Annotated in this window: 68 protein-coding genes and 1 pseudogene (1 of these 69 cut by a window edge); 44 read left to right on the top strand and 25 right to left on the bottom strand. The window is 66.8% G+C overall.

All coding sequences use genetic code 11. From position 1 onward, the window contains the following. Nucleotides 1–204: the 3' portion of a hypothetical protein gene (locus AX737_RS16005; RefSeq protein WP_066922915.1), read on the top strand. It extends 42 nt beyond the left edge of the window; the window shows 204 of its 246 coding nt (coding positions 43–246); the start codon falls outside the window, past its left edge; its stop codon occupies nucleotides 202–204. A gap of 92 nt (nucleotides 205–296) precedes the next feature. Continuing rightward, complete coding sequence (locus tag AX737_RS16000; RefSeq protein ID WP_066922912.1) at nucleotides 297–1,052, top strand: site-specific DNA-methyltransferase; 756 nt, start codon at nucleotides 297–299, stop codon at nucleotides 1,050–1,052. On the opposite strand, the gene AX737_RS15995 is transcribed toward AX737_RS16000, so the two are convergent. Further along, nucleotides 1,049–1,552 carry a hypothetical protein gene (locus tag AX737_RS15995; protein WP_066922909.1) on the bottom strand — a complete coding sequence of 168 codons (504 nt, stop codon included), beginning with the start codon at nucleotides 1,550–1,552 and terminating at the stop codon, nucleotides 1,049–1,051. The genes AX737_RS16000 and AX737_RS15995 overlap by 4 nt on opposite strands. Before the next feature lie 125 nt (nucleotides 1,553–1,677). Here AX737_RS15995 and AX737_RS15990 point away from each other — a divergent pair, with 125 nt between their 5' ends. The 18 genes from AX737_RS15990 (at nucleotide 1,678) to AX737_RS15910 (ending at nucleotide 17,826) form a co-directional block, all read left to right on the top strand. Continuing rightward, complete coding sequence (locus AX737_RS15990) at nucleotides 1,678–2,319, top strand: putative metallopeptidase (RefSeq protein WP_066922907.1); 642 nt, start codon at nucleotides 1,678–1,680, stop codon at nucleotides 2,317–2,319. A 25-nt stretch (nucleotides 2,320–2,344) separates the two neighbouring features. After that, nucleotides 2,345–2,875, top strand: coding sequence for a DUF2280 domain-containing protein (locus tag AX737_RS15985; RefSeq protein ID WP_066922905.1), 531 nt, complete (start codon nucleotides 2,345–2,347; stop codon nucleotides 2,873–2,875). Next, a complete protein-coding gene (terL, locus tag AX737_RS15980) occupies nucleotides 2,829–4,349 on the top strand; it encodes a phage terminase large subunit (RefSeq protein WP_245293461.1) in 1,521 nt (506 codons plus the stop codon). The genes AX737_RS15985 and terL overlap by 47 nt, the downstream gene beginning before the upstream one ends. Then, entirely contained in the window at nucleotides 4,349–5,809 is a 1,461-nt protein-coding gene (locus AX737_RS15975) for a DUF1073 domain-containing protein (protein WP_082773077.1), read from the top strand. Before terL ends, AX737_RS15975 begins: the two co-directional genes overlap by 1 nt. Continuing rightward, complete coding sequence (locus AX737_RS15970) at nucleotides 5,781–6,548, top strand: phage minor head protein (RefSeq protein WP_082773076.1); 768 nt, start codon at nucleotides 5,781–5,783, stop codon at nucleotides 6,546–6,548. The genes AX737_RS15975 and AX737_RS15970 overlap by 29 nt, the downstream gene beginning before the upstream one ends. 37 nt (nucleotides 6,549–6,585) lie before the next feature. Beyond that, the gene (locus AX737_RS15965) at nucleotides 6,586–8,004 is read left to right on the top strand and encodes a DUF2213 domain-containing protein (protein WP_066922903.1); all 1,419 of its coding nucleotides are present in this window, start codon (nucleotides 6,586–6,588) and stop codon (nucleotides 8,002–8,004) included. A gap of 12 nt (nucleotides 8,005–8,016) precedes the next feature. Beyond that, nucleotides 8,017–8,508: a hypothetical protein gene (locus AX737_RS15960; RefSeq protein ID WP_066922901.1), complete on the top strand. Its 492-nt coding sequence runs from the start codon at nucleotides 8,017–8,019 to the stop codon at nucleotides 8,506–8,508. Between the two features lie 20 nt (nucleotides 8,509–8,528). Continuing rightward, nucleotides 8,529–9,578 carry a DUF2184 domain-containing protein gene (locus AX737_RS15955; protein WP_066922899.1) on the top strand — a complete coding sequence of 350 codons (1,050 nt, stop codon included), beginning with the start codon at nucleotides 8,529–8,531 and terminating at the stop codon, nucleotides 9,576–9,578. A 151-nt stretch (nucleotides 9,579–9,729) separates the two neighbouring features. Further along, nucleotides 9,730–10,179, top strand: a complete 450-nt coding sequence (locus AX737_RS15950; RefSeq protein ID WP_066922897.1) for a hypothetical protein — start codon at nucleotides 9,730–9,732, stop codon at nucleotides 10,177–10,179. A gap of 2 nt (nucleotides 10,180–10,181) precedes the next feature. Beyond that, complete coding sequence (locus AX737_RS15945) at nucleotides 10,182–10,559, top strand: DUF4054 domain-containing protein (RefSeq protein ID WP_066922895.1); 378 nt, start codon at nucleotides 10,182–10,184, stop codon at nucleotides 10,557–10,559. Beyond that, nucleotides 10,556–11,110, top strand: a complete 555-nt coding sequence (locus tag AX737_RS15940; RefSeq protein WP_066922893.1) for a hypothetical protein — start codon at nucleotides 10,556–10,558, stop codon at nucleotides 11,108–11,110. The genes AX737_RS15945 and AX737_RS15940 overlap by 4 nt, the downstream gene beginning before the upstream one ends. A 3-nt stretch (nucleotides 11,111–11,113) precedes the next feature. Then, nucleotides 11,114–11,500 carry a hypothetical protein gene (locus tag AX737_RS15935; protein ID WP_066922891.1) on the top strand — a complete coding sequence of 129 codons (387 nt, stop codon included), beginning with the start codon at nucleotides 11,114–11,116 and terminating at the stop codon, nucleotides 11,498–11,500. Nucleotides 11,501–11,531: 31 nt separating this feature from the next. Next, nucleotides 11,532–12,122 carry a hypothetical protein gene (locus AX737_RS15930; RefSeq protein ID WP_066922890.1) on the top strand — a complete coding sequence of 197 codons (591 nt, stop codon included), beginning with the start codon at nucleotides 11,532–11,534 and terminating at the stop codon, nucleotides 12,120–12,122. Beyond that, on the top strand, nucleotides 12,122–13,618 hold the full coding sequence (locus AX737_RS15925) for a DUF3383 domain-containing protein (protein ID WP_066922887.1): 1,497 nt from the start codon (nucleotides 12,122–12,124) through the stop codon (nucleotides 13,616–13,618). Before AX737_RS15930 ends, AX737_RS15925 begins: the two co-directional genes overlap by 1 nt. 77 nt (nucleotides 13,619–13,695) lie before the next feature. After that, nucleotides 13,696–14,163: a phage protein gene (locus tag AX737_RS15920; RefSeq protein ID WP_066922885.1), complete on the top strand. Its 468-nt coding sequence runs from the start codon at nucleotides 13,696–13,698 to the stop codon at nucleotides 14,161–14,163. Nucleotides 14,164–14,174: 11 nt separating this feature from the next. After that, on the top strand, nucleotides 14,175–14,660 hold the full coding sequence (locus AX737_RS15915; RefSeq protein WP_066922884.1) for a phage tail assembly chaperone: 486 nt from the start codon (nucleotides 14,175–14,177) through the stop codon (nucleotides 14,658–14,660). A gap of 38 nt (nucleotides 14,661–14,698) precedes the next feature. Continuing rightward, nucleotides 14,699–14,857: a hypothetical protein gene (locus tag AX737_RS34520; protein ID WP_197430601.1), complete on the top strand. Its 159-nt coding sequence runs from the start codon at nucleotides 14,699–14,701 to the stop codon at nucleotides 14,855–14,857. Between the two features lie 17 nt (nucleotides 14,858–14,874). After that, complete coding sequence (locus AX737_RS15910) at nucleotides 14,875–17,826, top strand: phage tail tip lysozyme (RefSeq protein ID WP_066922882.1); 2,952 nt, start codon at nucleotides 14,875–14,877, stop codon at nucleotides 17,824–17,826. 527 nt (nucleotides 17,827–18,353) lie between these two features. Here the strand turns inward: AX737_RS15910 and AX737_RS32140 are convergent. The 13 genes from AX737_RS32140 to AX737_RS15845 form a co-directional block, all read right to left on the bottom strand. Beyond that, nucleotides 18,354–19,736 (bottom strand): GIY-YIG nuclease family protein, encoded by a 1,383-nt coding sequence (locus AX737_RS32140; RefSeq protein ID WP_082773074.1) that lies wholly within the window; start codon nucleotides 19,734–19,736, stop codon nucleotides 18,354–18,356. A gap of 71 nt (nucleotides 19,737–19,807) precedes the next feature. Further along, on the bottom strand, nucleotides 19,808–20,359 hold the full coding sequence (locus AX737_RS15900) for a phage antirepressor N-terminal domain-containing protein (protein ID WP_066922880.1): 552 nt from the start codon (nucleotides 20,357–20,359) through the stop codon (nucleotides 19,808–19,810). A 214-nt stretch (nucleotides 20,360–20,573) separates the two neighbouring features. Then, nucleotides 20,574–21,581 carry a hypothetical protein gene (locus tag AX737_RS15895; protein WP_066922879.1) on the bottom strand — a complete coding sequence of 336 codons (1,008 nt, stop codon included), beginning with the start codon at nucleotides 21,579–21,581 and terminating at the stop codon, nucleotides 20,574–20,576. Continuing rightward, on the bottom strand, nucleotides 21,574–22,116 hold the full coding sequence (locus tag AX737_RS15890) for a hypothetical protein (RefSeq protein ID WP_156453760.1): 543 nt from the start codon (nucleotides 22,114–22,116) through the stop codon (nucleotides 21,574–21,576). Before AX737_RS15890 ends, AX737_RS15895 begins: the two co-directional genes overlap by 8 nt. A 14-nt stretch (nucleotides 22,117–22,130) precedes the next feature. Then, nucleotides 22,131–22,775, bottom strand: a complete 645-nt coding sequence (locus tag AX737_RS15885; protein WP_066922877.1) for a hypothetical protein — start codon at nucleotides 22,773–22,775, stop codon at nucleotides 22,131–22,133. Between the two features lie 73 nt (nucleotides 22,776–22,848). After that, nucleotides 22,849–23,631 carry a hypothetical protein gene (locus tag AX737_RS15880; protein ID WP_066922875.1) on the bottom strand — a complete coding sequence of 261 codons (783 nt, stop codon included), beginning with the start codon at nucleotides 23,629–23,631 and terminating at the stop codon, nucleotides 22,849–22,851. After that, on the bottom strand, nucleotides 23,628–24,011 hold the full coding sequence (locus AX737_RS15875) for a hypothetical protein (protein WP_066922873.1): 384 nt from the start codon (nucleotides 24,009–24,011) through the stop codon (nucleotides 23,628–23,630). Before AX737_RS15875 ends, AX737_RS15880 begins: the two co-directional genes overlap by 4 nt. Continuing rightward, entirely contained in the window at nucleotides 24,008–24,376 is a 369-nt protein-coding gene (locus AX737_RS15870) for a hypothetical protein (protein ID WP_066922872.1), read from the bottom strand. The genes AX737_RS15875 and AX737_RS15870 overlap by 4 nt, the downstream gene beginning before the upstream one ends. A 64-nt stretch (nucleotides 24,377–24,440) precedes the next feature. Further along, entirely contained in the window at nucleotides 24,441–24,848 is a 408-nt protein-coding gene (locus AX737_RS15865; protein ID WP_156453759.1) for a hypothetical protein, read from the bottom strand. A gap of 48 nt (nucleotides 24,849–24,896) precedes the next feature. Further along, complete coding sequence (locus AX737_RS15860) at nucleotides 24,897–25,316, bottom strand: hypothetical protein (RefSeq protein ID WP_066922865.1); 420 nt, start codon at nucleotides 25,314–25,316, stop codon at nucleotides 24,897–24,899. A gap of 228 nt (nucleotides 25,317–25,544) precedes the next feature. Beyond that, the gene (locus AX737_RS15855) at nucleotides 25,545–25,745 is read right to left on the bottom strand and encodes a hypothetical protein (RefSeq protein ID WP_066922863.1); all 201 of its coding nucleotides are present in this window, start codon (nucleotides 25,743–25,745) and stop codon (nucleotides 25,545–25,547) included. 13 nt (nucleotides 25,746–25,758) lie between these two features. Beyond that, nucleotides 25,759–26,064 carry a hypothetical protein gene (locus AX737_RS15850; RefSeq protein WP_066922861.1) on the bottom strand — a complete coding sequence of 102 codons (306 nt, stop codon included), beginning with the start codon at nucleotides 26,062–26,064 and terminating at the stop codon, nucleotides 25,759–25,761. A gap of 12 nt (nucleotides 26,065–26,076) precedes the next feature. Then, a complete protein-coding gene (locus tag AX737_RS15845; protein WP_245293460.1) occupies nucleotides 26,077–26,277 on the bottom strand; it encodes a hypothetical protein in 201 nt (66 codons plus the stop codon). A gap of 79 nt (nucleotides 26,278–26,356) precedes the next feature. Between AX737_RS15845 and AX737_RS15840 the strand changes: the two genes are divergently transcribed. The 5 genes from AX737_RS15840 (at nucleotide 26,357) to AX737_RS15820 (ending at nucleotide 28,335) form a co-directional block, all read left to right on the top strand. After that, nucleotides 26,357–26,692 (top strand): helix-turn-helix transcriptional regulator, encoded by a 336-nt coding sequence (locus tag AX737_RS15840; protein WP_245293459.1) that lies wholly within the window; start codon nucleotides 26,357–26,359, stop codon nucleotides 26,690–26,692. Beyond that, nucleotides 26,689–27,009, top strand: a complete 321-nt coding sequence (locus AX737_RS15835) for a hypothetical protein (protein ID WP_066922855.1) — start codon at nucleotides 26,689–26,691, stop codon at nucleotides 27,007–27,009. The genes AX737_RS15840 and AX737_RS15835 overlap by 4 nt, the downstream gene beginning before the upstream one ends. 266 nt (nucleotides 27,010–27,275) lie before the next feature. Beyond that, a complete protein-coding gene (locus AX737_RS15825; protein WP_066922849.1) occupies nucleotides 27,276–27,530 on the top strand; it encodes a hypothetical protein in 255 nt (84 codons plus the stop codon). A gap of 227 nt (nucleotides 27,531–27,757) precedes the next feature. Continuing rightward, the gene (locus AX737_RS33300) at nucleotides 27,758–28,129 is read left to right on the top strand and encodes a hypothetical protein (protein WP_156453758.1); all 372 of its coding nucleotides are present in this window, start codon (nucleotides 27,758–27,760) and stop codon (nucleotides 28,127–28,129) included. 26 nt (nucleotides 28,130–28,155) lie between these two features. After that, nucleotides 28,156–28,335 carry a hypothetical protein gene (locus AX737_RS15820; RefSeq protein ID WP_066922845.1) on the top strand — a complete coding sequence of 60 codons (180 nt, stop codon included), beginning with the start codon at nucleotides 28,156–28,158 and terminating at the stop codon, nucleotides 28,333–28,335. Between the two features lie 45 nt (nucleotides 28,336–28,380). Here AX737_RS15820 and AX737_RS15815 read toward each other — a convergent pair whose 3' ends face one another. The 5 genes from AX737_RS15815 to AX737_RS32135 form a co-directional block, all read right to left on the bottom strand. Continuing rightward, nucleotides 28,381–28,863 carry a hypothetical protein gene (locus AX737_RS15815; protein WP_066922844.1) on the bottom strand — a complete coding sequence of 161 codons (483 nt, stop codon included), beginning with the start codon at nucleotides 28,861–28,863 and terminating at the stop codon, nucleotides 28,381–28,383. A gap of 23 nt (nucleotides 28,864–28,886) precedes the next feature. Further along, the gene (locus AX737_RS33295; protein WP_156453757.1) at nucleotides 28,887–29,357 is read right to left on the bottom strand and encodes a hypothetical protein; all 471 of its coding nucleotides are present in this window, start codon (nucleotides 29,355–29,357) and stop codon (nucleotides 28,887–28,889) included. A gap of 47 nt (nucleotides 29,358–29,404) precedes the next feature. Further along, complete coding sequence (locus AX737_RS15810; protein WP_066922843.1) at nucleotides 29,405–29,656, bottom strand: hypothetical protein; 252 nt, start codon at nucleotides 29,654–29,656, stop codon at nucleotides 29,405–29,407. Between the two features lie 227 nt (nucleotides 29,657–29,883). Next, on the bottom strand, nucleotides 29,884–30,252 hold the full coding sequence (locus AX737_RS33290; RefSeq protein ID WP_156453756.1) for a hypothetical protein: 369 nt from the start codon (nucleotides 30,250–30,252) through the stop codon (nucleotides 29,884–29,886). A 164-nt stretch (nucleotides 30,253–30,416) separates the two neighbouring features. Further along, complete coding sequence (locus AX737_RS32135) at nucleotides 30,417–31,079, bottom strand: DUF4238 domain-containing protein (RefSeq protein WP_197430600.1); 663 nt, start codon at nucleotides 31,077–31,079, stop codon at nucleotides 30,417–30,419. Nucleotides 31,080–31,483: 404 nt separating this feature from the next. Here AX737_RS32135 and AX737_RS33285 point away from each other — a divergent pair, with 404 nt between their 5' ends. From AX737_RS33285 to AX737_RS15800, 3 genes are all read left to right on the top strand, one after another. Next, complete coding sequence (locus tag AX737_RS33285) at nucleotides 31,484–31,921, top strand: hypothetical protein (RefSeq protein ID WP_156453755.1); 438 nt, start codon at nucleotides 31,484–31,486, stop codon at nucleotides 31,919–31,921. A 9-nt stretch (nucleotides 31,922–31,930) separates the two neighbouring features. Continuing rightward, nucleotides 31,931–32,857 carry a hypothetical protein gene (locus tag AX737_RS33280; protein ID WP_156453754.1) on the top strand — a complete coding sequence of 309 codons (927 nt, stop codon included), beginning with the start codon at nucleotides 31,931–31,933 and terminating at the stop codon, nucleotides 32,855–32,857. Between the two features lie 275 nt (nucleotides 32,858–33,132). After that, nucleotides 33,133–35,781 (top strand): M23 family metallopeptidase, encoded by a 2,649-nt coding sequence (locus tag AX737_RS15800; RefSeq protein ID WP_156453753.1) that lies wholly within the window; start codon nucleotides 33,133–33,135, stop codon nucleotides 35,779–35,781. A 462-nt stretch (nucleotides 35,782–36,243) separates the two neighbouring features. On the opposite strand, the gene AX737_RS15795 is transcribed toward AX737_RS15800, so the two are convergent. The 4 genes from AX737_RS15795 to AX737_RS15780 form a co-directional block, all read right to left on the bottom strand. Then, the gene (locus AX737_RS15795) at nucleotides 36,244–36,660 is read right to left on the bottom strand and encodes a hypothetical protein (protein WP_066922837.1); all 417 of its coding nucleotides are present in this window, start codon (nucleotides 36,658–36,660) and stop codon (nucleotides 36,244–36,246) included. A 296-nt stretch (nucleotides 36,661–36,956) separates the two neighbouring features. Beyond that, the gene (locus AX737_RS15790) at nucleotides 36,957–37,631 is read right to left on the bottom strand and encodes a hypothetical protein (RefSeq protein WP_245293458.1); all 675 of its coding nucleotides are present in this window, start codon (nucleotides 37,629–37,631) and stop codon (nucleotides 36,957–36,959) included. A 186-nt stretch (nucleotides 37,632–37,817) separates the two neighbouring features. After that, complete coding sequence (locus AX737_RS15785; protein WP_156453751.1) at nucleotides 37,818–38,243, bottom strand: hypothetical protein; 426 nt, start codon at nucleotides 38,241–38,243, stop codon at nucleotides 37,818–37,820. A gap of 74 nt (nucleotides 38,244–38,317) precedes the next feature. Continuing rightward, on the bottom strand, nucleotides 38,318–38,614 hold the full coding sequence (locus AX737_RS15780; RefSeq protein WP_066922831.1) for a hypothetical protein: 297 nt from the start codon (nucleotides 38,612–38,614) through the stop codon (nucleotides 38,318–38,320). A 105-nt stretch (nucleotides 38,615–38,719) separates the two neighbouring features. On the opposite strand from AX737_RS15780, the gene AX737_RS15775 reads away from it, so the two are divergent. Continuing rightward, the gene (locus tag AX737_RS15775; RefSeq protein WP_066922829.1) at nucleotides 38,720–38,962 is read left to right on the top strand and encodes a helix-turn-helix transcriptional regulator; all 243 of its coding nucleotides are present in this window, start codon (nucleotides 38,720–38,722) and stop codon (nucleotides 38,960–38,962) included. Beyond that, the gene (locus AX737_RS15770) at nucleotides 38,955–39,263 is read left to right on the top strand and encodes a hypothetical protein (protein ID WP_066922827.1); all 309 of its coding nucleotides are present in this window, start codon (nucleotides 38,955–38,957) and stop codon (nucleotides 39,261–39,263) included. Before AX737_RS15775 ends, AX737_RS15770 begins: the two co-directional genes overlap by 8 nt. Nucleotides 39,264–39,347: 84 nt before the next feature. Here AX737_RS15770 and AX737_RS15765 read toward each other — a convergent pair whose 3' ends face one another. Continuing rightward, entirely contained in the window at nucleotides 39,348–39,698 is a 351-nt protein-coding gene (locus AX737_RS15765; protein ID WP_156453750.1) for a hypothetical protein, read from the bottom strand. A gap of 86 nt (nucleotides 39,699–39,784) precedes the next feature. Beyond that, a complete protein-coding gene (locus tag AX737_RS15760) occupies nucleotides 39,785–40,204 on the bottom strand; it encodes a hypothetical protein (RefSeq protein WP_156453749.1) in 420 nt (139 codons plus the stop codon). A 135-nt stretch (nucleotides 40,205–40,339) separates the two neighbouring features. Between AX737_RS15760 and AX737_RS15755 the strand changes: the two genes are divergently transcribed. From AX737_RS15755 to AX737_RS15690, 14 genes and pseudogenes are all read left to right on the top strand, one after another. Continuing rightward, entirely contained in the window at nucleotides 40,340–40,762 is a 423-nt protein-coding gene (locus tag AX737_RS15755; RefSeq protein WP_066922822.1) for a toxin-antitoxin system HicB family antitoxin, read from the top strand. 856 nt (nucleotides 40,763–41,618) lie between these two features. Continuing rightward, the gene (locus tag AX737_RS15750) at nucleotides 41,619–42,293 is read left to right on the top strand and encodes a phage baseplate protein (RefSeq protein WP_066922820.1); all 675 of its coding nucleotides are present in this window, start codon (nucleotides 41,619–41,621) and stop codon (nucleotides 42,291–42,293) included. A 10-nt stretch (nucleotides 42,294–42,303) separates the two neighbouring features. After that, nucleotides 42,304–42,621, top strand: a complete 318-nt coding sequence (locus AX737_RS15745; RefSeq protein ID WP_066922818.1) for a hypothetical protein — start codon at nucleotides 42,304–42,306, stop codon at nucleotides 42,619–42,621. Continuing rightward, nucleotides 42,618–43,547, top strand: coding sequence for a hypothetical protein (locus tag AX737_RS15740; protein WP_066922816.1), 930 nt, complete (start codon nucleotides 42,618–42,620; stop codon nucleotides 43,545–43,547). Before AX737_RS15745 ends, AX737_RS15740 begins: the two co-directional genes overlap by 4 nt. Nucleotides 43,548–43,563: 16 nt before the next feature. Further along, a complete protein-coding gene (locus AX737_RS15735) occupies nucleotides 43,564–44,202 on the top strand; it encodes a Gp138 family membrane-puncturing spike protein (protein ID WP_066922814.1) in 639 nt (212 codons plus the stop codon). Between the two features lie 10 nt (nucleotides 44,203–44,212). Continuing rightward, a complete protein-coding gene (locus AX737_RS15730; protein ID WP_066922812.1) occupies nucleotides 44,213–45,103 on the top strand; it encodes a hypothetical protein in 891 nt (296 codons plus the stop codon). A 2-nt stretch (nucleotides 45,104–45,105) separates the two neighbouring features. Further along, the gene (locus tag AX737_RS15725; protein ID WP_066922810.1) at nucleotides 45,106–45,489 is read left to right on the top strand and encodes a hypothetical protein; all 384 of its coding nucleotides are present in this window, start codon (nucleotides 45,106–45,108) and stop codon (nucleotides 45,487–45,489) included. Continuing rightward, nucleotides 45,489–46,667 (top strand): baseplate J/gp47 family protein, encoded by a 1,179-nt coding sequence (locus tag AX737_RS15720; RefSeq protein ID WP_066922808.1) that lies wholly within the window; start codon nucleotides 45,489–45,491, stop codon nucleotides 46,665–46,667. Before AX737_RS15725 ends, AX737_RS15720 begins: the two co-directional genes overlap by 1 nt. Next, entirely contained in the window at nucleotides 46,664–47,353 is a 690-nt protein-coding gene (locus AX737_RS15715; protein WP_066922806.1) for a DUF2612 domain-containing protein, read from the top strand. Before AX737_RS15720 ends, AX737_RS15715 begins: the two co-directional genes overlap by 4 nt. A 32-nt stretch (nucleotides 47,354–47,385) precedes the next feature. After that, a complete protein-coding gene (locus AX737_RS34515) occupies nucleotides 47,386–48,663 on the top strand; it encodes a DUF2793 domain-containing protein (protein WP_066922804.1) in 1,278 nt (425 codons plus the stop codon). Nucleotides 48,664–48,672: 9 nt separating this feature from the next. Further along, complete coding sequence (locus tag AX737_RS15705) at nucleotides 48,673–49,014, top strand: hypothetical protein (protein WP_066922802.1); 342 nt, start codon at nucleotides 48,673–48,675, stop codon at nucleotides 49,012–49,014. Nucleotides 49,015–49,017: 3 nt separating this feature from the next. Beyond that, the gene (locus AX737_RS15700) at nucleotides 49,018–49,827 is read left to right on the top strand and encodes a hypothetical protein (RefSeq protein WP_066922800.1); all 810 of its coding nucleotides are present in this window, start codon (nucleotides 49,018–49,020) and stop codon (nucleotides 49,825–49,827) included. Nucleotides 49,828–49,837: 10 nt separating this feature from the next. Next, entirely contained in the window at nucleotides 49,838–50,500 is a 663-nt protein-coding gene (locus AX737_RS15695) for a hypothetical protein (RefSeq protein ID WP_066922798.1), read from the top strand. Nucleotides 50,501–50,562: 62 nt separating this feature from the next. After that, a pseudogene (locus AX737_RS15690) lies at nucleotides 50,563–51,139 on the top strand (hypothetical protein); the annotation flags it as partial.

The following is a 51,139-nucleotide window of genomic DNA, read 5'->3' as shown; positions in this document are numbered from 1 at the left end:
TTGGGCGCCGCAATCGGCCCTGGCCTCCGCGAGGCGGCGCGCGACGCGCTCCTCACACACCCGGACCTCTTCGCGGTCCTCGCTGCCGGGCTCGTCGCCGGACTGATCTGGGTGCTCGTCATGCCGTGCCGCGAACTGCCGCCGTCCGGCTGCGCCTACGCGCCGCCAGCGCGCAACGCTGCTGGCCGCTACCGGAAGCGTTGAGCCATGGCGAAGATCGCCATCCTCAACCCGATCACCGGCCAGACTGTCCTCATCGACACCGACCGGCCGCTGGGCCGCTGACGCGAGCCCGCATGCCGGACCCAACCCTGATCCTGGGCGACTGCCTCTCGGTGATCCCGACCCTGCCCGCCGGCTCGGTCGACGCGATCATCGCCGATCTGCCCTACGGGTCCACGCGGTGCGCCTGGGACCAGATCATCCCCTTCGACGCGCTCTGGGCGGCCTACCGCCACGTGCTGGCGCCGAACGGGGTGGTGGTGCTCACCGCCTCGGGCGTGTTCTCGGCCCTCCTCACGGTCTCGAACCTCGACTGGTTCCGCTACCGCTGGACCTGGGACAAGGTGAACCGGATGTCGGGGCACCTCAACGCGAAGCGCCAGCCGCTGCGCGTGACGGAGGACGTCCTCGTCTTCGCGCCGGGCCCGCACACCTACAACCCGCAGATGGTTCAGGGTGAGCCGTACCGGAAGGCGACGAAGGCGGACGGCAACGTCTACAAGTTCCAGCGTCCCGCCACGACCGACTGCTCGGACGGCCTGCGCTATCCCCGCGACCTGATCACCATCAAGGCGGATCGGCGCGGCGCGGAAGGGCGGCTACTATCCAGCCAAAAACCCGAGGAGCTGATGCGCTACCTCGTGGCGACCTATACCCGCCCCGGCGATCTCGTCTTGGATTCCTGCGCGGGGACCGGCACCACCGGTATTGCCTGCCGCGCCCTCGGTCGCCGCTCGATCCTGATCGAGAAGGCGCCGGCGCACCACGCCATCGCGGCGCGGCGTCTCGCCCAGGCCGAGCCCGAGCCTCTTCTGGCGCTCGCGGCCTAGGCCTGCAACCGCACCGCCTTCGGCCGGAACACGATCCGCATGTCCTTCGGCGGCCCGATCACCTCATAGTCCATGGTCTCGGCCATCTCCCGTGGGATGCCGAAGAACCGGAAGGTGTTCCCGGCGATCCGGACCTTGTGCAGCACGAGACCGGCGGCCTCCGCCCAGCGGGGGATCGAGAACGTCGTCCAGCCCGTCGCCTCCCGGATCTCCCAGGCCATGCAGCCCTGCTCACGCTGCAGGAGGTCGGCGATGATCTGGTACTTCGGCTGGTCGCCCCGGACCTTCTGACGAGAGGCCGCCCGCTCGGCCGCTGCCCGCACCCCTGCCGCGAACGCTGCCGACAGCGCCGCGCTGATCGCCTCTGGATCCAGCGAGGCGGGGAGAGCCGGCGCAGCGCGCGAGATCGCCGCCGAGTAATCGGAGCGGGTCTCGTCCTCGGACGAGGTGGGTGCGTACGGCTCGGAGAAGTCGAACCGGCTGGAGCTGCTGTCGAGCATCGGCGCATCACTGTGTTGCAGGTGCGGAACAGATCGTGTCCATAACGCATGACTTCTCCACATGATGCAACAGGCGGGGAGAAGACTTCTCCCGCCCGCGATGGTCTTCTCCCTAGGGTGGGGCGATGGAACTAGCCCGCCCGCGCCCGCCCGCCTCGCTCCTCATGGAGCAGGATGCCGCCACCGCCTTCCGCACGGTGGAGCCCGCACACGATCTGGAGGCCTGGGCCCGCGCCACCTTCATCGCGGAGGACGCGCGACTGCTGAACGAGGATCACGCGCACCTGCGTGACGCGACCCTCGGCCTGCTCTGGTGCTCCGAGCCCATGGAGAGCAAGGGCAACACCGTCGTCGGCCTCTGCGAGGAGGCCACCTTCATCGGTAACCGCTGGGCGAAGGCCCGATGGGAGCAGCAGATCACCGGGTGGTTCGGCACCATCCCCGACTTCCTGCTCACCTTCGACGCTGCCTACGCCGACCAGTGTTCCGACGCTGCCTTCTGCGCCCTGGTCGAGCACGAACTCTACCACGCTGGCCAGAAGCGGGACCGCTGGGGCGCGCCGCGCTTCAACGCCCAGACCGGCCGGCCCGTCTTCGGCATACGAGGCCATGACGTTGAGGAGTTCGTCGGCGTCGTCTCCCGCTACGGGGTGGGCAACGCCGCCGGTCAGACCGCCGCCCTCGTGGCTGCCGCTGGCCGTACACCGATCATCTGTGAGGCCGACATCGCCGGCGCCTGCGGGACGTGCGGGAGAGGAGTGGGCTGATCCTTGATAGCCCCTTGAGACAGCCATGGCCCAGAACACGCTCTCCGATGAGGTGAAAACCTTCATCGTCCAGCAGCTTGCGTGCTTCGATCCGCCCTCGGCCGTCGTGCGTGCCGTGAAGGAAGAGTTCGACGGCTTGGCCGTCACGCCTCAGCAGGTCGAGGCCTACGATCCGACGAAGCGGGCCGGCCGGTTCCTCTCCGAGGGCTACCGGGCGATCTTCGAATCGACCCGCACCGAGTTCCTCACCGACACCGCCCGGATCGGCGTCTCGCACCGCGCGGTTCGTCTGCGCACGCTGCAGCGCCTCGCCGAGAAGGCCGAGAAATCCGGCAACCTCGTCCTCGTGGCCTCGCTCATGGAGCAGGCAGCCAAGGAGTCGGGCGGCGCCTTCACCAACAAGCGGGAGATCGGCGGCCTTGGCGGTGGCCCGATCCAATCCGAGACCGTCGTGAAGCCCGACCTCTCGGGCCTGGACCAGGCAGGCCGGGATGGGCTTCGAGCAGCGCTTGAGCAACTGGCTGGCGGATCCGCGGGCGACACTGAAGGAGCTTGACCGGGTCGACTGCCTGGAGAGCCAGCTTCGGTTCACCGCGAAGTTCTTCCGCGAGAAAGAGCAGGCCGAGTTCTTGGTCGGCGCCCATCATCGCGTGATCGCCGATACCCTCGACCGGGTCATCCGGGGCGAGATCCCGCGCCTGATCATCAACATCCCGCCGGGCTACACCAAGACCGAGATGGCGGTGGTCCACTTCGTGGCCCGCGGTCTGGCCTGGAACCCTCGCGCACGCTTCATCCACGCCTCGTTCAACGGCCCGCTCGCCCTGTTCAATTCGAACTCGGTGCGAGACGTCGTGGCCCTGGAGGGCTACCAAGAGCACTGGCCGGTCAAAATTCGTGACGACGTAGCCGCCAAGGAACTCTGGCGCACGACCGAGGGCGGCGGGATGAAGGCCTCCCACGCGGCGGGCCCGATCACGGGCTTCCGCGCGGGCCGTATGGAGCCGGGCTTCACTGGCGCCCTCATCATCGACGACCCGGTCAAACCCGACGATGCCGAGAGCGAGATCGAGCGGACCAAGGTCAACAACCGCTGGCACTCGACCTTCAAGAGCCGCCTCGCGCACGAGGATGTGCCCGTCATCGTCATCATGCAGCGCCTGCATGTGGACGATTTCTCGGGCTTCCTCCTGAAGGGCGGCGCGGGCTGCCGCTGGCACCACTTGCTCCTGCCCGTCGAGATCGACAACGCGGCCCTCTACCCGGCCGAGTACACCCACGGCGACCCGATCCCGCATGGTCTGCCGGACGGCCCCCTCTGGGCGGCCAAGCACACCGGCGAGCAGATCGTCCTCCTGAAGACGAATCCCTACGTCTTCGCGGGCCAGTATGGGCAGGTGCCCACCGTCGCGGGCGGCAACCTGTTCAAGGCGGAGTGGCTCACGCCCTACACCGTGCTGCCGCCCCTCGCTTACCGGGTGATCTACGTCGACACGGCGCAGAAGACCTCCGAGCGGAACGACTACTCCGTGTTCCAGTGCTGGGGCATGGGCAAGGACGGCAAAGCATACCTGCTGGACCAGATCCGCGGGCGCTTTGAGGCGCCGGATCTGGAAAAGACCGCCCGGCTCTTCTGGGCTAAACACCGCGCGGCGGATCACACCATCTTCGGCGCCCTACGCGCCATGAAGATCGAGGACAAATCCTCCGGCACAGGCCTGATCCAGTCACTCGGGCGGCTGCCCGTTGATCCTGCCATGGCTCAGGTCGTGGTGCCGGTGGTCGGCATCCCGCGCGAGAAGGACAAGGTGATGCGCGCCAACGACGCGCTGCCGTCCTTCGCGGCCGGGCTCGTCCGGATCCCCGCCGAGGGGCCCGAGACGGCTTGGATCGCGGGTTGGCGGGGCGAGATGCTCGCCTTCCCGAACGGCGCGCACGACGACCAAGTTGATCCGACCATGGACGCAGTCAACGAGATGGTGGGCGGGGCCGGCTCGGCTGCCGAGCAGATGATGAGAGCGTTCGGCTGATGAGCACCTCCGAGAAGCCGCGCCTGCGCGTGCCGGCCGGGTCCGCGCCGACCGCCGACCGCCTCAGCACCTTGGACAGCTACCAGAACTTTGAGGCCCGGATCGGCATCGGGACGGACAACCTCGCCTCAGCCTCGCAGTACGGCTTCAACCCGGTCACCCGGAACCGCCTGCAGCTCGAGTGGATGTATCGCGGATCGGCCATCGTCGGCCGGATCGTTGACACGCCTGCCGAGGATATGGTGCGCGCCGGCATCGACCTCGGCTCGACCCTGCCGCCCGACGACGGCGAGGCGATCAAGGCCGGCCTGCAGCGCCGCGGGGTGTGGAAAGCGATCGAGAGCACGCTGAAGTGGTCGCGCCTCTACGGCGGCGCGATCGGGGTGCTCCTGATCGACGGCCAGCACCCGGCGACACCGCTACGCCCTGAGACCGTGGGCCCCGGCCAGTTCAAGGGCATCCTCGTCCTCGACCGGTGGATGGTGCAGCCGACACTCACCGAGACCGTGCAGGAGCTCGGCCCCGATCTCGGGCAGCCGAAATACTACATCCCCAACGCCAACGCGCCCGCGCTCTCGGGTCGCTACGTCCACTACTCCCGGGTGATCCGCTTCGACGGCGTCGAACTCCCCTTCTGGCAGGCCCAGGCCGAGAACGGCTGGGGGGCCTCGGTGGTCGAGCGTCTCTACGACCGGCTGGTGGCCTTCGACTCCACCACGCAGGGCACGGCGCAGCTTGTCTACCGCGCGCACCTGCGCGTCCTCCAGATCGAAGGTCTCGTTGACATCCTCGGGATGGGCGGGCCGGCGCTGGAGGTCCTCGCCAAGCGCGTCGAGGCCATCCGGCGGTTCCAGTCGATCGAGGGCATCACTCTCATTGATGCCAAGGACAAGTTCGAGGCGCTGACCTACCAGTTCTCGGGCCTGCCCGACGTGCTGGCACGCTTCGCCGAACAACTGTCCATGGCCTCGGGCATCCCGCTCGTGATCCTGTTCGGGCAATCGCCCGCGGGGTTCTCCAGCGGCGAGAGCGACATCCGGAACTACTACGACGGGATCAATGCGCAGCAGGAGAGCCGCCTGCGGCCGGGGCTCGCGCGTATCCTCGACGTGCTCGCACGCTCCGAGACGGGGCGCCCCCTCCCCGAGGGCTTTGAGTTCAGCTTTGAGCCGCTGTGGCAGATGTCGGACAAGGAGAAGGCGGACGTTGCCAAGACGGTGACCGACACCGTGCTCGGCGCCAAGGAGGCCGGCGTCGTCTCCGACCGCACGGCCCTGAAGGAACTGCGGCAGTCCAGCGATGTGACCGGCGTGTGGTCGAACATCACCGACGCCGACATCGAGGCCGCCGACGACACGATCCCGCTGCCGAGCGAACTCGACCCGGTCGCGGACCCCGCGGATGGGCCCACAACCCCCGAGGGCAGGCCCGATGTGCCAGCACTGTCGCTCGCGGCTTAGCGTCGGCGACCGCGCCCCGCCCTCTCCGCGCTCGGCGTTCATCCGGGCGCGCAAGGCCGAGAACCTCTACGCCAGGCAGTTGCGCGGGCTCGCCCGTCACATCGGCGTGCTGGTCCGCGGCTTCGACCTTGCGGGTCTTGAGCGCGTGCCGCTGCTCGGCGAGGCTCTGCGCCGATACGCCAACGCGATCGAGCCCTGGGCGCAGTCCGTTGGGGCCCGCATGGTCGCCGAGGTGGCCCAGCGCGACGCGCAGGCGTGGCGGCATGTCTCGGCCGAGATGGGCCGCGCGCTTCACAAGGAGATCACCACGGCGCCCACGGGCGCAGTGATGCGGCGACAACTCGCCGACCAAGTCGGGCTGATCACCTCCCTTCCGCGTGAGGCGGCCGAGCGGGTTCACCGCCTGACGCAGGAGGGGATCGTGCAGGGGCGGCGCGCCGACGCGATCGCCGCCGAGATCCTGCGCACCGGCGAGGTGACCGAAGCACGCGCGACGCTGATCGCCCGCACCGAGGTCTCGCGCACCGCCTCTGCGCTGACGCAGGCGCGGGCCGAGCACGTCGGCTCGGAGGGCTACATCTGGCGCACCTCGGGCGACGGCGACGTTCGGCCCTCTCACCGTACGATGGAGGGCAAGTTCGTCCGCTGGGACAGCCCGCCCACCCTCGACAAGCTCACCGGTCACGCGGGCTGCCTGCCCAACTGTCGGTGCTACTCCGAGGTGGTGATCCCCGACTGAGGATCGCCGCCCGGCCTCTCGCCTGAGGCTCCTGCCCGTGCCCCATCCGACCCGTGACCGCGCGGACGCTGATCCGCAGCGGGCGACGTTCTATGCCCCGTCGCGTCTCGGCCCAAGCCAGACGCTCACGCCCGAGGGCTTCCTGATCTGCGAGGCGGTCCCCATCGCCCGCACCGGCCAGATGCACTACGCCGCGGGCGAGTTGCCGCTGGAGCCGGGCGCGGACGGGATCATCACCGTCGAACGCGACGCCGCAGAGGTGTTCCGGCCCGAGACCATGGCGTCCTTTGAGGGCAAGCCGGTCACGGACGACCACCCGCCCGTCGATGTCACCCCTTCGAACTGGAGCCGCTTCGCTCGCGGCTTCGTCCGAAACGTCCGCCAGGGCGTCGGCGATCACGCTGACCTGCTCCTGGCCGACCTCGTCATCACCTGCGCCGATACGATCGCGGCGGTCCGCGCCGGCAAGCGCGAGGTGAGCTGCGGCTACGACGCCGAGTACGAGCAAGCGGGCTCCGGCCGGGGCCGCCAGACCAACATCATCGGGAACCACGTCGCGCTGGTCGAGGAAGGCCGGTGCGGACCCCGCTGCGCCATCGGAGACCACAAGATGCCCAAGTCGAAGCGGACCGTCTGGGACCGCCTGACCACCGCGTTCAAGGCCAAGGACGAGGCCGCCTTCAACGAGGAGATCGAGGCCGCCCAGGCCGAGATGGAGAGCGGCGAGACCGCGCCCCAGCGCGTCGTCATCGAGGTGAAGACGCCCGACGCCGACCCCGAGGAGAAGGGCGAGGCCGCCGCGGCCGAGGCCGAGACGAAGACCGGCGACGACGACCCGGTCGCTACGCTGGGCGCTCAGTGCGAGGCGCGCTTCGCCGCGATCGAGGCCCTCCTGCAGAAGCTCGTGGACGGCAAGGCCGGCGCGACCGACGAGGCCTCCGAGGAGGAGGGCGAGGGCGCCGAGACCAAGGACGAGGCGTCCGAGGAGGACAAGGCCGAGTCCGAGACCAAGGACGAGGCCGCCGAGGAGGACGAGGACAAGGGGAAGACCGCCGACGCGGCTGGGCTCGCCCCGCTGTTCCGCGACACCCTCGCCCGCGCTGAGATCCTCGCGCCCGGCATCAAGCTTCCGACCTACGACGCCAAGGCCGACGCCAAGGCGACGAAGGACACCCTCTGCGTCTTCCGGCGCAAGGTGCTCGACGCGGCGATGAAGACCGATTCCGGTCGCGCCGCCATCACCCCGTTCTCGGACGGTCGCACCCAGTTCGCCGACATGACCTGCGATGCCGCCCGCATCCTGTTCGTGGCCGCGAGCGAGCGCGCCAAGACCGAGACCACCGGCTCGATCCTCTCCTCGATCCGGGACAGCGCGGCAGGCGGCGGCACCACGGCCCAGGCCCGCACCCCCGCCCAGATCAACGCAGCCAACCGCGCCCGCTGGGGCCGGAACTAAGGACCCCCTGACATGGTCGCTTTCCTCTACCGGATGGCCGCCGGCATCCCCGGCGACGTGACCCGCGCCGAGTCCGCCGACGTCGCGCCGGGCAACTACGACAGCAGCGCTCCGTTCCCGGCCTACGGCCTGCCCGGCAAGTTCGTCGCCGGCAAGTTCGTGCCGGTCGGCGCGGGTGACACCGCCGCCGTCGTCGCCGGCGTGCTGGTGCGCCCCTTCCCGACGCAGTCCTCGCAGAACGCGCTGGGCGCCGCGGTCCCGCCGACCTCCGGCCACTGCAACGTCCTGCGCCGCGGTCGCATCTCGATCCTGCTCGGCGGCACCGCCCCGGCAGTGAAGGGCGGCACGGTCTACGTGCGCATCGCCGCCCCGGCGGCTGGCAAGCCGATCGGCGGCTTCGAGGCCGCGGCCGACAGCACGAACACCATCGCGCTGCCCGCGACCACGACCTTCGCGGGTCCGGCCGACGCCGGCGCCGTGACCGAGCTCGAGTTCAACATCTGATCCCCGGGAACCTGACCTCCATGTTCCACACTCGCAACATCGTGGGCGTCTCGGCCGCCGCCCTGACCCTGGCCGCCCCCGCCCTGGTCCGCGCCCGCACGCTCGACAGCGGTTTCCAGACCTACGACCGCCGGACGATCGACTCGACCGGCGCCTTCCTCATCGGCGAGCTCGAGCGGCTCGACCAGGAGGATCACGCCCCGCTCTACGCCACGACCTGGGGTCGTGACATCGACCTCCGCGAGGACGTGTCGATGGGCGACGAGGTGTCGAGCTTCACCAACTCGACCTTCGCCTCGGTCGGCGGCACCACCCCGGGCGGCAAGTCCTGGGCTTCGAAGGCCGCCAACCAGATCGCCGGCATCGCGCTCGACATCGGCAAGACGGCCAACCCGCTGCCGATCTGGGCGCAGGAGCTGAAATACTCCCTGCCCGAGCTGGAGTCGGCCATCCGCGCCGGCCGGCCGATCGACGCGCAGAAGTACACCGGCCTGTCGATCAAGCACGACATGGACATCGACGAGCAGGTCTACATCGGCGATGCCGAGCTCGGCATGTTCGGTCTGGCCAACTCGCCGCTGGTCGCTGCCTCCAACGTGGCCAACGGCGCCGCCGCCTCGCCGCTGTGGCGCAACAAGACCGCCGACGAGATCGTGGCGGACATCAACGACGTGCTCACCGCGTCGTGGACCGCCACCGGCTACTCGGTCGTGCCGAGCAAGCTCCTGCTCGCGCCGCTGAAGTTCAGCTACCTCGTGAGCCGCAAGGTCTCCGAGGCCGGCAACATCTCGGTGCTGGAGTACGTGAAGCAGAACTGCATCGCGAACGCCCAGAACGGTCGCCCGCTCGACATCCAGCCGGTGAAGTGGCTCACGGGCCGCGGCGTCGGCGGCACCGACCGCATGCTGGCCTACACCCAGCAGAAGAACCGCGTGCGGTTCCCGATGGTGCCCCTGCAGCGCACCCCGCTGGAGTACCGCTCCCTCTACCAGATCACGACTTACTACGGCCGCCTCGGCGCCGTGGAGTTCGTGTACCCGGAGACGGTCGCCTACGCCGACGGCATGTAAGCCGTCGCGCCGCGCTTTGCGGCGGCGGGCATGGGGTTCCCTGTGCCCGCCTCTCGCGCCCTTTGCCGACGCACGATTCGCTTAGTCCCTTTGCCAGCGGCCCGTCGCGGGCGCCGCTCCCGTCAAGCCTGCGTCCTCCTGGGATCCCGACATGAAGACCATCCACGTCATCAAGGCATTCGTCCTGGCCCTCACCGGCGGCGAGCGCGTTCCCTACTCGGTCGGCACCCACCGCAACGTGCCGGACGAGCACGCCGATCACTGGTTCACCAAGCTGCACTGCGGCGAGCCAGAGGAGTTGCCGGATGGCGTCGTGGATCCGGGCGAGTTCGCCATGCTGCGCCGCCAGGTCGAGAGCCTGAAGGATGCGGGCAGCGAGCGCGACGCCGCCGTGGCCGAGCGTGACGCGGCTGTTGCCGCCCGCGATGCCCTGGTCACCGAGCGCGATGCGGCCAAGGCCGAGATCGCCCGCCTGACCGGTGAGTTGGAGGCCGCCCACGCGCTCATCAGCGAGGCCAGCACGCCCGCTGCGAGCGCCGAGGCGCCCTCGGCCGAGCCGGCCACCGACCCCACCCCGTCCAAGGCCCGTCGGGCCGCCTGACGATGGACCGGCCCACCTTCCGGGCCCTCTTCACCGAGTTCGGTGACGCCGCGATCTACCCGGACGCGGCGATCGACTTCTGGTTGAAGCAGGCGTCGCTGCAACTCGATCCCGGGCGCTGGGCCGAACTCCTCGACCAGGGCCTCGCCCTCTACACCGCGCACAAGCTCGTCTCGGGCCGTGCGAGCGCGAAAGCTGCCGCGAAGGGCGGCGCGGCAAGCGTTGGCGTCGTCGCGTCGAAGTCCATCGACAAGCTCTCGGTGAGCTACGACACGGGGGCGGGCACGATCGCCGGTGCAGGCAACTGGAACACCACCCCCTACGGCGTTCAGTTCTATCAACTGATGCGCATGTTCGGTGCGGGCGGGGCGCAACTGTGACCGTAACGGCCAAGGGCCCCGGCCTCGCCGGGGTGCTGAAGAACGTGCGCGCGCTGACCCGCACGGACGTGCTCGTCGGCGTGCCGGCCGAGAAGGCCGAGCGCCCGTCCGAGCCCGGGGAGACAGGCGAGCGCCCGAACAACGCGGCGCTGGCCTACATCCACGACACCGGCATGCCGGAGCAGAACATCCCGGCCCGTCCCTTCATGGCGCCCGGGATCGCCGAGGGGGAGGGCGCCATCACGAAGGCGTACGCTCTTGCGGGTCAGCAGGCGCTGATCGGCGACGAGGCGGGCATGATCCGGGCGCAGCACATGGCCGGACTCGCGGCGCAGAACGCCATCCGGGGCAAGATCAACGAGGGCATCGCCCCGCCGCTGTCCGAGCGCACGCTGCGGGCGCGCGCCGCCCGCGGGCGCAAGGGCGCGATCAAGGAACTGAAGGCGCGAGCGAAGGGCGAGGCCCCGACGCTCACGAACGCCAAGCCCCTGATCGACACCGGGCAACTCCGGAACTCCATCACCTACGTCATCCGGCCGCGCGGGGAGTAGCCGATGCCCCTCCTCGACGCCTCCGAACTCATCGACGATCCCGACTTCGCGGCCGAGCCCGGCACGCTGTTCCTGCTCACCCGGGCGCAGGGGATCGGCGAGAACGGGCGCACCCGCACCACGTCGGCGCGCACGCCCCTGGAGGGTGTGGCAATGCCGGCCTCGGGCTCGATGCTCGACCTGCTGCCGGACGGCGCGCGGGCGAGCGGCGCCATCGCGGTCTACACCCGCACCAAGCTCTCGGTGCAGACCGAGCGCTCGGCGGCCGATCGGATCGAGTACCTCGGCGCGCTCTACACGGTCTCGGCCCTGTCCGACTTCAGCCCCTACGGCTCCGGCTTCTGCGCCGCCGTCTGCACGCTGACCGACCTGACCGCCCAGCCGGTCTGACGCTCCCCTCCCCCGACGCGAGACACCGCCGATGGCCAACACATCCGCCAGCGGCGGATACCTCGCGCCTGTCGGTCCGCAGCCGACGCAGGACGACGCGTTCGAGGATCAGATCCAGGCGGCGATCGCCGGCATCACCGGACTGCCCGGCGATCTGGTTCGCCCGCGCTGGCAGGCCGAGCCGCCCCCGCAACCGCCCGCGGACGCGGACTGGGCGGCGCTCGGCGTCACCGAGGTGACCCCCGACGCCAACGCCTACGTTCGCCACGACAGCCGGGGCGACGGCTCGGACCATCTGCGCCGGCACGAGAGCGTGGAGATCCTCGTCTCGTTCTACGGCCCCAACGCCTGGGGCTACGCCGCGCGCCTGCGTGACGGTCTCGCGATCCCCCAGAACCGCGAGGCGCTCTACCGCGCGAACATGGCGCTTGCCGACATCGGCAAGGCCATCGCGGCCCCCGCCCTCACCAACGGGCAGTGGGTGCGCCGCATCGACCTGTCGCTCCGCGTCCGACGCCAGATCGACCGGACATACAGCGTCCTCAACCTCGTCGCCGCCAGCGGCGTCGTCCGGACCGGCCACGCGGCCCTCCCCTTTTCGTCACAGAAGGCGCAGCCCTGATGGTTCAGGCCCTCTCCGTCTCCAACATCGTCAACGTCACGCTGTCGCTCGCCCGTATCGCGGCGCAGCCCGGCAACTTCGGCACGCTGCTCACCCTCACGGACAGCCCCGCCATCGACCAGCAGGAGCGCCTGCGCACCTACACCGATTCCCTGTCGGTGGGCCTCGACCACGGCACGAGCTCGCCCGTGTTCGCGGCGGCGAACCTCTACTTCAGCCAGAAACCGCGCCCGAAGGTGCTCTACGTCGGCCGCTGGGTGCGCACCGATGCGGCGGGCATCCTGCGCGGCACGATCCTCAACCCGACCCAGCGCGCGCTCGCGAACTTCACCGCGGTGAAGACCGGCGCGCTGAAGCTCTCCATCAACGGAACGCTGCGCGAGGTCACCGGGCTCGACTTCTCGAGCGCGACCAACATCAACGGCGTCGCCTCCATTCTCCAGTCGGCGCTCGCCGCGCTCGCCGCCGGCACCACGGTGAAGTTCGACGCGGTGCAGAGCCGCTTCATCCTCACCGCGCCCAGCGCCGGCACCGCCTCGGTGCTGCTCTACCCCGTGGCGCCGAGCGCGGGCGTGAACGTCGCCGCGCTGTTCGGCCTGAACGCCGCGCAGGGCGCGCTCGCGGTGCCCGGCGTCGCCGCCGAGGCGCTGATCGACGCGGTGCTCGCGCTCGCTGACGCCTCGTCCGAGTGGTACGGCCTCACGGTGGCGACCGACGCCATCCCCGAGATCGACGACCAGATGGCGGTCTCGGCCTACATCGAGGGCTCGGAGCGCGCGCGCATCTTCGCCTCGACCATCGTCGACACCACGGTGCTGGACCCGACCAACAACACCGATCTCGGCTCGGTGGCGAAGGACTTCGGCTACCGCCGCACCCTCTCGCAGTATTCGTCCTCCTCGATCCACGCGATCAATTCGCTGATCGGGCGGATGTTCACGGTCAACTTCAAGGCCAACCGCTCCACCATCACGCTCAAGTTCAAGAACGAGCCGGGCGTGAAGGCCGAGCGTCTGACGCAGACCCAGGCGAACACGCTGAAGGCGAAGAACGTCAACGTCTTCGTCCAGTACGCCAACGACACCGCCATCATCCAGCAAGGCGTGATGGCGGACGGCACCTTCGCCGACGAGGTGCACGGTCTCGACTGGCTCGTCTCCGAGATCCAGACCGAGGTGTTCAACGAACTCGCGCAGTCGACCACGAAGATCCCGCAGACCGACGCCGGCATGATGCGGATCGCCAACGCGATCACGCGGGCCTGCGAGCGCGGCGTCAACAACGGCCTGCTCGCCCCCGGCCAGTGGAACGGCGACCCGGTCGGCACCATCGAGACCGGCGACATGCTCGCGACCGGCTTCGCGGTGATCTACGGCCTCGTCGCGGATCAGGCCCAGGCCGACCGCGAGGCGCGCCACGCCGTGCCGTTCCAAGTGCTCGTGAAGCTCGCGGGCGCCGTCCACGACGTGGACGTGCTGCTCACGGTCAACCGCTGAGCCCGACCGGCGCGCCGCCCACGCCGCGGCGCGCCCCCGCCCTGACCCGTTCCCGTTCTTCCTGAGGAGGCGCGCTCATGCCCGCGTACTCGTTCCTCGATTTCACCGGCACCCTGGCCGGTCCCTTCGGCTCCCTCGACCTCAGCGCGCAGAGCGCGGCGGCCGCGGAGGAGGGCATCGAGATCGACATGACGGAGGACAAGTCCTCCATGATCATCGGCGCCGGCGGCGCCGGGCAGCACAACCTGCACGGCACCCGCGCCGGTCGCGTGACCATCCACCTCCTGAAGGTGAGCCCGGTCAACGCGAAGCTCCTGCAGCTCTACAAGCTCCAGACGACCAACACCGCTGTCTACCACGGGCGCAACACGCTGACCCTCGGCAACGTGGCCAGCGGTGATTTCTACACCTGTCTGCGCGGCGCCTTCGTGAAGCTGCCGAAGAACTCCTACAGCAAGTCCGGCCCGGCTCTGGACTGGATGCTCGACTTCATCGTCATTGACCCGAACCTCGGCGTCAACGGCCTCGACCAGCCCCTGATCTGAGGAAGCACCCCATGGCCGAGTTCGTCGTCGGATCGCACACCTACCGCTCGGGCAAGCTCGACGGCATGACCCAGTTCCACGTGCTGCGCCGTCTCACGCCTGTGGTCGCGGCCCTGGTGGAGGCCCGCCAGAGCCTCGTGCAGGCCAAGGTTGCGCCCGCCGATGGCTCGGACGAGGGGGCCGAGGCCCCGAAGCCCGAGGCCTCCACCGATACCCTCGCCGCCATCGCCATCCCGATCGCCAAGGCGGTCGGCGCGATGTCGGACGAGGACTCGGAGTACGTCCTCAACAAGTGCTTCGCGGTGGTCTCGCGCCGTCAGGGCAGCGAGGCGCAGCCGACGTGGTCCCTGCTCTACCGCAAGGGCGCGGGTCTGATGTTCAACGATCTCTCCGCCCTGGAGATGCTCGCGATCGCCCAGCAGGTGATCCAGGAGAACATCGGCCCTTTTGGGCCCGGCAACGCTTTCACGTCGATCGGCGGGAGAGCGGCGGCGTAGAGTTCGACCCCGTCGCCCTCCCCGACGAAGAGGGGTGGATGTGGCGCCCCGTTGAGCGAGGGCTCTGCAAAGCGGAGAGCCTATTCGACGGGACCTTCGACCTCTGCGACATCGCGCGCATGAACGAGGTGATTGATATCTCTTTGGAGAATCAAGCGCGCGCCAATGCAGCCGCAGAGAAGAACAACGGCCGTTGAGATCCTGAGGCTTATTTGTGAACAACATACTTCAGGACTTCTTTTACGCCCTTGGCTTCAAGGTCGATGAGGCCAGCGTCCGGCGCGCGAAGGCGGCGCCGGACGAGGTGGCGTCCGCTGTCGAGGTGGCAGAGTCGCGCGCCACGAAGGCGACCGTGCAGGGCGCGGCGAAGCGGATCATCGAGACCAACCGCGAGCGCGGCGTCAGGACGAAGGGGGCCGCCGCCCACATCGCCGACCTGAAGCGCCAGCAGGCGGCCGAAGCGAAAGCCGCGAAGGCGAGCGCGGAGGCTCGGGAGACCGAGACCACAGCCAACAAGCGCGCTGCGCAATCCCATGAAGACCGCACTGCGGCTTTCGTCAAGGGCTCCTTGGCGATGGTGGCGGCTATCCAGGCCGCCGCGGTCGGTATTACGGCGGCTGTGGACAATATCGCGTCCGGCTTGGAGCGTGCGTACTATACGAGCAAGCGCACGAACAGCAGCGTCAAAGATCTCAAGGCGTTCGCCTATGCGGCGGAGCAGTTGGGCGTATCGTCTGAGACTGCAATTCAGTCAGTCGAAGCGCTCGCCAAGAACATGCGCGACTCCCCTGGCTATGAGACGATGCTGAAAAACCTTGGGGTCCAGACGCGGGATGCCAATGGCGACCTCATCGGCACTGTAAAGCTTATCGAAGAACTGAAGCGTGCTTTTACAGAGCAGCCGCGGCATCAGGCCAATTCCTTCGCCAATGCGATGGGTCTGCATGAAGATCTCGTTCGCATGCTTCGCAGCAACGAAGTAGATAAGCTCACCAAGGAATACAACGACAGTCTCGCCAAGATGGGCGTCGATCCGGACAAGGCTGCGGCTGGCGCGGTCGTGTTCGAGAATGCGATGCGTCGCATGTTCGCGGCTATCGACGGCCTGAAAATCCGGATCGGTGGCGCGGTATTCGACAAGTTCTCTGCGCAGATCGAACGATTCACCAAGTACCTACACGACAACGCCGATCAGATTACGAAATCCGTAATCAACATTGGGGAAACGCTCCTTCGGCTCGCGAAGCGTGTTGTGGATTTGGTGGAGGCATTTACGCGCCTCGATCCCGGTACGCGATCCTTCGTTCTGCAAATGGCAGCGATTGCGGGGGCACTGCTTTTCCTCAAGAGCGGGCCTGTCGCAGCTCTGTTGGCGCTCTCGGCGGCCATCGTCGTCCTCTACGACGATTATAAGAAGTGGCGCGAGGGCTCGACAGACAATCTTGTCGATTGGGACAAATGGGCCCCGGCCGTTGAGAATTTACTAGCGGCGCTCAAGTCACTCTGGGAAGGTTTCGATCGCGCGGCGAAGGCGTTGACCGGGCAGGACGGCTTGACCGTGGCGTTCGCAGCGTTCGCGGTGGTGCTCACGGCGAAGGTTTTGGCCCCGCTCGGGAAGGTCGTCGGCCTCCTTGGCTCCCTCGGGAGCATGCGTCCCCCGGGGTGGATGCTCGCGCTCCTGGGCGTCGGCGTCGCGGCGAAGGTGGCAAACGACAATGGGATCCTCGACGGCGGCGCCGGCTCCCGGTCATGGCACGAGAGCATTCTCCGCACGCTTGATCCGGGCATCGCAGATCGGATCTACGGGCAGACTTCGCAGGACGCTGCGCGCGGGCCCAACATCGTCAGCCGAGGTCTCGGTTGGGTGAAGGAGAAGGTCGGACTCGGTGGGGATCCGGCTGGGGGCGGTACAAGCCGAATCGGTAAGCTCGCGCAGAATGGGAATGCGCGGGCTATGATGGAGGAGTTGAGCGCCGCAGGGTACTCCGATGAGGCGATCGCCGCCATGCTCGGCTCTGCACAGACCGAAAGCACCTTCAACCCTCGTGCGCGCAACGAGGTGGCGGGCGGCCACACCGGCCTGTTCCAATGGGACAAGAACCGCTGGCCCAAGATCAAGAAGTGGATTGAGGACCAGGGTGGCGACCCCTACGACGCACGCTGGCAGACGAAGGGCGCCATCGCAGAACTCGATGCCAAGCCCGGCGACCCGCTCTACGACAGCCGGCGGACCGAGAAAGCTGGCAAGATCCTCCGCAACCCGCGCGACCTTGACCACGCGATGGAGGGAATCCGCGAGTTTGAGCGGTATGGGGTCGGCGAGGAGGGCAACCGGGGCGCGCACGCACGAGGCTGGCTCCCAATCGTCAAGGGCAAGCCGGAGGAGGGCGGCGCCGTTGAGAGAGGGCATCATCCTCTAGGCGGCCAGGGCCGGCTTTCCTCCCGGTTCGGGATGCGCCGTCATCCCAAAACAGGCGAGATGAAGCATCACAACGGCATCGACTTGGCAGCCCCCGAGGGGACAGATGTGCAGGCGATGCGCGATGGCATCGTGTCGATTAACCGCGAAGGCGATGTAACCGTACGGCACCCGGACGGGTCTTCTTCGACATATCGTCACATTGTGCCGAGCGTCCGAAATGGAGACGCGGTAAAGGGTGGCGGACAAATTGGAAAAATTGGGCCCACTGACGGTAGGTCCACAGGCCCGCACCTTCATCTCGAGTTGAGGGATAAGGATGGCAACTTAGTCGATCCTCAGTCCTCCCTGGAGCGGAAGCAGAGTGCGGCCTCGCCTGAGGTCGATGCTGCCGTTGATCGACTGAAGCGTGTAGCGCTCGACACGGCCGGCAAGGTTGAGCAAACCCTGATCGCCTATCCGCGAGCTTGGATGGACCAAGCTGAAACGTCTCTCGGCAAGGGTCCTTCACGTCTCGATGCCGTCGACAATTGGCGGCGGCGGCCGGCGTTCGAGACTGCACCTTTAGGTGCCGGCGGAACATCTGCAGGCAAGACCATCATTGATAATCGAGTATTCAATGAGGGAACTCGCACGACGACCGTCAATGGCGTCTCTGAGCCGAAGACCGCAGCAGATCAGGTAATTGGCGCTGAGAATCGACAACGTTCCAATATGATCGGACAGTTCCAGAACCGATATGCTTAGTGCTATTCGGATTGCGCCTTGAGGATGGCGCGCTTCACTGTAGGGGGCACGTAGCCAACCCAGTGAGGCTTCCCGTTCTCAAGGCGATAGCCCCAAGCATGAGCCATGTCTGCGGTAAACAGTATGTTGACCTCGTCCTGCCAACATGCGCGGGGTCGGCATACTCTGGAATAATAGTGTTTCTCGCCGTCTATTCGAACAAGTCTGAATGGCATATCAATGCCATCACCATCCCTTATAAATTTCCCCAACCACGGCGGCACGTTCGCTTCTTGCTTTAGCAGATCCGAGAATGCTGCAGATCCCGCTGGTGTCTGGATGGTGTCTCGCAGGTAGATGCCGGGCGGGCGCGCATCTTCGGCCATAGCGGCCGACATGGACCAGAGGAGATGCCCAGCGATGGTGATTACGGCTACGGCGCGCATGGCCAACCCATAACGCGCGAGAGTCAATGAAGGGTAATGCCGGCAGGAGAAGTCCGGGCGGGTCTAGCCGGTCCCGGCGCTCGACCGGCCGGTGCGGTCCCCTCAGTCTTGCGTGCCCGCTGTGAGTGCGCCCCAGATCCGAGCGAGCTTCCTCGGCGGTATGCCTCGCTTGCCGTGCTCATAGTCGAGGATCAACCATACCGGGACGCCGGACGCCTCGGATAGGCGGACCCGAGACCACGACAGCGCCTTTCTGCGCCGCGCTACCTCCTCTGGACCGAAGTCGGCCGGGGCGGACGGCTCGGGCTTGATCGGCACCGCAAGGTCAAGCCCGAGCGCGACAAGGGCCCGCTCGATCTTGGCGAGCTTGTAGCCGGGCATCGGTCGGGCGCCCCGCTCGTAATCCCTGATCAACCAAGCTGGAACACCTGATATCTCCGAGAGAGCGTCCTGCGTAATCTTGGCCCTCTCGCGGTAAATTGGCAGGTTTTGGGGACTAAAGTCGGCTGTATATTCGGAAGACAACTCAGAAATATGACATATTTCTACGCCGGCCTCAGTCAAGGCGCGCTCGATCTTCGCAAGCTTGTGGACTGGCATTGGCCGAACGCCTGTCTCAAAGTTTTCAATCGTCCCGCGCCCTACACCTGTCAATTCGTACAGTCGAGGGCGTGACCAGCCCAATTGATCCCGCGCGGCGAACAGTTGAGCACCTGTAATTGTCGGTGGCGGCCCGATTTGTTCGGCACGTTTGGCCCATGTCTCCCGCCGAGCCTTCCATGAACGCCTGCGCGCATCGCTCCGCGCTTCGGGAGATTGTGCCGCGACCGTTTTCTTGGCGCGGGCGCTTAGCCCCTCTGGACCGAGGGTGGCCACGGCGGCGCGTGCTCGTGCTTTCCGACCTTCGGGCCCGAGGGTGGCGAGTGCTTTCGCGGCGTTGGCCCGCAGGTCCGCCGGGGACAGTGCGGCTCTGGTCGCTGACAATCGGGCGCGCATTGCAGCTGGCCCCATTGTTATATGGGCTTTCCGTATTGTTGCTTGCCTCGCCTCCAAGGTCAGGCTAGCGCAGCCGGCCTTGTTCAAGGCTGAATAGTAAGCCTTGAACCCTTCTGGATCCTCTTTCCTCCATAATTCTATCCGCGCGACGTTGGCTTTTATAGCAGATAGGATATCCTCACCTCCATCGGATATGTTGTATCCCCGATCTCGTTTGGTTGTCCCCAGCTCCGATATCAGAGTCTTCTCAGCCGCTAAAGACTCTTCGTACCCGGCCAGATCCGCAATCACTTCAAAAGCGAAAACTTCCTCACCGTACTTGCGGATTGAGTTATATAGAGGATGCCTTGGCTTGTCGCCACGACGGGACCAATTCAGGTGAGCTTGTTTTCTGCGCTCATATTCTTTGGAGCGTCCTACATATATCTTACCATTGACGGTATTAGTAATGGTGTAGATGGTGTAGATCGTCGGAGGTGGAGCGCCCATTAGCTTCGCCTCTAGCACAAAACAAGAACATTTGGAAGTCAGAGACGCCCGTGGCCCGCTGTCAGGTGGCCCTAAGGCGCAGGCGGGCTCGGCGGTGCCAGCGGCAGCGCGCCTTGATCCGGCGGCGCGCCCATTTCCGTCACGTCGGGTAGGCCGAGCGAACGCCAGAGCGCCGCAGCTGCCCGCGGCCCGAAGATCAGCCGGGCCTCCGTCACGATCTGCCGCCGCACCTTCAGCGGCTCGCGCCGGGCGTCCGGCGCCTCGGGCGCCCGGTCCGCCACGCCGTAGAAGTGCCGGAAAAGAGCCTCGTGACATTCGGCTTGATAGACCAGCACGGCGGCCCGGCACTCGGCCCGCACGCGGCGGACCTCAATGCCGAACAGCCACCCCGGCAGGAGTGGCAGGCGGAGGCAGAGCGCGTCCTGCGTGCCGCCCTCGGAAGGTATTGCCATGACGGCAATCCCTCGGGCCATCACCACATCGCGCTTGGTTCGGCGGTACTGCGCGGACCAGTCGAGCCCGAGCCGGTCGGCGATCGGCTTGAGGGCGATGTAGACCCCATCCGCGCGCTCGACGGCGAACACGGTGTCGGCGTGGAACGGGACGGTCACGACGTTCTGCATGGGTCGTCTCCCTTGAGGATGCGGCGCAGTAGGGCGTGGCGGAGGGGCACTCAGGCGCCCTCCACGAGGCGGCGCCTCACGAAGGCGGGGAGCGCCGCCCGCTGCCGCGGGCCGTCGAGCTGCCGGGCTGCGCTCGCGGCGGGGTAGTTGGGCGGCGGGCGCGCCATTCCTGATAAGGGCGCCAGAGTGCCACTGGGCGCGCCCGCCTCGCCGCTCACGCGGCGTCCGGAATGGGGGTGACGGAGGCGACACGCGTCCTATGGGTGTCAGGGCCGCGGTGGTCGCCCCCGCCTTTTCTCCACTCGCACCAGAGCAAGCGAAGAAATCGCTTCTCAACGTACCGCTGAGCGCGGTTGTGAGCATGTCCTTTCGTCTCGACGCGCGGCAGTTCGTATAGTTTCCGTGCGTCGTAGATCTCTTTCAGCGGCCCGCCAGCCTTCATGATGCAGGCGCCGATATTCCAGACGACGGAGCGCCGCGCCGGCGAATACCCATGGTCGAGCGCCGCCGCTCCCGTGGTCCGCCGCTGCCGCCCATCCGGCATGATGGCCAGACCCATGCGCTTCCATAGCTTGGCCGGGTTCGCGTAGGCGCCGAGATCGCCGGCCTCGCCCACGATCGCTGCTAGCGAGAGCAGCCCGACGCCGCGCGTACCCTCGACCCACGGCGCGACCGGGAGCGCCTTCGCCAGCTTGACGAGCCGCTTCTCCACGGCCGCCCGGTGCTTCGCGATGCTGTCCCGTGCCTCGGTTAACGGGAAGGTCGCCGCGAGGGCGATGTCGGCCAGAGGATGCGAGCCCTTGCCGTAGGCGGCGCCGTAGATGCGATCCGCTTCCGCCTTGTCACCGCCCTCCGCGAGGCGGCGGCACAGCGCCTTGGCCTGAAGCGTCAGCGCCTTCTCAGCGCGATGCCAGGCTTGGCGGCGGCGCCACTGCTCACGGAGCTCGGCGATTTGGTCGGCGAGGTCGGCAGGCGGTACTTGGGGTTCGCAGGACGAAGGGCCGACCTCGCCCTCGCCAGCCTCGCGGCTGACGATCTCTGAATGGGGTGCGAGACCGGCAGCGCTTCTATGGGGCGCATCGGAACAGTGGCCGGCCTCGCGATCGGCGCTGGCGCCGATCTCGGAATGGGGTGCGGCGGGCGGCGTGCCATCATTGGGGGACAAATCCCTTCTGGCCGCCCGGCCGCGCCGGGGCTTGCCCGGCAACTCGATCCTATCCACGACGCGCCTCCGTCTGCAATTCGCGCAAGCGGCGCTCGTTGAGCACGTCGCCGACCTTCTTCGCGTGCGGCACGCTCTGGGCGATCAGGCGGAGCCATCGGGCTTTGTCCGCCATGTCCGCGCTCTGCGCCTCGTAGAACGAGGCCGCCGCGGCAATCTCCTCCCGGGTCGCCTCACCGAGGCGCTTGCCGCCGGGTAACGGGAACATGGCCAGCGTGCCGGCCGCGAGCTGAGCGACTCGGCGCGCATCCTCCGGGGCCCGTCGCTGAGGCGCGGCCGCGGCCTCTTGGCGGGACGCCGCGGGTGCAGCCCAAACCGAACGCCGAGCCTGCCGGACTTGAACGGCCACGGCCGTGTAGCAGGCGGTGGCGAGCAAGGGATCGGTGAGCGCGTCCCGCAAGGCGCGATCCCGGCGCACGCGCGCCTCGAGCGCGACCGAAGCGGTGCGGACATCGCCATTGGCCGTTTTCAGCGCGGCGCGGGCGGCTTGGGCAACAGCGTCAGCCGACGAATTTCGTTGCGATGCGGTGGCCATAGCCATCCCCTCCCCTACGATCCGGCCGGTTCAGCGATGGCGAGAACGTCGCGCACGAGACCGGCCAGCAGGGCTTGGGCAGGCTTGTTGCCGGCCTCTATGTCCTGCTCAGCGATGCGCGCCTTCACGGCAAGCCCAGCAGGCGTGTGGGCGGTCGCTGCGCTGATGTGGTCTTCGATCTCGCTGACGCGCTCGCAGGCCTCCTCCCAAGCCGAATCCGCGGCCGTCAGCCCGCATGCGTCGTGTGTGGCTTGGCAGGCGGCGCGCCACGCATCGAACGCTGCGACGATCTCGGTCGCGCGCACCGCGCGCGGCGTCTGCGGCCCATGCACCATCGCCCGCATCCAAGATGCCTTCCCGTCACAGGCGCTGGTGCCGACGCTGTACCAGCGCCGCCCGTCGCCGCGGGCTGAGGTGAAGTGGGCGATGTCGAGGGCGTCATCGCCCTCCCGGTACAGCACGGCCTCGGGAAGTCCCGGCGCGGCGCGGTGCGCGGCGGTTGCACACGCATCCGCATGCTCGCTGACGGCCTCGCGTGCAGCAACCGCCTCGCGCCAGCGCCGGCCGAGCGCCAGGAGGGCAGTATCGGGGTTCAGGGCGAATGCTGCCGTGGCGATCGGCAGCGCGGCCAGCGGCGCGGCCGCGAGGCCCGCCAGCATGCCCCGGCGCGATGGAGCGTGATTCATTGATCCCATGGTGTGGGCTCCAGAGGTGCGAGGGAGCGAGGCGCGACTAGCTGCGCGCACCGGACTTGCGCTGCGGGGCGGGGGCGGCAGCCACCTCAGGGCCGCGCAGAGAGGCGTGCTGGTGTTCCAGCGCATCGAGACCGACGCCCGACACGATGGCGGCGCTACGGAGAAGGTTCGGCCACGCGCCGCCCTCATCCTTCCACCGATACCCGCCGACGACGCGGACCAGGGCCGCCAATCCTTCTGGGGTGGTGGCGACACACGCCGAGAGCGCCCCGGTGGCCTCCCCCCGCACGCGCTCAGCCTCCCGCTTCCTAGCCTCGGCGGCCTTCAGCCCTGCGCGGGCTTCCGCGGCCTCAACCCTGCTGTCGAAAGCGTCCGCCTGCGGGAGCAGTGCCTTCCATCTGCGGATGCGATGCGGCGTGAGCCCGCCACGCCCCAGGTGCGGCACAGCCCCCGCGATGGCACGGCGGAGGCCTGCCCCCGTCCACACTGCTGCGCTGAACCCGCTTTCGTCTCGTGGCGGGGTCCAGCGGAACCGCACGCGCATCCGGACGAACACGTTGTTGAGACAGTCGTCCTGCCGCTGCTCCCACGGGGTCCGAGCCAGGGAGGCGGGCCACTCCGAAAGTACGGGGTGAACGATGTCACGCGCGGCGTTGAGTTCGCGCAGCGAGTCCGCAAGCACCTCGCCGGCTTGGCGCCACTGCCGCTCAAGCCTCAGTATCTCGGCGTCAGGGTGGGCGGTCGCCAGCGCGGGTGCGGCGGTGAGCGGCGCGAGCGCGAAGGCGCCGAGTAGCCCGCGGCGGTTGAAGGGGCGGCTCATCGTCCGCCCTCCCGCCAGTTCTGGCCCGCCGCAGCCAGCACGACGGCAGCGCGCGCGCTCGGCAGCGTGGCGGGCGGCGACAGGAACCTATTGCCCGCCGCGTTGAGCGTCGGGTTCTCCTGGCACCACTCGCGCCGGAACTTCATGATCGCGAGAGACTGCCTGTAGTCCTCGCGGTGCTGCATCCCGTTCCGCTCGATCAGGGTCTCGCCGTACTCGACGGCCAGCCAATCCGCGTAGGCGTCGAGAAGCCCAGGTGTGACGGGCTGGGCGACGGCCGTGGGCGCGCCGATGAGCGTCACGCCGCCGCCGATGAGCGGGAGCGAGACGAGGCCTCGGAGGAAGCCGCGGCGGGCAGGGCTCAGCCCTGCGGCGCTCACTGGCGCACCTCCGCGGCTTCTGCCGCGATCAAGGCGGCGACGGTGGAGTAGATCCGATCCTGTGCGAGACTGAGCATGCCGACCATGCGCTCAAGCTCAAGGATCGTGGCGCCGATGTCGCCGAGCACGCCGGGCATCTCAGCCGGGCCGCTCTCGCGCAGGGCGGCGAGGTTCGTCATCAGGTCGGCGCGCGGCATCGAGACGATGCGGGCGGCGCCGAGTGTGGTGCTCAGGTGCTTGTCGCACCACGCCCGCTCATCGACCATCAGGTCTCCGGCCTTGGGCTCGGGCGCAGGCGCCTGCGGGCGGAGCCCGACCTGCGCGAGGCGGATCACGTTATCGGTGCTATGGGGCAGAAGGGACATCGGTGGGCCTCCTTGGCTCCGGGGTGTCGAGAATTGAGGGGTGACGGGCGGGACGGTGCGCGCCCTACTGCGCGGCGCTCGCCTCGCGGCGGGGCGGCTCGGCGCCGAGATCGCGGAGCAGGCTGAGCGCGAAGCGCTCGCTCTGGTCCGGCGTGTCGCTGGCATAGGCCGTGACCTGTTGCGCGACGATCCGTGCCTTGGCGCGCAACCCGGCCTGCGTGAGGGCGGGTGTAGCGATGATCCCTTCAGCGAGGACGTTGAACTCGTCGCACGCCTCTTCAAGCCGCTCGTCGGACCAGTTCTCATTGATCGCGCGCTGGCTCGTCTCGTCGTGCATAGCGATTGCGCGGTCGCAGTCGCGGATCAGCGCCGCGTCGGGCTGGACGTCCGCCAAGGCGGCGAACGTGGGCGCGGCCAGGGCCGGCAGGGCGGCGACGGTCAGAAGGCCGCGGCGGGACATAGCGGTTCGCATGGATGGCTCCTGAGGCTTGAGGGGCAGGCAGACGGGCGAGACGGCGCGCTACGAGGCAGGCCGCGGATCGCGGAAGGTGCAGAGGTCGTTGGCGGGCGGGCCCGGCGGGCGCGGCGCGTGGGCGACGCGGCGGGCCTCCGCCTCGCGCTCGACGTCGGCGGGCGGCTGCGCGTTCAGGAACAGCGCCAGATCGGCGGCCCGGGTCTCCGCGAATGCGTAGAGCGGGGCGAACGAGTCTGCGTAGGGCGCCTCTTCGGCGATCCACCACTGAAGGTGCTGCAGGAGGGCCACCGCGCCGCCTCGGCTTTTGCAGGGTGTGAGCAGGAGGGTGCTCAGCGTCCCATCGAGCGTCTGCTCCGCGACCAGTGACGGATTGCCGGCCGGGGCGACCTGAAACGCAGCCCATGCCTTCCGGTGGTCGGTGATGGCGCCTTGGATCGGGTCGGCGTGGGTCGGGACATGGGGCATGGGTCGGGCTCCCGGCGGGGCTCGGCTTGGTGGATCGGTTGGGTTCGGGGTGCGGTCGGCGGCAACGTCCCGTTGGGGCCATGATTCACCTGGCCGCCGACCGCTTCCGGCCGAAGCCGGATCTCAGGGTTGGTGTGCGCCCGGCGGCAGGCGCGTAGTGGGTCTCACTCTCTACATGGCCGCTGGGCGCTTCCGGCCCTGCGGCCGGATCTGTGTTGGTGGGCGGTGCTAGGACTCCGCCCCGACATCGAAGCGGTGGGCGCCAGAGCCGCACCACTCGCGGGCGCCGGCTTCAGGTTCCTCGGTCTCGAGATCTGGATCCCCGTCGAGCACGTCGAGGTAGGCGATCAGGGTCTCGATCATCGTTTCCACCTCGGCCCGGCTCGGCGGGCGGCGGCGGGCGCGGGAGCGATCGGCGAGAGAGGACATCGGCTCCTCCCCCTCAGTGAGACTGCGCGTCTTCGCGGGCCGCGGCCTCGCGCTCGCGGCCGTCCATCGCCAGACAGGTCCGCAGGATCTCATCGTTCCGCAGGAGGGCGTCCATCCACTCCGGGACCGGCAGGCTGGCGTCCGAACCGGGCGCGACCAGCCGAACCGACAGAATGTCCGCATCGTGGTCGGCGCCGGGCTCGTCCCGCGTTGCCGGGTAGCCAGGGATGAAGCGGTAGGTGACGCTCAGATCGAACTCGCGGTCTTCGCCGTGCCCGAGGGACACGGTGAGCGAGGTCTGCATGGTGTGTTCGGCCATCGTGCCTTCCCCTCAGTGCCGGGTTGCCGGGCGCACGGCGCGCGCGGCCTGCCACGAGGCGCGAAGCGCGACGGACATCGCCTCGGCCCAGGTGCCGCCGTACCGGCGCTGGTGGAGCTTCGCGGCGGCGGCAGCGTGAGCCATGATCGCCTTGCGATCGAACTGGCCGGCGACGACCAGCGCGCCGCGGGTGCGGGCGAAGGTCTGGACCATGGCGCGGGCACCGGCGAGACCAGGGACGACAGCGGCGCGGTCAGCGTGGAGGCCGCGAAGGGCGTTATTCCAGGAGAGGGTGCGGGGCATCAGAAGAGCCTTGGCGGTTCGTGTGATTTCAGTTATATCGACTGAAACCGGCCTTGGCAAGTCATTTTGCATGAATTCCGACGAAAAGACGATAACCGGGGCTCAGTGTCGAGCGGCGCGAGCGCTTTTGGACTGGAGCCGCGAGGATCTTGCTGCGGCCAGCAAGGTCTCGCGCGCGGCCATTGCCGATTTTGAGCAAGCGAAGCGGCAGGTGAGAGAGCGGACGGTTGACGACCTTCAGGCCGCCCTTGAATCGGCGGGCATCGCCTTCATTCCAGGAGGGGCTGAGGGCGCAGGCGTCCGCCTGAAAGACCCTCAGGCGTGACCGGCACCGCCCAGCCCGAGTCCCAGAGGGAAGACCTCCGGCTTATCGAGATCGAGCGCCTGAACGAGGCGAACGCGGCGCTGGCGCGCCTGACGGCGATCCACAACGAGAAGGCCAAGCTCTCGGCCACCACGATCAACACCACGGCGCTCGGCCTGTTCGGAGGAGGCGTCGTGCTGCCCCTTGTCGGGCTCAGCTACCCCCTCGCGGCTGCGCCCCCTCCCGGTCAGCTAACCCTGCTCACGATGGTCGTTTGGACCTTGGTCTCGGGTGCACTACATTGGTGGGCGCGCACGATGCTCGAAAGTCTCCGCTGATGGAGTGGTCCTACCTCTACCTCGCTGTCCCGCCGGCCCTGGCGCTGGTCCTCGCCCTTCTGTCGCGGCGCGCAGTCATGCGAAGCGCTGCCCAGGTCGATGCTGCGCGGAAAGAGCGCGACGCCCTGGCAAAGGGCGCCCTTGCCACGACGATGCGCCGAACGGACCGGATGATGCATGGCAGGGTGCCTGCTCCGCCTGAGCCGGCACGCACGCGGGCGTAACGGACGCACCGAGCACGCCGAAAACTCGCGACGGGTCTGGTTATGCGCTCCATTTTCCAGGCCGACCCGATCCCCTTCGGCCAAGCTGCCAAGCTGGTGGTCTGGCCACCGAGCTTCCCGCTCCCGAACCGCGACGGGACGCTCGCCGACTGCGTTCGGTGGGCCCATGAGTTCGCCGCGTTGGATCCGGCGCCGGCTTGGCTAGACATCACGCTCGATGGCTTCGCCATCATCGGATGGGACGACATCCAGAAGTTGGCCGCGCACCTGCAGGGCGGCGCGCCCGTGCGGGGCTAGAGGCCTTGCCCGTCCAGCTTCATGGCAGGCGCGTCGGCGGCGGGCGAGCCGGGCGCAAAGTGGGCTACTCGCGAGCTAGGCGTGTCCCGGTTGTCCGCCTGCCCTTGCGCCTCCTGCCTGACGGCAAGTTGGGTTCGGTCGTTATAGACATCGGATCGAACCCCGTCGCAGGGCTACTCTACACAGGCGTTGTTGGCCTAGACTCCCTGCCCGGCGGGGATTTGGAGTTGTACTTTCACATCCTCGAAACCCGCGCCGCAACGGGCAGTTTTTATACGTATTGGAGCGGACGGGAGACGCAAAGAATTTTCGATGTACACCAGCGATCGGCGATCGTCTACAACACGCGCCGGGCTATTCGCCTGCTGCTTCTCGGCTTGAAACCGGATGACCTCGTTTGGTTCACGTACGACGATGATCTATCGCCGCGTGCGCTTCTAAAATATGAAATCTGGCGCCGCGCCGTTGTGTCTGCTGGCTATGGCGTGACGGAGACGCCCCTGCGGCACGGGCGAAAGGCATGGAGGGCCGAACGCATCAAGCCCCCGCGTGTTGACAAAGTTCACACCGCTCCCGATCCTCAGGGCTGCGAGGAATGACGATGACGCGCGAGGAACTAGAGCGATTGGCCGCGACCGCTGAGCAGCGGACGAAGGGCTACATGCGCAATCTGGCCTTCGATCCGGCCTTCCGCGCTGCGGTCCTCAATCCGGCCGGTTCGCGGGGCGCAGCCCCGTTGCCAATCCTGCGCGAGAGCCCGGCGCCCCTCACGGGCGGCGGCGAAGAGGTGAAGCGCCGCGCCTGAGCCTCCGACGCTCGGCGTTGGGGCGCCTCCCCCGTCTCTTCTGGATCAGCCCCCAAACTCGGCCAGCGTCTCGTACTTCCCATCTGCCCTCGGCACCTCGACGCGCCACACGGGCGTGTGGAACATCGACTCGGTGGCGGCGCGCGCGAGCCGGCCGGTGACCAGATCAAAGGTTGCGACCCGGTGTCCGTTCATGGCGCGGATCACCATGGTGTCATTGGCCACGTACAGCGTCGTCGCCGGAAGCTCGGTCCACTGCCCGTAGCGCAGCCAATCCGGCGTCACGTTCGGCACGATGCGCGCTTGGCCCAAGGCCAAGCAGTCCTCGTTGTTGAAGCTGGACAGCTTGTAGACGACCGGCCGGGCGGTGCCTTCATGCGTCCCGAGCGGGTCGAGCAACCCCAACTCGCCCCCGAGGTCCACGACGAAGGCGAGCCGAACGGTGCCGCTCTCGACGCGGACCAGGGCGCAGTCGCCGGCCTTCAGGTCATCGACCGAACAGACCCGGCCCGGTAGGTAGTGCTGCATTAGGCGATCCTCATTGCTTAGGTTCAAGTCGGTTCCTGAGCAGACGGACTAAGCTCTAACACTTCCCTGAGCGGGCCATGCAATAGCACGTTGAGGGTCATGCTGCATTCGGTGAAAGCGTCCGCAGCGTCGTCAATCTCTTCAATCGTCAGGGCTCTTTGACGGCGAAGTAGTCTCTGCGACCCATCGCTCAGGGTGGCCGGATGAGAGTGATAGATGTCGTTTCGCAGATCGGCGAGTCGCCCGAACTCTTCAGCGGCGGCAACGCAGGCGAGGCGCACGTTTTCTTCAGCTAGCCTACCGGCGTACTTCGCTACATCCTTGGCAAGACCTTTGGCCGTCACTTTGTCCGCCTTGTGAACGTACCCCGGCTTCATGCGGTCACAGCAACAAAGCGCATTCCACTCAAGGCATGCGAAGGCGTAGAGCGCACGCCCGAGGGAGATCAGGTACGCATCATCCACGGGCGTCCGCAGACGGGCATCCTTGGCCATTCGCCCCCCTCCCCTGCCGACTACTCATACTAGCCCGCAGGGCGCAGTTATCCGGTCAAGCTCTCCGCGAAATCGTCCGGCACCTGCCCGAACTGGCCCAGGATGGTCGCGCTCTCCAACTCCCCGGTCTCGTCATCGGCGACGATCTGAAGGGCCGCGGTGCCCGGCATGCGCCCGGCCATCGCCTCCGCCTTCTTGAGCGCGCCGCTGGCCGTGGATGCCGGCTCGGGCCGGTTCGGCCGAAGTTGCTTCCGGTGGATACCGAAGGTTTGCACCATGAAGCTCGTGCGTAGGGTCATGGCTAGGCTTCTCCATAGAGCGCCGCGGTGTCCGACCGTGCGCCGGTCCGAGCATGGTTCCACGCATGTTCCCGTATTGTTCTAAATCGTGCAAGCAGCGCCCGAGCGCTTAGCCTGTGGATAACCCCCTCTCCGAGATCTGAGGCGGCGGATCGGCTGGGCCTAGGAGACTCGACGCACCGGCGCGCCCATAACAACTCACTGCCTACTCCGGGGCGGCGCCGCGCTCAATCGACCCTGTTGATCCAGGATCCCACGCGATCCCGCAACGCATGATTTTTTGCATAGTCCAGTATCCGCGTTAGTTTGACAAACTTTTTCTCTAAAAGTCCAGAAAAGTCATCAACGATTTCGAGCCACGCCGGATCCCGCTGGGGGCCAGCCAGCGTTCCATTATAGTGATATTGCGGTTTGTTGCGCAGGCGCAACGCGCGCAGTCGGATATCTTCTGGGAGGTGTTGTTTGCCGAACCTGATGATCTCAGATGTCACCCCTTCTGACGGCCCCTCATATTCGTCTTTTTGGGTGAGCCTGTAAGTCCCTGGGCCGACTTCCTCCAGACGCTCAAAGACTTCGCCGTTGGCCGGCTTGCCCATTTGTCGGAAGCGCGAGATATCTGTCTCCGACAGATTCCCATTGAAATATATGTTCTCCCTCGAATTGAAATAGGATATCCTGTTTAAGGCCCATATCTCGTCGACATTGCTGATTGATATTGCATTTCCTGAGTCGCATGAGTAAACATTTCCGTCATACAAAATCAGAGCATGCGACGACGAGACTGGCATATAGATTTGCAGGCCCGCAGCAGCCAGGCCGAGGCCAAACTCCTCGCCGAATTTTCTGCGGCAAAAAAGTTTGTCATGCAAACGGGATTGTCGGACAAAACGAATGGTGTCTTGGTTTTGTTAAGTATAAGCTTCTGCTTTAGATCGAATATGACAGGGCTAGCGCGCATTGCCGCCGTGATGTTGATGCCAGCGGCGTTTGTAAGTCCTATTTTGAACTGCTCAAGCTGCTCCCGAGGAAATCGCCCGTAGGCTACCATCTTCATCATCTTGTCGACCATGGAGTTGGCATCGTCTTCTGAAGCAGCAGTTCGGCCTTTCTGTAGCGCGACCATAAATGCAATGGCAGCTATGTCATCAAAGCTTCGGCTAAGGGCATTCCTGCTTATTGCGTTTGTTGTGATCTCCCCGAATACGCCCTCCATTATCCCGAGATGGTCCTCAAGAACGAGATCTTTCCCGTACATATAATCTCGATAGCATTGCTCTTTAAGTGACGCAGCGCGCACAGAAAAACCCTTATTGAGATTGTATAGGGCAATCTGCTTTCTGTCCTTGGGCGCTTTGTGGCCGTCAACCGCAAAATTCCTAAGTACATATTTGGGGATAAAGTGCTGCCTTTTCTTGTTGGCCACCGCTTCCCCCGGACCTCTTAATGAGCCGCACTGATTGACGGCGGCTCGATTGATACGACCTAATGCGCCTCTGATGCTACGGTGCGACTGCGATTTGAGATATAGCCTGATGCGGTCCGTCCCCTGGACTCCATCGGCGCCGTACTTGCCGGGCCGAGGGGGCGCTGCGATCTTGGCTCCCCCTAGACCGGCGCTGGAACTTGGGCCATAACCGATCCTGCGACGACTAGGTGACGCGGCGAGCAAAACCGCTTGTCCCCAGCGAGAATTTCGCGCACAACCGACCTTGGATCAGAGGCCCTGCGATGACGCGGGGCCTTTTGCTTTGCGCATCTCGCGCACGCCCCCCCCTTCTCATTCAAAGCCTTCTAAGGCGCCCGCATCCGCGGGCGTGTGGAGCACCCATGCCCGTCATTCGCAAAGGTCCCGGCTTCGGTGCCATTGAGCGCCGCATAGCCGAACTAGGGCAGATCCAGATAGCAATAGGGATCCCCGCAGAGGCGTCTGCGAATGTGCAGGCAAGTGGGACGCTGGTCAGCGCAGCGGGTGTTGGCTATCTGCATGAGACGGGCGCACCCGAAATCAATCTCCCGCCGGATTTTCACTTACGGCGCGCCATAGAGGGCGCCCACCCCGAAGTTGCCGGCCACATGGTAGAGGCCGCGCGGCGCGCAGTATTGGGGGATGCGGCAGGGGCCGAGGCCGAAGCCCATCAAGCGAGCGAGTGCGTAATTCGGGCAGTCAAAGCCAAGATTGCCGAAGGGCAACCGCTCAATAGCCCCGGCCTGCCGGACCTCAAGTCAATCTCGGATGCATACACATTCGAGATCAGGCATAAGTAGGCAAGCCGAATGACGCAACTGTACGGCAGGATCTGCCAGCTTCATGTCGGCAGCGGTGGCGGCACGCTCGACCTGTCCGAGTTCCGGGTGCGCTTCCGGATCACCGACCCGGTGGTTCAGACACCGCGAGCTGCAGCCATCCGAATAACGAACCTCTCCGATAGTACGGCGCGGTCCATACCAAAACGAGGCGGAAGAATTGCCCTAATCGCCGGGTATGCCGGACTCTACTCGCAAATTTTTTCGGGCGAGGTTCGGGCACGCAATATTGGTCGCGAAAGCCCGACAGACACATACGTTGACATATTCGCACAGGACGGCCTCAAGCCGTATCAGTACGCTTCAGTGTCAAAGTCGTTGCCGGCGAATTCAACAGGTAAAGACATACTAGACATCGTTCTTGAAGCGATGAAGCCCTATGGCATCACTGCCGGGAACATCCCCAAGATTCTTGCCCAGACCAAGGATCCCAGGGCGCAGGTTCATTTTGGCATGGCCCGCGATACGATGAGACGGCTCGCGCAGTCCCTCGGCTGCACATGGCTGATCCGGGACGGCAGACTGAACGTACTGCCCGCTGGCGAGGCGCTTCCCGGCGGGCCTGTTGTATTGAATTCTAATAGCGGTCTCATAGGAAGACCGTTGCAAACTGAGCAGGGCATCGTTGGCAGATCCCTCCTTAATGCCAGGATCCAGGCCGGACACAAGGTTGTAATTGACGAAAGGTCAATTGATCTATCCCCGTTCGATCTCTCAGTAAAAGGCGAAGTTAACAAGTCTGAGCCTAATCTCGGCACGATCTCGACTGACGGAACCTACAAAGTATCGTCTGTAAATCACATCGGAGACACCAGAGGCGAGGCTTGGTATTCTGAGTTCGTCTGCAACGCGCTTGGGGCCTCTACGACAGCCCAGACGAAGCTGGGGCGGGCCTAGGCCGCTTCGCGGTCTACCTCCTGGGCTGGCGCGTTGACACCGCCTCCCAGTCCAAGGCGGAGGGCTCGGTCAAGGCCTACGAGAAGGCCGTCATCGAGGCCGAGAAGCGGGCCGAGGCGGCCCGGCTCGCGGGCGCGAAGTCGGCGCAGGAAGCGAACAAGATCAAGGCCGACGCGGATGTCCGCGCGGCCAAGGATGCGCTGAAGCGGGCCAAGGAGCGGGAGGCCGCCGAGTCCGCTGCCGCGAAGGCGGCCAAGGAGCGCACGACCGCCTTCGTGAAGGGCGTGGCCGCGATGGCGGTCGCCCTGGAGGCCGCGGCCCTCGCCTCCACTGCCGCGGTCGTGAAGATCTCGGACGGGCTGGAGAAGCTCTACTACGCCTCCGAGCGCACCAACTCCAAGGTCGGAAACCTCAAGGCGTTCAGCTACGCCGCCTCGCAGCTCGGCTCGACGGCCGAGGGCGCGGCGGGCTCGCTCGAGGCGCTGGCGCAGAACATGCGCTCCTCCCCCGGCTACGAGGGGATGCTCAAGAACCTCGGCGTCGCCACGCGCCAGAACGGCAAGCTCCGCGATCTCACCGAGGTCACGATGGAGCTCGGCGACGCGTTCGCCAAGATGCCGCACTTCCAGGCCAAGGCCTACGCGGACGCGCTCGGGATCGACGAGCGCACGCTGATCGCGCTGAAGGACGGCTCGTTCAAGAAGGCGGTCCTCGAATACCGGGAGATGCTCGGCAAGGCCGGCGTCGATCCCGACCGCGCGGCCAAGGACTCGGCCGCCTTCATGAATATGTGGCGGCGCATGTGGGCCGCCGTCGACATCCTGTTCACCCGCATCGGCGCCGCGCTGACGACGAAGTTCGGCGCGCAGATCGGGCGCCTGACGGACTACCTGCTCGCCAACGCGGACGGAATCGCCAAGGCGGTCATCGGCATCGGTGAGACCCTGCTGCGCCTGGCCACCCGCGTCGTCGACCTGATCGGCAAATTTAACGACCTCGACCCGGCGACGAAGCAGTTCCTGATCTCGATCGCAGCGGTGGCGACCGCGCTCCTCCTGCTCAAGAGCGGGCCCGTCGCGGCCCTGCTCGCGCTCGCGGGCGCAATCGTCGTCCTCTACGACGACTACCAGAAGTGGCGCGAGGGCGCGAAGGACACCCTGATCCCGTGGGATCGGTGGTGGCCCGCGATCCAGTCCACGCTGAACGCCCTGAAGGACCTCTGGGAGGGCTTCGACCGGGTCGCCAAGGCGATCACCGGCCAGGACGGTCTCACCGCGGCCTTCGCGGCCTTCGCGGTCGTGCTGGCGGCCAAGGTGCTGGCACCCCTAGGCAAGGTCGTGGGCCTGCTCGGGACGCTCGGCGCCATGCGTCCGCCCACGTGGCTGCTCGGCCTTCTCGGGATCGGCGTCGCGGCCAAGGTGGCCAACGATGCCGGTATCCTCGACGCGGGGGCCGGCTCGCGGTCCTGGCACGAGAGCGTTGTCCGCACGCTCGACCCGGGCATCGCCGACCGCATCTACGGCAAGACTCAGCAGGGTGCCGAGCGCGGCCCCAACATCGTCAGCCGTGGTCTCGGCTGGGTGAAGGGGAAGTTGGGCTTAGGTCCCGCGCCAGATGGCCTCCTTGATAACATTGCGCGAGCCGAAGGTACTGCCGGCCGGCCCGGGAATGGTTACAACACCTCTCTAGGCTACGGTAAATATCTCCCTGGCGGTAAAGAGCAAACACTTACGGACAAGACACTTGCTGAGATCCTAGACCTCGGCAAGTTCATGCGCCAACAGCCTGGGAATCCGAATTCGTCGGCGCTCGGTCGATACCAAATCGTTGGTTCTACGCTCAAGGAAGCCATCAAAGCGCTTGGCCTTGACCCGAACACAACGAAGTTCGATGAAAAGACACAAGATCAGATCGCGCATTGGATCGCGCGACAGCAGGGCCTAGGTGCTTGGGAGGGGTTCAAGACGCACCCGAAGGAGCGTGAGGCTGCGCGACGAGCCCTTGAGCGGGATGATCGATCAGGGGGCCAAACCGGGTCGAATGGAAAGGCTGGTGGCGACGGCGCCAACGTCTTGGAAGGTGGCGGACGCATCACGTCGAAGTTTGGACCGCGCCAACACCCCATCCACGGCGATGTCCGTCATCACAATGGAGTCGATCTCGCCGCAACGCCAGGGACCGGGGTGAAAGCACTGAAAGATGGGAAGGTGGTCAAGCTCAATGAGCATGGCGACATTACCATCGAGCACGAAGACGGTTCGTCGTCTACTTATAGACATGTTGTCCCTTCGGTGAAGCAGGGTGACGCTGTGAAAGGAGGGGGGCGGATCGGCGCTGTTGGCCCGACCGACAGTCGTTCAACTGGCCCACATCTACACCTTGAGATGCGGGACAAGGACGGCAAACTGATTGATCCGCAGACCATGTTGGAGCGGATGCAAAGCGCAGTACAGGACCCAGACAAGCCCAAAGGCAGCTCTGCATTTGAACAGAGGTTCAACGACTCGTTCGGCGCCGGTAACACGGCTGGCCAGGGCTCTGGCCTAGCACCCGAGGTCAATGCTGCCGTTGAGAAGCTGAGAAAAGTCGCCCTTCAAACTGCCGAAAAGGTCGAGCAAACGCTTGTGGCTTATCCAGAAATGTGGATCGGCAAGGCAGAGGGCAGCATCGGCAAGATCAACCCGCGCGGCCTGACGGCCGAACAGTGGAAAGCGGGCGGCGCCTTCCAGACGAGCCCGCTGGGAGCGGGTGATTCCAAAGCCGGAAAAACGGTCTACGATCAGCGGACGTTCAACGATCAGCGCACAACGACCGCAACCGTGACCGGCGTCTCCGACCCGAAGGAGGCTGCGAGCCACATCACAGGCGCAGCATCGCGCCAGCGGTCCGATCTGATCGGGAACTTCAACAACAGGTATGCGTGAGATGAACCCTGGGGCGCCAACGCCTCAGGGGCTATCTACAATTAACCTTGCAACTGACCCCGGCGACAGTAGGCGGATCATCCTCACCGATTGTCCGGATCTCGATCAGCACATCGTTTCGCTTCCACAGGAACTCGCAGGCGGCCAAGCCTGTCCCGCGGCAGATGGCCGTCTCGGGGTAGGTGAGGCACCGAGCTTCAAATCCTGGCGCGCACCGCTCGTAACAACCATCCGTCCCACAGCGCTGGCCCGTTTGCACGACTGGCGCCCAGCCGAGCGCACGCAGGCTATTTCGGGCGTCGTCGTAACTGGTCCGCTTCGGAAAAGATGGGATTCGCTCAGCCGCTAGCGCGCTGACGGTTAGGCTCAGCACGGAGATAAGGGTGAGGGCAGCGCGCATAGCCTGCCCTTAACGCACGAGCGTCAACGAAGGGTAATAGCCGGAGGAGAAGTCTGCGCGGGTCAGCGCCCCGCTTGCTTCAGCATCACCTGCACCATGGTAGCCAAAGCGACATCGCACCTCCCGTCTTCGTTCGGGCCGCTCGTCTCACAATAGGCGACCCACGCAGCATAGTCGTTCGGACATGCCATCATGATGGCCAGCGCCGATTTGCCCCCATCATAGGACGAGTACGAGCCATTGCCGGCTCGCGTGATCATGCACTGAAGCTTGGGCCGCTCGGCGCCCTGTGGTGTGGGCGATATCTGCGGCTGAGGCTTTGGCTCAGCACGCGGGGGCCGCCCGGCCGGAGGCTGCACGTTCTTCTCGATGACCGTGACGTTGCGGTCCGGCTCGGGATCAGGTTCCGGCGGATCGCGGCGCATGGCCACGAACACGAAGATGATGACGAGCAAGAGGAGGCCGCGCAGAATGCCCATGCGGGCATACTGATCTCGTTCTCCTTACCGACTGGTGGAAGGCGGAAGGGGCCGGCGCGAGCCGACCCCTTCACCCTTGCCTCGCCTTGCCAAGCCGAACCCGGTCTTGCCTCAGCTTGCCATGCCGTGCCTTAGCCCGCCTGGCTCGTCCACGCTGTGGACGCCGATCGCGCTCATCCGCGATGGGAGTTCACAGTCATCAGGCGGAAGGACGGCCGAAGCCGCCCTTCACCCCTGCCTTGCCCCGCCTCGCCTGACCATGGCGCACCCAGCCGTGACCAGCCCCGACAGGCCCTTCACAGCCTCTCGGCTGTGAACCGTCCGAACCTGGGGCGCCAATCGCCCAGGCCGATCACCGAACCCGCCGTGCGCATCATCTGCTCCACCTCGGAAGCGTTGAGCGCGTCGGGCATGAAATCCACGAACACGTCGGCCGACCATTCGCGAAAGATCGGCCGCGTCCGCATGATGCGAGCCTGCCCGACCTTCACGCCGGCCACGAGCCGGAAGCGCTCCTCGGCCCAGAGGGCGTCCGGGTTGCGCGGGCCATCGTAGAGGATCGGGTGGTTGCCATCCGAGAGGATGCCGGCCTTTGCCTGCGGGCCGCGCTTCACCTTCTTGGCCGCCGAAATCAGCGTGGCCTCGATCAACTCGCCCGGGATGCAAGGGCCGTCCTCGCCGACGTAGAGGCCGCCCAGGAACTCGATCCGGGCCATCTCCTCGAAGTCAGCGTCCGTCTTCGCTCGCTTGCCCGAGACCGCCTTCAGCGCCTTCGCGAAGGGGTTCAGCGGGTTCGCCAGTTGGCCGTTGTGCATGACCAGGCCGGACACGCCGGTGAGCCTGAAGTTGAGGCGCTGGTAGCCTTTCGGCGCTGAAGCCTGCGGCAGCGCCTGGGATGCGGCGTGCGGCTTCTGGGACGATGTGGGCGCGTCCGGCGGAGCGGCGGCGGCGGATGACTTCCGTGATCGCATGGTGGCATTCCCGGCAGAGGGTGGTCAGATCGTCGACGGTCTCGGTCCCCAGCGGGTCGCCGTAGCGGCGGTGGTGGACCTCAAGATCCTCGGTCGTGTCGCAGCCCCGGCAGCGGAAGCCGTCGCGGGCGAGCGCCTCCTGGCGCTGCCTCGCCCATAACGGCGAGGCGATCAGTTCTTCGTAGGTCACGGGGCGGCGCCGATCCGGAGCACGTCCTGCGCAAGGCTGACGATCATTCGAACGTCGGTAGCGGGCGGGCTGTCTGAGAACTGCTCAGCAATCAGTGGATCGCTTCCCATGCACCAGAGTAGGACGCGGGCGCGAACGTAGAGGCCTGCGAGCGTGTTTGCGCGGATCGGCTCGATCTCTTCCGCGATCAGCCCCGTGGCCGCGTACGCCGCCTCACAGGCTGCGACTGCCTCGGCCGAGAGGTCGCCTTTGAATCGGGCGTCCGTTTTCCGCTCGTGCGCCCAGGCGGCCTCAAAACGGGTTCCGAGCGCGAGTAGGGTCGCATCAGGATCTGCCGCCACAGCAGCGGCTACGGCGCCTCCGAAGGGTGCTGCCGCCAGCCCGGCAAGCACCCCCCGCCGGTTCGAGACACGGTTTATCATTCCCACGGGTTCACCTCCTGGGGTTGGGCAGACAGATTGTTGGGGGAGTGCCGGGTATAGGTGCCCGGCGTCGGCTAGTGCCGGGTTGCGGCGCGCGCCGCCTTAGCGAGTTGCCACGTCGCCTTCAGCGAGACGGAGAGCGCCTCGCCCCAGGTCGAGCCGTACCGGCCCTGGTGCGCCTTCGCCGCGAGGATCGCGACCTGCATGATGGCCGAGCGATCGTACTGACCGGCGACGACGAGCGGAAGGCGGCGGGTCTTGATGAAAGTCTGCGCCAGGGCGCGGGAGCCTGCAAAGCCGGCTGGGACCTTGGTGCGGTCGTCGCGGAGATCGCGGAGGGCGGCGTTCCAGGAGATGGTCCGGACGGACATGTCTGCTTCCCTCGGTTTCCGTGTGCCACCAACGGATACCGTGGAAATTAGGCGCTGTCAACGCTTTCCGTGTGTGCTAAACGGTTTCCGAGATATGGAGCCGTTATGTCACTCACCCCCGCGCAGTCGCGGGCCGCTCGGGGCCTTCTGGACTGGCCGCAGATGCAGCTCGCCCGCCTGTCAAACCTGAGCGAGAGCACGATCCGGGATTTCGAGAAGGGCCGACGCGTGCCCTCGGCGAATAACCTGGCGGCGGTTCAGCGCGCGTTTGAGGAGGCCGGCGTGGAGTTCATCTCTCAGAATGGGGGCGGCCCTGGCGTGAGATTGAAGGAGCCTACGAATGTATAATCGCGAGGGCGTCTCCGAGTTCTACGAGATTGCAAAGACTGTCGAACTCTACGTTCGCGTCAACGGGGTGACCGAGCACATCCGGATTGTTGCGCGTGACAACCTACGCGGCACATTCTCGACTGTGTCTTACATACAGCGCGAGATTTATGCGGATCTCGTCTACCCCGGCACCGGAGAGAGCCGTGTCAAGATGATGGTCTGGGCCGACTGGGATCTGCCCTGGACGAATCGTGACACTCCCGAGGAGGCGATCAACCAAGCCCTGTCCTTCTTGTGGGAAAGGGCGGAGCGCGACTGAGGCCGTAGGCGCGCATGGTCTCTCCATAACGCGCGATCCTCAACGAAGGGTAATGCGGGAAGGAGAAGCCGAGTCGGCCCGGGATCATCTAGACAAGCTGGTAGGCCCGCCCGTCGCCTTGAACTTGATTGCATAGGCCAACAGCATCTTGCGCATCTTCTCATTGAAGAAGGCATAGACTTGGCGCTCTGTAAGGTGGGGCGGTCGCTCGGGATCCTTGAGTGCAGCGCGTGTCATTTCATTTAGCGCGCGGTCAAATTCGCTTTCGCAGATTTCCAGTACCGCCTCATTGATAGTCTTGATCGGCTCCCCGGATGGGATCAGATCGCCCAGGTTCTTGTTCACGCAGCTGAATAGATACGGCAGATCGCGATCATATTGGTCTTCGGCAGCCGCCGCGAAGCTGGAGGTCAGCAGCAAAAGACCTGTGATCAAGCGAGGAGCGAGACGAGCGTACATGGCTCACCCATAACGCGCGAACCTGAACAAGGGGTAATCTGGGGAGGAGAAGTCCGAGCAGGTCAGTACCGGAAGCGCGTCGGGTTGTGCTGCTTGTCCTGATGCTCGCGCCTCGTGAGTTCGGCGTCGATGCAGGCGTGGATCTGAACGTATCGGGCGTGGATGTTCTCGCGGTACTTCTCAGTGCAGCGCCGTTTCAGGTCCTCGTCCAAGTGCAGCCAAACTTCCTTCAATTGGTCGTAGTAGGGCTGGACATACTCGACGCACGTTGAAGGGTTGAAGTTCTGCCGGCGGCACGCGGCCTCTACATCGTAGCGGGGCAGTTCTACGGGCAGGACCGGATCGCCGGGGCACTCGCGAGTTGGATCCGCACGCATGCCCTTCGACCATCGACAGTCTGGATGCAGGGCACCTTGCGCGCGGACAGGCTCAGCCGCGACCAGGGCAGTTAGGCAGGCGAGCATGGCGGTAGAGGCACGCATCCCCTGAGCATAGGCTCGTCCTGCTTACCGAGCGGTAGCGGCATGCGGAGCCATGCATCACTCGACGTCAACTGTTGACACATGACGCCAAGTCCTTTACATGACGTCATGTGAGTGCGCCAAGTGAGGCAGGCGATGAAACGCATCTTGGACGGGAAGACCTACAACACTGAAACGGCGACGATGCTGGCAAAAGCCGAACAGGACGGCGGCCACTTGCATGACACGCTGTATCAGACCCGTCACGGCGCATACTTCCGCCACCACGGTGACTGGAGTTATGGCGGGCCGCACGAGGAAATGCTTGAGGACATCGAACCATTGTCGCCAGCACAGGCGCAGTCTTGGATGGAAAAGCATCGCTTCGCCCATCTGATCGAACGCCACTTCGGTCCTCAGCCTGAGGCAGGTGAGGCCGAAAGCCGAGTGACGGTTCGCATCCCCGACAGTCTGAAGAGCAGGATCGAAGCTCTGGCCTCCGCCAGGGGGCAGTCGCTCAATGCGTGGATCATGCGCTGTCTTGAGAGTTGCGCCGACGCTCAAGCTCACGGCCGCTGATACGATCGTGCCTATCACCTTCACGCCCCGCCGTGGCGCAATCCTGATGTGCTACTTCGGGCCCGACCCACTGAACCCGCACACCTTCCCTGTCTATGAGCCGCCAGTCTCGGCGGCTCCCGAGGTATGGAAGAACAGGCGGGCCATCGTCGTGTCAGACGATAGGCTCAACCACCGGCACGGCGCTGGCCCGGGGCTCTGCACCGTTGTTCCGTGCACCTCGACGCCACCTCGGACGGAGGGTCCCTGGGATGTTCCCTTCCTGGCGCGATCCTACCGAGCCTTCACGAAGGATGTCTGGGCGAGTTGCGCTTCGCCCATCAGAGTGTCGCACGCGAGGCTGGACCGCGTTCTCGCGGGTCAGGGCTACCGAGGCGAGTTCCTGGCTCCGTGGGACATGGCGCGTGTCGAGGCAGGCCTCCGCGCCGCGCTCGGTCTCTGACCTCTGATTGAAAGCGATTCGCCCGCACGCTATATCCAGCGTGTCCCCGGAAGGGGCTTTGGGAGTTGCGACACGTCTTGGCGCCGACGTGGAATCAGCTTCAGAACGAGCCCTGCCGGCCCGCCGGCGGGGCTCTTTCGTATCTGTCTCTCTGTGGCGCCTGAAACCAATCCCCTAGACCGGGCTTGGATCTTGCGGCATAGATGACCCTGCATCTCTCCGGTGCCGGGCGCGACCCAAACCGCTTGCCCCCACCGAGAATTTGACGCACAACCGAGACTAGATCCGAGGGCCTGGCGGCGACGCCGGGCCTTTGTCGCATCTGGGCTCCGAGTGCATACGCTAGCCCTCTGATCGGCGCTCCACTGCGCCCTCCCCGCCATCCGCGCCACCCCTCCTCCGAAGGTGCCGCCCGTGGCCCTGCTCGATGATTTCTACGCGCTGCTGGTCCCGACCGGCAGCGTGATCGGCTCGCTGGTCACCGACGTGGTGGTCTCGGAGGTCCATCAGGACGCGGTCGCGATCACGGACCACCCGGTCGAGATCGGCGCCTCCGTCTCGGACCATGCTTTCATCCTGCCCGAGCGGCTGGAGATGCGCATCGGCTACTCGGATGCGACCGGCGGCTACGTCGGCTACTCCCGCGAGCAGTACGAGGCGGTTCTCAACCTGATGGCGGCGCGGGAGCCGTTCCAGGTTTTCACCGCCAAGCGCGCCTACCGCGACATGCTCGTGGAGTTCGTCGGCGCCGACACGACGGACCAGACCACCAACGCCGCCATGCTCATCGTGCGCCTGCGCCGGGTGCGCTTGGCGCGGGCGCGAGGCGGCGGGGGTGGAGCCGGCGGAGGCGGCATCGCGCCGAACGGCTCGCAGGCCAGCCCTGAAGCGACAGGTGCGTGGAAGGACGTTGGCACGGTCCTGCCGACAGAGGTCAACATCGGGGGGCTGTCAGGGCTCTCGACGCAGATCTCACCGAACGCCGTAGGCTTCGGGACGCTGCTGCCCAACACCGAGTCGGGCATTGGCCGGGCGCCCGGCGGCGGAGGTTTTGGCCTAAGCGGCCCCAGCGGCAACGCGGCGTTTTGAGAGGGTTGCTATGGCGATCTTTGAAATCCCCGTGTTTCCTGGCGCGGCTCAGAAAATGGCCCTCACGTTGGGCGAGAACTACTATATTCTTTTCCTCTACTATGTTGACGAGGAAGAGGGCGGCTGGACGCTCGACATTTCGCTGGCAGAAGATGTGGCGCTCATTGCAGGGCTGCCGCTCCTTCCCGGCCAAGACCTGCTAGAGCCCCACGCAGATCTGGGCATACCGTGTCGCATGGCGATCTTCACGCCAGGGGAGCCGGATTATAAGCCCGGCTTCAACGACCTCGGCGCCAAGACGCTTCTCGTTTACGAGCCTGTCGAATGACGCGCCTGTACCGCCGTGTTTGCCGGGTCACTGCGAGCGGCGGCTCAGGCGGCACTTTGGATCTGTCCGAGTTCCGGGTGCGCTTCAGGATCAGGGATCCGTTCGTTCAATCGCCGAGAGCCGCGGTTATCCGCATCTCAAACCTCTCCGAGGCCACAGTTCAGGCCTTGCCGAAGCGCTCGGGGCGCGTGAGCTTAGAGCTTGGGTACGAGGGTCTGTACGGCCTGATCTTCACGGGTGATGTCAGATCCCGCAATAGTGGCCGCGAAAGCCCAACGGACACTTACGTCGACCTGTTCGCAGAAGACGGCCTGAAGGCCTACCAACAGGCTACGATCAAGGGGGCGTTGCCGGCCAACTCGACCGGCAAGGATCTCTACGACCTCGTCGTCAAAGCCATGAAGCAGTACGGCATATCCCCAGGGTATGCCCCTCCGATCCTGGCCCAGACGAAAGATCCGCGAGCCCAAGTCCACTTCGGCATGGCACGCGATACGATGCGCCGCCTCGCCCAGTCGCTCGGATGCACGTGGTGCATCCGTGATGGGCGTCTCAACGTGGTGCCCGCGGGCGGGACACTGCCGGGGGATGCGGTGGTGCTGAACTCCGACACCGGCATGATCGGCCGCCCCACGCAGACCGACAACGGCATCATCGGCAGGTCGCTCCTGAACCCGCGCATCCAAGCCCACGGCCGGGTACATATCGACGAAAAGTCGATTGACCGCGCAGCGTTCGATCTAAGCGTCAGTGGTGAGGTCCGAAACATCGAACCCAATCTCGGCACCATCGCCGCGGACGGGATCTACAAGGTGCTCGCCGTCGATCACGTCGGGGATACCCGGGGCAACGAGTTCTACAGCGAGTTCGTCTGCAACGCGCTGGGCGCTTCTACGACGGCGCAGGCGCGCCTGGGCCGGGCCTGAGCCACGAGCGGCACCGATGAGCAACAGCGACCTCGCCGACCTGCGCGAAGCCTTCTTCGACGAGGAGGAGCAGTTCCGCTCCATCATCGACAACGCCCTGCGCGGCGTGATCACGGAACTACCTGTGATGGTCGCGGAGGACTCGAAGGACGGGAACACCGTCAAGCTGAAGTGCGCGCTGAAGCTGCCCGAGATGCAGCCCGATGGCACGACCAAGTGGGTCGAGCTGCCCGAGTTCGATGACGTGGTGGTGCACTACCCCGGCGCGGGCGGGTTCTCGAAGACCTTCCCGCTGAAGAAGGGGTCCGAGGGCTCTATCGTCTTCGGCTCACGCGGCATCTCGAACTGGCACGACAAGGGCGGCGTACAGCCCGCCGTGATCATGCGCAGCGCGCTCTCGGACGGGCGCTTCCATCCCGGCTCGCGCTCCAAGCCGAACGCGCTCAAGGGCGTGTCGCAGTCCTCGACCCAGACCCGGTCCGACGACAAGCAGTCGCTCTCCGACGTCTCGGGCTCGGCCGTGACCCAGGTGCGCGGGAAGTCCGTGCATCAGGCCAACGACACGGGCGTGCTGACACAGCGCGAAGGCGCGACGCACTTCGTCGACAACAAGACCATCCAGAACGTCGCGGGCAAGGTCCTGCTCAACTGCTGAGGTGCAGCGCATGGCCGGCTTCGTTCCTTTCGGCCAGAACCTGCAGCTTCAGTCTGGCGTGCCGCTCTCCAAGGTGGCGACCGTGTTCATGGAGAAGCTGTCCGTCGTGAAGCGGATGGATGGCGGCGGCATGGGCGGCCTCATGGGCAAGGTAATCCAGGATGGGAACCTGTCCGCGATCATGCAGAACCCGGCGGCCGCGCTCACGAACGCGGTGCAGGGGCAGGTCGGCGGGCTGGTCTCGCAGCTTCAGGGTATGGCAGGCGGCGGGACGCAGGGCCTGATCGACGCGATCCAGGGCGCGGCGGGCGCCTCTGGCCTCACAGGAGGGCTCGACCAAGCGATGGGCGCGCTGCGGGCCGCGGGCGACAACCTCGCGGGCCTGACGAACGGCGCCCAGGGCTTCTTCGCCATGATCGGCCACGCCAACACGGCGGACCTCGCGGGGGCCGCGCTGCCGGCCGCCGCCGCGATGGAGGTGGTCACGGCCCCGCTCACCGCGATCCCCTTCGTGCGGGATGTGGCGGGCGCGCTGCCGGGCGTCGTTGCCGACGTCGTGGCAGGCCGCCTCGCACCGGACGCGGCAACCTCCTGGGTGCTCGACCAGATAAACACCGCGGCCACCATCGTCGCGGGCTCGGCCGGCGCCCTGGCGTGGTCCGAGCAGATGCACCCCGTCATCGCGACCGTGTCCAGCGTGGCCGGCGCCCTCGCCGTGCCGCCCGCGTTCGATGAAGCGGGCAATCGCCAGGAGGGCGCCGCCACCGGCTTCCAGGGCGTCCTGCGCTCTCTGGTGCAAGGCGAGGCGCAGGACGCGATGGACGCTGCGCTCGCCGCGCAGATCGCGCACACGCCCCCCATGAAGGTCGATGTCGCGGCCATGACCGCGCTGGAGGGCTGACGATGCGCGTGCGCAAGCTGACGCCCTACGATCCGGCCGATCCGGCGGGCTCGCGCGACATGACGTTCGGGCGTGGGCAGTCCAACTTCTACCGGGACGTGCCCGAGGCGCCCGCGCAGTGCGCCGAAACCCGCCTGCAGATGTTCCTGGGCGAGTGGTATCAGGACCTCGCCGCCGGCACCCCCTGGAACACACAGGTTCTGGGCAAATACACCGGCGCGTTGCGCGACCCCACGATCCGCTCCCGCATCCTCGGCACGACCGGCGTCCGGGCGATCACCGCCTACGACTCTACGCTCGACCGCGAGACCCGGCACAACGCGGTCACGGTCGAGGTCGACACGGCCTACGGGCCCGGCTCCCTCACCACAGCGAGTCCCCTCTGATGGCCAGCCCGCCCGTCTGCACCATCGACGAGACGGGCATCCACCGCCCGCCTTTCGAGGACTGCCTCGCCTACTATGCGGACGGCTACCGGGGCATCTACGGGCAGGACATCGTTCTGGACGAGGACACCCAGGACGGCCAGTGGATCCGCCTCCAAGCCGACGCGCTGCATCAGGCCAACGGCGCGATGGTGGCGGTCTACAACGCCTTCTCGCCCGCGACGGCGCAGGGCGTCGGGCTGTCCCGCTCGGTGAAGCTCAACGGGCTTCGGCGCAAGATCGCGACCGCCTCGACCGCAGATGTGCGAATCATCGGCCAGGCCGGCACGCAGATCGAGGACGGTCAGATCGCCGATGCGGACGGTACGGTCTGGACGCTGCCCGCCCTGGTCGAGATCCCGTTCTCCGGCGAGACCACGGCTACGGCGACCTGCTCCGAGCCCGGGGCGGTCGCGGCTGATCCCGGTGCGCTCTCGGTGATCGAGACGCCCGTGCCGGGCTGGCAGTCGGTGTCGAACCCGCGCGCGGCCGTGCCGGGCGCGCCGATCGAGCGCGACCCGGCACTCCGGCGGCGGCAGGCCGCCTCCACGATGGCGGGGGCTGCCACGGTGGTCGGCGGGATGATCGCCGAGATCGGCAACCTCCCCGGCGTTATCCACGCGCGCGGCTACATCAACCCGACGCTCGCGGTGGATCAGAACGGTCTGCCCCCCCGCTCTTACGCGCTGGTGATCGAGGGCGGCGACGCGGGCGCGATCGCGAGCGTGATCGGGCGCAAGGCGCCACCCGGCGTGCCTCCCATCGGGAACACCAGGGCATCCTACATCGACCCCTTCGGCATCGCCCAGACGATCACGTTCACCCGCCCGACCATCGTGCCCGCGACCTACCAGGTGCGCCTGCGGGCGAAGCGCGGCTTCACCGACGACGTGAAGGCCGACATCCGGGCTGCCCTCGCCACCTTCACCGAGAGCGTGGGCATCGGCGGGCAGCTCGAGCGCGGCGGGGCCTACGTCCCGGCCCGGCTCGGCAACGGGCCCGGCTCCGAGACCTACAGCTTGGTCGGCGTGGACGTGGCGCGCGATGGCGCGGAGCCGGGCGAGACCGATCTTGCCTTCCGCTTCGATGAGCGACCCGAGATGCCGCCTGACGGCGTCGCCTTCGTGAGCGTGCCGTGAAGCAGGTCGCCGACTTCCAGGCGCGGGTGACCGCCTACCACCGCCAGCGCCCGCGCTTCCAGGCCACAGTGGCGCTCTCGGTCGCGCCCGCCGTCGCCGTGGGCAACGCGGTGCTCGACCTGCCGCGCGCCTTCGACATCGACGAGGCGGTGGGTGTCCAACTCGATGCCGTCGGTGCGTGGGAGGGCTACACCCGCTTCCTCTCCTACCCGCTGCCGAACAACTGGTTCTCGTTCGGTGACGCGGCGCGCGGCTTCGGGCGCGGTCTCTGGTACGTAGCCACCGACCCGCAGACCGGCATCACCCGCCTGACGGACGACACCTATCGCGACCTCCTGCGCGCCAAGGCGGTGCTCAACCGCTGGGACGGCACCGTGTCCGGCGCGGCCGAGGTTTACGACGCCTTCTTCGCGAGCCCGAACACACGCGTCGTCGTCCATGCCGATGCGGGCGAAGGCGCGGTCCTGCTCGGGGTCTCCGGTGAGATCCCGCCGCTGCACAAGCTCATGCTGCTCGCCGAGGATTATCTGCCGGCGCGTCCGGTGACGGTCCGCGGGCGCACGCTCGTGACGACCGTCGATCGGGCGCCGCTGTTCGGGTTCGGCGTCGACAACGCCTTCATCGGCGGCTTCGGACGCGGTGCGTTCGGTGCCGCGCCCGCCGACCTCGTCGCGCGCGGCTACTGAACCCCCTCCCCTCCCGCTGATGCGAGGCCCGCATGGCCGCAAACGAACTCTTGCCCTTCGGGACCGGGGTGGGCGCCAACGTGCTCGACCCCGACGACTACAAGAACCTCCCGGCGCGCCAGCAGGGCTTCCAGAACGGGATCGCGCAGCCCGACCACCTCAACACGGTCTGGCGACAGAGTTCGTTCGCCGCCGCGATGCTGGGCCAGTTCACGGCCGACTACTCGGGTCTTGATGTCCGCGACGATGGCAATGTCGCGGCCTTTGAGAGCGCCTTCGTCGCCGCGCTTCAGCAGTCGCTCGGCTCCGAGGTTCTGCACTACTCGGTCGATGCCTCAACGACACTCAATCAGATCCAGATCGCGGTTCCGGGCGTGGCCGCCTACACCGAGGGCCTGACCGTCCTCGTGCGCGTCGCGGCGGCCAACACCGGCAACACGACCATCATCATCAACGGGCTCGCGCCCGCCGCGGTGATCCGGCCGACCGGGGACCAGTTGGAGGTGGGCGCCGTCAAGGCGAACGGGATCTACCTGTTCACCTTCGACAACAACGGCATCGCGCAGCTTCTGACCGGGTTCTCGCCTGCACAAGCCGGGCCTCTGCAGAACAGCCTTCTGCACTACGGTGTCGATCTCTCGACCACACCGAACGCCCTGACGCTGAACCCGACCCCTGCCGTCGCCAGTTACTCTGCCGGGCTCATCGTCGTCGTCAAGCCGAACAACAACAACACCGGCCCGGCCCAGGTCAACATGGCCGGGCTGGGGCTGAAACCGATTGTCCGAGGGTCCGGCACGCCGCTCTCGGCCAACGACCTCATGGTCGGGTACGGCACCATCCTGTTCTACGATGGGACGCAGTTCCAGTTGCTCAACCCGCCCCCGGGTACGGGCGGCGGGTCTGGACCCGCGACCGGAAACGACATCACCGGCCCGCTCGTCCCGTACTTTCTCGCGGTCAAATCCGCGACGGTGACGGCCCCGCCCGCGAGCCCGGCTCCGGGCGACACCTACCTGATCCCGATCGGCGCCACAGGGGCGTGGGCGGGCCTCTCAGGGCAGATCGCGCAGGGTGCTACCGGTGGCGGCTACGTCTACCGCAGCCCGCCGGTCGGCTTCCTGATCGGCGTCTCGGACCAGACCGGGCGCGGCGCCTTCATGATCCGGCAGGCCTCCGGCTGGCGCTCCGCCTTCGCGAGCGAGAGCGAGTCTGCCGCCGCCCGGACCGGACTGTTCACCGACCCCGCCGCCGTCGCCGCGATGATCGAGGCGCTGCGCCCCCCGGCCTTCTACCTGTCCATGCTCTGAGGCCCCCCGATGGCAGCCCCTCCGGTCGTCTACGACCGCTCCAACATCGTCGCCATCACCCTTGCGGCGAACACGCAGACCGACGTGACCAACGGGAGCATCGGCGATGCGCAGGCGGGCACCTACTCGCTGAAGCTGACGAACGACACCGATGCCAGCGTCACCGTGAGTCAGGTGGCCCTGACCTCGGGCGCAGACCCGACAGCCGCCAACAAGATCCAGCCCGCCTTCACGATCGAGCCGCGCGGCTGGTGGCTGATCCAGCCCCTCACGCTGGGCTCGGGCTGGCGCCTGTTCGTCACCGCGACCGGTGGACTCTCCGCCACGCTCGTCGGCCAGAAGGGAGCCTGATCCATGCGGGTCTATTCCAGCGCCCTCGAGACGGCGCGTGCGGGTGGCGCCAACGGCGCGCCCGGCCTGAACAACGGCTCGGCCCCGAGCCTGATCAACCCGGAGAGCGGGGTCTACGGCGCAGGCCGGATTGCCCGCATCCTGGCCTCGGGCAACTGGACCGTGCCGCCCGGCGTGACGCGCATCCGCGTGCGTGCCTGGGGCTCCGGCGCCTCGCAGGACAACGGCGCGTCCAGCAACAGCGACGGTATCGACAGCAAGTTCGGCAATTACCTCACGGCGGGCGGCGGCAAGAAGGGCACGCAGGGTGCTGGCAATACCGCGCTGCCTGGCGCGGGCGGCACGGCGACCGGCGGCGACATCAACCGCAACGGCGGGTCCGGCAACGGCTACGCGGGCGGCGCGGCAGGCAACCTGTTCACGCCCGGCGATCTCGGCGGCGTCGGCTTCGGGGCCAACGGCTATACGGGCGAGGGCGCGAGCCTCGTCGGGGGCTCGCACGGGCGCCTCGGACGCACCGACAGCCTGGATTTCATCGGCACCGGCGGTGGCGGCAACGGCCCCTACGGCCGCGGGGCCAACGGCGGCGGTGGCGGCGGCGCGACAGCGGGCATCCTTGGCTCGGCCGGCGACGGCGGCTTCCCAGGCGGTGGGACCGGCGGGTTCGTTGGCGGAAGCACAACGGTCGGCGGCAACGGCGGCGGCGCCTTCTGCCTCAAGGAAATCTCGGGCCTGACCCCCGGCACTCAGATCGCCTGCACGGTCGGTCAAACCGGGCGCGGCGGTGCGGGTCTGATCGTCATCGAGTACTGAGGCCGAGCCCATGGCGACGGTGAACGTCAGCGCGCCGAACACGGAGCAACTCGTGTTCGGGCGCCTCCTCACGTCCACTGCCCGGCGCCGCGACCTGACCGCAGGCTTGGTACGGGCGCATCTGCGCGACACGCCCGAGAGCGCGCTCGTCCGGCACGAGTGGTCCACGGTGAAGGGCAATCTGACCCTGACGCCGACACCCGCCGTGGGAAGCATCGCGTTCACGAGCAACCCGGCAGCCGGCACGGCCCTCACCTTAGGCGCGCGGGTTATCACCTTCGTGGCGGGCGGCCCGGGCGCCTTTCAGGTTCAGATCGGCGCCGACCTGCCAGCGACGCTCGCGAGCTTGGCAGCCTTCCTCAACGCCTCGGCCGACCCGACGCTCGACGCATTGGTCTTCACGATCAACGGCAACGCGCTCGGGATCGCCACGCAGGCAACGGGCCCGCTCGCGAACGGGATGGCGCTCGCGACCACCGTCTCCGGCGCGACCCTGTCCGGTCCGTCGCTCGGCGGGGGCGGCATCGTGGTGACGCTCGCCATGGCTGAGGCGGACGCCGGCCGGTTCCTTGGTTCCTACGCCTACGACGTTCGCCACGAGCCGCCGGACGGGTCCGACGCCGTCCTCTACGGCGGCACCATCACCTTCACGCAGGGCGTGACGCGGCTCTGAGCGCGGGGCGCCCACGCCTTGCCCCTCCCGGGACCGCCGCCCCTCCTCCCCGAGGCTCCCCGATGACCATTCTCGTCTCCTCCGAGGAGCCGGACGACGACGTGACTTCGTCCGTCGTCCAGGCCGTCGCGGCCGTCTATGGCTTCGCGGTCCAGGCCAAGGCATCGCAGGGTGCCGCGGCGGGATCGGCGAGCGCGGCCGCCATCTCCGCGGGTGCGGCCGACACCTCGGCCGACGCGGCGGAGGATTCGGCGCAGGACGCCGCGGCCTCGGCCGCGACCGCCGTCTCCGCCTCGGGCGGCATCACCGCGGCGCGCGACGCTGCGATTGCGGCACAGGGCGAGGCCGAGACCGCGCGCGACAGCGCGATGTACCAGCGCCAGCAGGCGCAAGCGGCGGCCACCAGCGCTGGGACTTCGGCTACCAATGCCGGCGCCTCCGCCACATCGGCGGCGACCTCCGCGACCAACGCCGCCAACTCGGCGACCTCAGCGGCCACGAGCGCGCAGACGGCTCAGCAGGCGGCGGCCTCGGTCGATACCTCGACCTTCATCGCCCGGGACGGATCGCGCACCTACACGGGCCAGCAGAGCTTCGTCGCGCCAGCGGCCGGGCGCGCCTCGATCGTGCTGCCGACGG

The sequence above is a fragment of the Methylobacterium sp. CCH5-D2 genome, assembly GCF_001556475.1.
Taxonomy (GTDB): Bacteria; Pseudomonadota; Alphaproteobacteria; order Rhizobiales; family Beijerinckiaceae; genus Methylobacterium; species Methylobacterium hispanicum.
The sequence above is the reverse complement of the archived record's forward strand: the minus strand, read 5'-3'. Positions and strand labels throughout refer to the sequence as shown.

What these genes read in the sequence shown, in the direction of transcription:
- AX737_RS15925 (WP_066922887.1), top strand. Translation starts at nt 12,122, where the DNA reads ATGGTTCAGGCCCTCTCCGTCTCCAACATCGTCAACGTCACGCTGTCG.
- AX737_RS15975 (WP_082773077.1), top strand. Translation starts at nt 4,349, where the DNA reads ATGAGCACCTCCGAGAAGCCGCGCCTGCGCGTGCCGGCCGGGTCCGCG.
- AX737_RS15890 (WP_156453760.1), bottom strand. Translation starts at nt 22,116, where the DNA reads ATGGCCACCGCATCGCAACGAAATTCGTCGGCTGACGCTGTTGCCCAA.
- AX737_RS33280 (WP_156453754.1), top strand. Translation starts at nt 31,931, where the DNA reads ATGACGCAACTGTACGGCAGGATCTGCCAGCTTCATGTCGGCAGCGGT.
- AX737_RS15725 (WP_066922810.1), top strand. Translation starts at nt 45,106, where the DNA reads ATGCGCGTGCGCAAGCTGACGCCCTACGATCCGGCCGATCCGGCGGGC.
- AX737_RS15815 (WP_066922844.1), bottom strand. Translation starts at nt 28,863, where the DNA reads ATGCAGCACTACCTACCGGGCCGGGTCTGTTCGGTCGATGACCTGAAG.
- AX737_RS16000 (WP_066922912.1), top strand. Translation starts at nt 297, where the DNA reads ATGCCGGACCCAACCCTGATCCTGGGCGACTGCCTCTCGGTGATCCCG.
- AX737_RS15885 (WP_066922877.1), bottom strand. Translation starts at nt 22,775, where the DNA reads ATGCTGGCGGGCCTCGCGGCCGCGCCGCTGGCCGCGCTGCCGATCGCC.
- AX737_RS15855 (WP_066922863.1), bottom strand. Translation starts at nt 25,745, where the DNA reads ATGTCCTCTCTCGCCGATCGCTCCCGCGCCCGCCGCCGCCCGCCGAGC.
- AX737_RS33290 (WP_156453756.1), bottom strand. Translation starts at nt 30,252, where the DNA reads ATGGGCAAGCCGGCCAACGGCGAAGTCTTTGAGCGTCTGGAGGAAGTC.
- AX737_RS15705 (WP_066922802.1), top strand. Translation starts at nt 48,673, where the DNA reads ATGGCAGCCCCTCCGGTCGTCTACGACCGCTCCAACATCGTCGCCATC.
- AX737_RS15825 (WP_066922849.1), top strand. Translation starts at nt 27,276, where the DNA reads ATGCGCTCCATTTTCCAGGCCGACCCGATCCCCTTCGGCCAAGCTGCC.
- AX737_RS15730 (WP_066922812.1), top strand. Translation starts at nt 44,213, where the DNA reads ATGGCCGGCTTCGTTCCTTTCGGCCAGAACCTGCAGCTTCAGTCTGGC.
- AX737_RS15760 (WP_156453749.1), bottom strand. Translation starts at nt 40,204, where the DNA reads ATGCGTGCCTCTACCGCCATGCTCGCCTGCCTAACTGCCCTGGTCGCG.
- AX737_RS15695 (WP_066922798.1), top strand. Translation starts at nt 49,838, where the DNA reads ATGGCGACGGTGAACGTCAGCGCGCCGAACACGGAGCAACTCGTGTTC.
- AX737_RS15790 (WP_245293458.1), bottom strand. Translation starts at nt 37,631, where the DNA reads ATGCGATCACGGAAGTCATCCGCCGCCGCCGCTCCGCCGGACGCGCCC.
- AX737_RS15985 (WP_066922905.1), top strand. Translation starts at nt 2,345, where the DNA reads ATGGCCCAGAACACGCTCTCCGATGAGGTGAAAACCTTCATCGTCCAG.
- AX737_RS15880 (WP_066922875.1), bottom strand. Translation starts at nt 23,631, where the DNA reads ATGAGCCGCCCCTTCAACCGCCGCGGGCTACTCGGCGCCTTCGCGCTC.
- AX737_RS15785 (WP_156453751.1), bottom strand. Translation starts at nt 38,243, where the DNA reads ATGATAAACCGTGTCTCGAACCGGCGGGGGGTGCTTGCCGGGCTGGCG.
- AX737_RS15780 (WP_066922831.1), bottom strand. Translation starts at nt 38,614, where the DNA reads ATGTCCGTCCGGACCATCTCCTGGAACGCCGCCCTCCGCGATCTCCGC.
- AX737_RS15700 (WP_066922800.1), top strand. Translation starts at nt 49,018, where the DNA reads ATGCGGGTCTATTCCAGCGCCCTCGAGACGGCGCGTGCGGGTGGCGCC.
- AX737_RS34520 (WP_197430601.1), top strand. Translation starts at nt 14,699, where the DNA reads ATGTGGCGCCCCGTTGAGCGAGGGCTCTGCAAAGCGGAGAGCCTATTC.
- AX737_RS15915 (WP_066922884.1), top strand. Translation starts at nt 14,175, where the DNA reads ATGGCCGAGTTCGTCGTCGGATCGCACACCTACCGCTCGGGCAAGCTC.
- AX737_RS15960 (WP_066922901.1), top strand. Translation starts at nt 8,017, where the DNA reads ATGGTCGCTTTCCTCTACCGGATGGCCGCCGGCATCCCCGGCGACGTG.
- AX737_RS15745 (WP_066922818.1), top strand. Translation starts at nt 42,304, where the DNA reads ATGGCGATCTTTGAAATCCCCGTGTTTCCTGGCGCGGCTCAGAAAATG.
- AX737_RS15865 (WP_156453759.1), bottom strand. Translation starts at nt 24,848, where the DNA reads ATGCGAACCGCTATGTCCCGCCGCGGCCTTCTGACCGTCGCCGCCCTG.
- AX737_RS15870 (WP_066922872.1), bottom strand. Translation starts at nt 24,376, where the DNA reads ATGTCCCTTCTGCCCCATAGCACCGATAACGTGATCCGCCTCGCGCAG.
- AX737_RS15720 (WP_066922808.1), top strand. Translation starts at nt 45,489, where the DNA reads ATGGCCAGCCCGCCCGTCTGCACCATCGACGAGACGGGCATCCACCGC.
- AX737_RS34515 (WP_066922804.1), top strand. Translation starts at nt 47,386, where the DNA reads ATGGCCGCAAACGAACTCTTGCCCTTCGGGACCGGGGTGGGCGCCAAC.
- AX737_RS15795 (WP_066922837.1), bottom strand. Translation starts at nt 36,660, where the DNA reads ATGGGCATTCTGCGCGGCCTCCTCTTGCTCGTCATCATCTTCGTGTTC.
- AX737_RS15930 (WP_066922890.1), top strand. Translation starts at nt 11,532, where the DNA reads ATGGCCAACACATCCGCCAGCGGCGGATACCTCGCGCCTGTCGGTCCG.
- AX737_RS15845 (WP_245293460.1), bottom strand. Translation starts at nt 26,277, where the DNA reads ATGGTCCAGACCTTCGCCCGCACCCGCGGCGCGCTGGTCGTCGCCGGC.
- AX737_RS15950 (WP_066922897.1), top strand. Translation starts at nt 9,730, where the DNA reads ATGAAGACCATCCACGTCATCAAGGCATTCGTCCTGGCCCTCACCGGC.
- AX737_RS15990 (WP_066922907.1), top strand. Translation starts at nt 1,678, where the DNA reads ATGGAACTAGCCCGCCCGCGCCCGCCCGCCTCGCTCCTCATGGAGCAG.
- AX737_RS15860 (WP_066922865.1), bottom strand. Translation starts at nt 25,316, where the DNA reads ATGCCCCATGTCCCGACCCACGCCGACCCGATCCAAGGCGCCATCACC.
- AX737_RS15735 (WP_066922814.1), top strand. Translation starts at nt 43,564, where the DNA reads ATGAGCAACAGCGACCTCGCCGACCTGCGCGAAGCCTTCTTCGACGAG.
- AX737_RS15775 (WP_066922829.1), top strand. Translation starts at nt 38,720, where the DNA reads ATGTCACTCACCCCCGCGCAGTCGCGGGCCGCTCGGGGCCTTCTGGAC.
- AX737_RS15955 (WP_066922899.1), top strand. Translation starts at nt 8,529, where the DNA reads ATGTTCCACACTCGCAACATCGTGGGCGTCTCGGCCGCCGCCCTGACC.
- AX737_RS15850 (WP_066922861.1), bottom strand. Translation starts at nt 26,064, where the DNA reads ATGGCCGAACACACCATGCAGACCTCGCTCACCGTGTCCCTCGGGCAC.
- AX737_RS15935 (WP_066922891.1), top strand. Translation starts at nt 11,114, where the DNA reads ATGCCCCTCCTCGACGCCTCCGAACTCATCGACGATCCCGACTTCGCG.
- AX737_RS15755 (WP_066922822.1), top strand. Translation starts at nt 40,340, where the DNA reads ATGAAACGCATCTTGGACGGGAAGACCTACAACACTGAAACGGCGACG.
- AX737_RS15900 (WP_066922880.1), bottom strand. Translation starts at nt 20,359, where the DNA reads ATGCAGAACGTCGTGACCGTCCCGTTCCACGCCGACACCGTGTTCGCC.
- AX737_RS15995 (WP_066922909.1), bottom strand. Translation starts at nt 1,552, where the DNA reads ATGCTCGACAGCAGCTCCAGCCGGTTCGACTTCTCCGAGCCGTACGCA.
- AX737_RS33285 (WP_156453755.1), top strand. Translation starts at nt 31,484, where the DNA reads ATGCCCGTCATTCGCAAAGGTCCCGGCTTCGGTGCCATTGAGCGCCGC.
- AX737_RS15920 (WP_066922885.1), top strand. Translation starts at nt 13,696, where the DNA reads ATGCCCGCGTACTCGTTCCTCGATTTCACCGGCACCCTGGCCGGTCCC.
- AX737_RS15945 (WP_066922895.1), top strand. Translation starts at nt 10,182, where the DNA reads ATGGACCGGCCCACCTTCCGGGCCCTCTTCACCGAGTTCGGTGACGCC.
- AX737_RS33295 (WP_156453757.1), bottom strand. Translation starts at nt 29,357, where the DNA reads ATGGCCAAGGATGCCCGTCTGCGGACGCCCGTGGATGATGCGTACCTG.
- AX737_RS15740 (WP_066922816.1), top strand. Translation starts at nt 42,618, where the DNA reads ATGACGCGCCTGTACCGCCGTGTTTGCCGGGTCACTGCGAGCGGCGGC.
- AX737_RS15810 (WP_066922843.1), bottom strand. Translation starts at nt 29,656, where the DNA reads ATGACCCTACGCACGAGCTTCATGGTGCAAACCTTCGGTATCCACCGG.
- AX737_RS15770 (WP_066922827.1), top strand. Translation starts at nt 38,955, where the DNA reads ATGTATAATCGCGAGGGCGTCTCCGAGTTCTACGAGATTGCAAAGACT.
- AX737_RS15970 (WP_082773076.1), top strand. Translation starts at nt 5,781, where the DNA reads ATGTGCCAGCACTGTCGCTCGCGGCTTAGCGTCGGCGACCGCGCCCCG.
- AX737_RS32140 (WP_082773074.1), bottom strand. Translation starts at nt 19,736, where the DNA reads ATGGGCGCTCCACCTCCGACGATCTACACCATCTACACCATTACTAAT.